The sequence below is a fragment of the Paenibacillus nanchangensis genome (assembly GCF_046543445.1).
GTDB lineage: Bacteria > Bacillota > Bacilli > Paenibacillales > Paenibacillaceae > Paenibacillus_AQ > Paenibacillus_AQ nanchangensis.
On sequence record NZ_JBHOFD010000020.1, the window covers coordinates 1 to 57,671 of the forward strand.

At 55.9% G+C, this 57,671-nt stretch carries 55 protein-coding genes (1 of these 55 running past the window's edge); 10 read left to right on the plus strand and 45 right to left on the minus strand.

What is annotated here, in order from left to right; genetic code table 11:
- The 15 genes from ACE6ED_RS16590 to ACE6ED_RS16660 form a co-directional block, all read right to left on the minus strand.
- Window positions 1-354 (minus strand): PfkB family carbohydrate kinase (locus ACE6ED_RS16590; protein WP_410828441.1); only part of this gene is annotated, 354 nt, incomplete at its 3' end.
- A 401-nt stretch (window positions 355-755) separates the two neighbouring features.
- Window positions 756-1,496: a UTRA domain-containing protein gene (locus tag ACE6ED_RS16595; protein ID WP_410828315.1), complete on the minus strand. Its 741-nt coding sequence runs from the start codon at window positions 1,494-1,496 to the stop codon at window positions 756-758.
- A gap of 258 nt (window positions 1,497-1,754) precedes the next feature.
- On the minus strand, window positions 1,755-3,071 hold the full coding sequence (locus tag ACE6ED_RS16600; protein ID WP_410828317.1) for an ABC transporter permease: 1,317 nt from the start codon (window positions 3,069-3,071) through the stop codon (window positions 1,755-1,757).
- Complete coding sequence (locus ACE6ED_RS16605; RefSeq protein WP_410828318.1) at window positions 3,064-3,966, minus strand: ABC transporter ATP-binding protein; 903 nt, start codon at window positions 3,964-3,966, stop codon at window positions 3,064-3,066. Before ACE6ED_RS16605 ends, ACE6ED_RS16600 begins: the two co-directional genes overlap by 8 nt.
- Before the next feature lie 2 nt (window positions 3,967-3,968).
- Complete coding sequence (locus ACE6ED_RS16610) at window positions 3,969-4,898, minus strand: ABC transporter ATP-binding protein (protein ID WP_410828319.1); 930 nt, start codon at window positions 4,896-4,898, stop codon at window positions 3,969-3,971.
- On the minus strand, window positions 4,895-5,308 hold the full coding sequence (locus tag ACE6ED_RS16615; protein ID WP_410828320.1) for a GntR family transcriptional regulator: 414 nt from the start codon (window positions 5,306-5,308) through the stop codon (window positions 4,895-4,897). The genes ACE6ED_RS16610 and ACE6ED_RS16615 overlap by 4 nt, the downstream gene beginning before the upstream one ends.
- Window positions 5,309-5,370: 62 nt before the next feature.
- Window positions 5,371-6,099, minus strand: a complete 729-nt coding sequence (locus ACE6ED_RS16620; RefSeq protein ID WP_410828321.1) for a hypothetical protein — start codon at window positions 6,097-6,099, stop codon at window positions 5,371-5,373.
- A gap of 541 nt (window positions 6,100-6,640) precedes the next feature.
- Complete coding sequence (locus ACE6ED_RS16625; protein ID WP_410828322.1) at window positions 6,641-7,213, minus strand: GNAT family N-acetyltransferase; 573 nt, start codon at window positions 7,211-7,213, stop codon at window positions 6,641-6,643.
- Between the two features lie 244 nt (window positions 7,214-7,457).
- On the minus strand, window positions 7,458-7,922 hold the full coding sequence (locus ACE6ED_RS16630) for a DUF420 domain-containing protein (RefSeq protein ID WP_410828323.1): 465 nt from the start codon (window positions 7,920-7,922) through the stop codon (window positions 7,458-7,460).
- Between the two features lie 48 nt (window positions 7,923-7,970).
- Window positions 7,971-8,867: a cytochrome c oxidase assembly factor CtaG gene (gene ctaG, locus ACE6ED_RS16635; protein WP_410828324.1), complete on the minus strand. Its 897-nt coding sequence runs from the start codon at window positions 8,865-8,867 to the stop codon at window positions 7,971-7,973.
- Window positions 8,868-9,018: 151 nt separating this feature from the next.
- On the minus strand, window positions 9,019-9,342 hold the full coding sequence (locus ACE6ED_RS16640; RefSeq protein ID WP_410828325.1) for a cytochrome C oxidase subunit IV family protein: 324 nt from the start codon (window positions 9,340-9,342) through the stop codon (window positions 9,019-9,021).
- Window positions 9,343-9,345: 3 nt separating this feature from the next.
- Entirely contained in the window at window positions 9,346-9,972 is a 627-nt protein-coding gene (locus tag ACE6ED_RS16645) for a cytochrome (ubi)quinol oxidase subunit III (protein WP_410828326.1), read from the minus strand.
- Complete coding sequence (ctaD, locus tag ACE6ED_RS16650) at window positions 9,969-11,816, minus strand: cytochrome c oxidase subunit I (protein ID WP_410828442.1); 1,848 nt, start codon at window positions 11,814-11,816, stop codon at window positions 9,969-9,971. Before ctaD ends, ACE6ED_RS16645 begins: the two co-directional genes overlap by 4 nt.
- A gap of 119 nt (window positions 11,817-11,935) precedes the next feature.
- Window positions 11,936-12,982 (minus strand): cytochrome c oxidase subunit II, encoded by a 1,047-nt coding sequence (gene coxB, locus ACE6ED_RS16655; RefSeq protein WP_410828327.1) that lies wholly within the window; start codon window positions 12,980-12,982, stop codon window positions 11,936-11,938.
- Between the two features lie 492 nt (window positions 12,983-13,474).
- A complete protein-coding gene (locus ACE6ED_RS16660; RefSeq protein ID WP_019913840.1) occupies window positions 13,475-13,663 on the minus strand; it encodes a hypothetical protein in 189 nt (62 codons plus the stop codon).
- 818 nt (window positions 13,664-14,481) lie between these two features.
- Between ACE6ED_RS16660 and ACE6ED_RS16665 the strand changes: the two genes are divergently transcribed.
- The 3 genes from ACE6ED_RS16665 to ACE6ED_RS16675 all read left to right on the plus strand — a co-directional run bounded on the left by ACE6ED_RS16665 (window position 14,482) and on the right by ACE6ED_RS16675 (window position 17,653).
- Window positions 14,482-15,510, plus strand: a complete 1,029-nt coding sequence (locus tag ACE6ED_RS16665; RefSeq protein ID WP_410828328.1) for a serine hydrolase domain-containing protein — start codon at window positions 14,482-14,484, stop codon at window positions 15,508-15,510.
- A gap of 247 nt (window positions 15,511-15,757) precedes the next feature.
- Window positions 15,758-16,096 carry a DUF4870 domain-containing protein gene (locus tag ACE6ED_RS16670; protein ID WP_410828329.1) on the plus strand — a complete coding sequence of 113 codons (339 nt, stop codon included), beginning with the start codon at window positions 15,758-15,760 and terminating at the stop codon, window positions 16,094-16,096.
- Window positions 16,097-16,663: 567 nt separating this feature from the next.
- Window positions 16,664-17,653 carry a diacylglycerol/lipid kinase family protein gene (locus ACE6ED_RS16675; protein ID WP_410828330.1) on the plus strand — a complete coding sequence of 330 codons (990 nt, stop codon included), beginning with the start codon at window positions 16,664-16,666 and terminating at the stop codon, window positions 17,651-17,653.
- 113 nt (window positions 17,654-17,766) lie between these two features.
- On the opposite strand, the gene ACE6ED_RS16680 is transcribed toward ACE6ED_RS16675, so the two are convergent.
- From ACE6ED_RS16680 to ACE6ED_RS16695, 4 genes are all read right to left on the minus strand, one after another.
- Complete coding sequence (locus tag ACE6ED_RS16680; RefSeq protein ID WP_410828331.1) at window positions 17,767-18,354, minus strand: xanthine phosphoribosyltransferase; 588 nt, start codon at window positions 18,352-18,354, stop codon at window positions 17,767-17,769.
- Between the two features lie 346 nt (window positions 18,355-18,700).
- Complete coding sequence (locus ACE6ED_RS16685) at window positions 18,701-19,006, minus strand: hypothetical protein (protein WP_410828332.1); 306 nt, start codon at window positions 19,004-19,006, stop codon at window positions 18,701-18,703.
- Between the two features lie 78 nt (window positions 19,007-19,084).
- Complete coding sequence (locus ACE6ED_RS16690; protein WP_410828333.1) at window positions 19,085-19,873, minus strand: TrmB family transcriptional regulator; 789 nt, start codon at window positions 19,871-19,873, stop codon at window positions 19,085-19,087.
- Window positions 19,874-19,903: 30 nt separating this feature from the next.
- Window positions 19,904-20,731 (minus strand): zinc ribbon domain-containing protein, encoded by an 828-nt coding sequence (locus ACE6ED_RS16695; protein ID WP_410828334.1) that lies wholly within the window; start codon window positions 20,729-20,731, stop codon window positions 19,904-19,906.
- Between the two features lie 234 nt (window positions 20,732-20,965).
- Here ACE6ED_RS16695 and ACE6ED_RS16700 point away from each other — a divergent pair, with 234 nt between their 5' ends.
- Both ACE6ED_RS16700 and ACE6ED_RS16705 read left to right on the plus strand, forming a co-directional pair.
- Window positions 20,966-21,343 (plus strand): hypothetical protein, encoded by a 378-nt coding sequence (locus tag ACE6ED_RS16700; protein WP_410828335.1) that lies wholly within the window; start codon window positions 20,966-20,968, stop codon window positions 21,341-21,343.
- 313 nt (window positions 21,344-21,656) lie between these two features.
- Window positions 21,657-22,343, plus strand: a complete 687-nt coding sequence (locus tag ACE6ED_RS16705) for a GTP pyrophosphokinase (RefSeq protein ID WP_410828443.1) — start codon at window positions 21,657-21,659, stop codon at window positions 22,341-22,343.
- 87 nt (window positions 22,344-22,430) lie between these two features.
- Here ACE6ED_RS16705 and ACE6ED_RS16710 read toward each other — a convergent pair whose 3' ends face one another.
- The 9 genes from ACE6ED_RS16710 to ACE6ED_RS16750 form a co-directional block, all read right to left on the minus strand.
- Complete coding sequence (locus ACE6ED_RS16710; protein ID WP_410828336.1) at window positions 22,431-23,780, minus strand: FAD-dependent oxidoreductase; 1,350 nt, start codon at window positions 23,778-23,780, stop codon at window positions 22,431-22,433.
- 120 nt (window positions 23,781-23,900) lie between these two features.
- Entirely contained in the window at window positions 23,901-24,758 is an 858-nt protein-coding gene (locus ACE6ED_RS16715; RefSeq protein ID WP_410828337.1) for a carbohydrate ABC transporter permease, read from the minus strand.
- The gene (locus tag ACE6ED_RS16720; protein ID WP_410828339.1) at window positions 24,748-25,686 is read right to left on the minus strand and encodes a carbohydrate ABC transporter permease; all 939 of its coding nucleotides are present in this window, start codon (window positions 25,684-25,686) and stop codon (window positions 24,748-24,750) included. The genes ACE6ED_RS16715 and ACE6ED_RS16720 overlap by 11 nt, the downstream gene beginning before the upstream one ends.
- Before the next feature lie 438 nt (window positions 25,687-26,124).
- Window positions 26,125-26,814 carry a hypothetical protein gene (locus ACE6ED_RS16725; protein ID WP_410828340.1) on the minus strand — a complete coding sequence of 230 codons (690 nt, stop codon included), beginning with the start codon at window positions 26,812-26,814 and terminating at the stop codon, window positions 26,125-26,127.
- 21 nt (window positions 26,815-26,835) lie between these two features.
- Entirely contained in the window at window positions 26,836-28,137 is a 1,302-nt protein-coding gene (locus ACE6ED_RS16730) for an ABC transporter substrate-binding protein (RefSeq protein ID WP_410828341.1), read from the minus strand.
- Window positions 28,138-28,303: 166 nt separating this feature from the next.
- Window positions 28,304-29,491 carry a response regulator transcription factor gene (locus ACE6ED_RS16735; protein WP_410828342.1) on the minus strand — a complete coding sequence of 396 codons (1,188 nt, stop codon included), beginning with the start codon at window positions 29,489-29,491 and terminating at the stop codon, window positions 28,304-28,306.
- Between the two features lie 141 nt (window positions 29,492-29,632).
- Window positions 29,633-31,606, minus strand: coding sequence for a cache domain-containing sensor histidine kinase (locus ACE6ED_RS16740; RefSeq protein ID WP_410828343.1), 1,974 nt, complete (start codon window positions 31,604-31,606; stop codon window positions 29,633-29,635).
- Window positions 31,607-32,105: 499 nt separating this feature from the next.
- Complete coding sequence (locus tag ACE6ED_RS16745; protein ID WP_410828344.1) at window positions 32,106-32,825, minus strand: hypothetical protein; 720 nt, start codon at window positions 32,823-32,825, stop codon at window positions 32,106-32,108.
- A gap of 61 nt (window positions 32,826-32,886) precedes the next feature.
- On the minus strand, window positions 32,887-36,015 hold the full coding sequence (locus tag ACE6ED_RS16750; RefSeq protein WP_410828345.1) for a DEAD/DEAH box helicase: 3,129 nt from the start codon (window positions 36,013-36,015) through the stop codon (window positions 32,887-32,889).
- A 325-nt stretch (window positions 36,016-36,340) separates the two neighbouring features.
- Here ACE6ED_RS16750 and ACE6ED_RS16755 point away from each other — a divergent pair, with 325 nt between their 5' ends.
- Window positions 36,341-37,126 carry a TspO/MBR family protein gene (locus tag ACE6ED_RS16755; protein WP_410828346.1) on the plus strand — a complete coding sequence of 262 codons (786 nt, stop codon included), beginning with the start codon at window positions 36,341-36,343 and terminating at the stop codon, window positions 37,124-37,126.
- Between the two features lie 128 nt (window positions 37,127-37,254).
- On the opposite strand, the gene ACE6ED_RS16760 is transcribed toward ACE6ED_RS16755, so the two are convergent.
- The 7 genes from ACE6ED_RS16760 to ACE6ED_RS16790 all read right to left on the minus strand — a co-directional run bounded on the left by ACE6ED_RS16760 (window position 37,255) and on the right by ACE6ED_RS16790 (window position 42,358).
- Complete coding sequence (locus ACE6ED_RS16760; protein WP_410828348.1) at window positions 37,255-37,635, minus strand: RidA family protein; 381 nt, start codon at window positions 37,633-37,635, stop codon at window positions 37,255-37,257.
- Window positions 37,636-37,720: 85 nt separating this feature from the next.
- Complete coding sequence (locus tag ACE6ED_RS16765) at window positions 37,721-38,392, minus strand: oxidoreductase (protein WP_410828350.1); 672 nt, start codon at window positions 38,390-38,392, stop codon at window positions 37,721-37,723.
- 66 nt (window positions 38,393-38,458) lie between these two features.
- Entirely contained in the window at window positions 38,459-39,733 is a 1,275-nt protein-coding gene (locus tag ACE6ED_RS16770) for an MFS transporter (protein ID WP_410828351.1), read from the minus strand.
- A gap of 223 nt (window positions 39,734-39,956) precedes the next feature.
- Window positions 39,957-41,381 carry an ATP-binding protein gene (locus ACE6ED_RS16775; RefSeq protein WP_410828353.1) on the minus strand — a complete coding sequence of 475 codons (1,425 nt, stop codon included), beginning with the start codon at window positions 41,379-41,381 and terminating at the stop codon, window positions 39,957-39,959.
- A 236-nt stretch (window positions 41,382-41,617) separates the two neighbouring features.
- On the minus strand, window positions 41,618-41,917 hold the full coding sequence (locus tag ACE6ED_RS16780; RefSeq protein ID WP_410828354.1) for a hypothetical protein: 300 nt from the start codon (window positions 41,915-41,917) through the stop codon (window positions 41,618-41,620).
- A 50-nt stretch (window positions 41,918-41,967) separates the two neighbouring features.
- Complete coding sequence (locus ACE6ED_RS16785) at window positions 41,968-42,171, minus strand: CsbD family protein (protein ID WP_410828356.1); 204 nt, start codon at window positions 42,169-42,171, stop codon at window positions 41,968-41,970.
- A gap of 22 nt (window positions 42,172-42,193) precedes the next feature.
- Complete coding sequence (locus ACE6ED_RS16790) at window positions 42,194-42,358, minus strand: hypothetical protein (RefSeq protein ID WP_410828358.1); 165 nt, start codon at window positions 42,356-42,358, stop codon at window positions 42,194-42,196.
- Window positions 42,359-42,633: 275 nt separating this feature from the next.
- On the opposite strand from ACE6ED_RS16790, the gene ACE6ED_RS16795 reads away from it, so the two are divergent.
- From ACE6ED_RS16795 to ACE6ED_RS16810, 4 genes are all read left to right on the plus strand, one after another.
- Complete coding sequence (locus ACE6ED_RS16795; RefSeq protein WP_410828359.1) at window positions 42,634-43,554, plus strand: FMN-binding protein; 921 nt, start codon at window positions 42,634-42,636, stop codon at window positions 43,552-43,554.
- A 49-nt stretch (window positions 43,555-43,603) separates the two neighbouring features.
- Entirely contained in the window at window positions 43,604-45,487 is a 1,884-nt protein-coding gene (locus ACE6ED_RS16800) for an FAD-dependent oxidoreductase (protein ID WP_410828360.1), read from the plus strand.
- A 263-nt stretch (window positions 45,488-45,750) separates the two neighbouring features.
- Entirely contained in the window at window positions 45,751-46,200 is a 450-nt protein-coding gene (locus ACE6ED_RS16805) for a hypothetical protein (RefSeq protein WP_410828362.1), read from the plus strand.
- A 13-nt stretch (window positions 46,201-46,213) separates the two neighbouring features.
- Entirely contained in the window at window positions 46,214-47,206 is a 993-nt protein-coding gene (locus ACE6ED_RS16810; protein WP_410828363.1) for a polyprenyl synthetase family protein, read from the plus strand.
- 86 nt (window positions 47,207-47,292) lie between these two features.
- Here ACE6ED_RS16810 and ACE6ED_RS16815 read toward each other — a convergent pair whose 3' ends face one another.
- The 10 genes from ACE6ED_RS16815 to ACE6ED_RS16860 form a co-directional block, all read right to left on the minus strand.
- Window positions 47,293-48,177: a UbiA-like polyprenyltransferase gene (locus ACE6ED_RS16815; RefSeq protein WP_410828364.1), complete on the minus strand. Its 885-nt coding sequence runs from the start codon at window positions 48,175-48,177 to the stop codon at window positions 47,293-47,295.
- Between the two features lie 254 nt (window positions 48,178-48,431).
- Entirely contained in the window at window positions 48,432-49,718 is a 1,287-nt protein-coding gene (locus ACE6ED_RS16820; protein ID WP_410828365.1) for an aspartate aminotransferase family protein, read from the minus strand.
- Window positions 49,719-49,803: 85 nt separating this feature from the next.
- The gene (locus ACE6ED_RS16825) at window positions 49,804-51,729 is read right to left on the minus strand and encodes a peptidase U32 family protein (protein ID WP_410828366.1); all 1,926 of its coding nucleotides are present in this window, start codon (window positions 51,727-51,729) and stop codon (window positions 49,804-49,806) included.
- A 32-nt stretch (window positions 51,730-51,761) separates the two neighbouring features.
- A complete protein-coding gene (locus tag ACE6ED_RS16830) occupies window positions 51,762-52,553 on the minus strand; it encodes an energy-coupling factor transporter transmembrane component T family protein (RefSeq protein WP_410828368.1) in 792 nt (263 codons plus the stop codon).
- Window positions 52,546-53,439 (minus strand): energy-coupling factor transporter ATPase, encoded by an 894-nt coding sequence (locus ACE6ED_RS16835; RefSeq protein ID WP_410828370.1) that lies wholly within the window; start codon window positions 53,437-53,439, stop codon window positions 52,546-52,548. Before ACE6ED_RS16835 ends, ACE6ED_RS16830 begins: the two co-directional genes overlap by 8 nt.
- Window positions 53,415-54,329 carry an ATP-binding cassette domain-containing protein gene (locus tag ACE6ED_RS16840; protein WP_410828371.1) on the minus strand — a complete coding sequence of 305 codons (915 nt, stop codon included), beginning with the start codon at window positions 54,327-54,329 and terminating at the stop codon, window positions 53,415-53,417. The genes ACE6ED_RS16835 and ACE6ED_RS16840 overlap by 25 nt, the downstream gene beginning before the upstream one ends.
- 1 nt (window position 54,330) lies before the next feature.
- Complete coding sequence (locus ACE6ED_RS16845) at window positions 54,331-54,906, minus strand: Gx transporter family protein (protein ID WP_410828373.1); 576 nt, start codon at window positions 54,904-54,906, stop codon at window positions 54,331-54,333.
- A complete protein-coding gene (locus ACE6ED_RS16850) occupies window positions 54,890-55,273 on the minus strand; it encodes a NusG domain II-containing protein (protein WP_410828375.1) in 384 nt (127 codons plus the stop codon). The genes ACE6ED_RS16845 and ACE6ED_RS16850 overlap by 17 nt, the downstream gene beginning before the upstream one ends.
- 219 nt (window positions 55,274-55,492) lie before the next feature.
- Entirely contained in the window at window positions 55,493-57,016 is a 1,524-nt protein-coding gene (locus tag ACE6ED_RS16855; RefSeq protein WP_410828376.1) for an HD domain-containing phosphohydrolase, read from the minus strand.
- Between the two features lie 446 nt (window positions 57,017-57,462).
- Window positions 57,463-57,671, minus strand: the final stretch of a protein-coding gene (locus tag ACE6ED_RS16860) for an alpha/beta hydrolase (RefSeq protein WP_410828377.1). Its footprint extends 730 nt past the window's final position; 209 of the gene's 939 nt are visible here — the last part of the coding sequence; the start codon falls outside the window, past its right edge — the gene reads right to left on this strand; its stop codon occupies window positions 57,463-57,465.

The following is a 57,671-nucleotide window of genomic DNA, read 5'->3' on the forward strand; positions in this document are numbered from 1 at the left end:
ACGTTTTTTGCGGGTGGAGAAGTCATAGATAATCTGGACGCCTTGGCTGCGGAGGTCCGCAAGATGGTGGTCAATCCGGCCTGACAAATTCGTGTGGATGGCCTGGTGTTGAAGAATGAACTGCAGATCCCCTTCGCTTAAGGCAAAATCGCCCATGACGCCTTCGACTTTTTCCTTGTGTACCCTGTCGTTATCGTTCAGATCCATGCGGAAGATGGCCGTTTGTCCTTCTTCCTGCGTATGCATGTGAGTCACATCAATGCGCTCCTCACGGAGCTTGTCTAGCATGAGCACTCCATAAGGGTCGCCGCCGACTACGCTGACCATCGACGCGTCTGCGCCAAGCCGGCTCATGTGAATCACGAAATCGACACTGTTTCCTGTGGGATACAACCGGTCTAAATTTTCGTATACGTCTATGCAACAAAACCCAACGCCTGCAACCCGCATATCGTCCCCCCAGTCCTTAAGATGACAACATAAGCTCAGGATTGTATATGTTGTTATAATATAATGTATACCATTGAGGGCAGAGCAAGTCAACATGTAAGCAAATGAAAATGCTTTCTGGATGTTATGTAAATGTTACATTTGGTGAAAACAGCGTCACGGATCTGAGAATTACACAAAAAAAGTGCGAAAATACCCCACAGTTCTGGCATAAACAACAAAAATCCCCGCCTGCTATCAGCTTGAAGAACTGGTGGCAGACTGGGAGCGTACGGTAAACGGAATGAATGGACGGGCAGCGGCCTCTAGCTCTGTCCGCGTTTTCCCGTGTTGATCGTAAAGATGACTTTGCTCGCCATATAGATGGACTGCGAGTAATGGAGCGGCCGGTCTTGGTTGTCATAGCTGACTTTGTCGAGCTGATAAAGCGGTGTACCCCGGTCGCAGTGGAACAGGCTGCATTCATATTCTCCCGCAAGAATCATTTCCAGCGTCTTCTCGGAATACGCAGGCTCGATATCATAACGGTTTTTCATGATTTGATAAGTCGAAAGCGACTCGCCGATAAACTTTTCGATCTCCGGCATCAGACCGAGGTGAAAATACGAGACCTCAATAATAAAAGGCTGATTATCGATGAATAACAGCCGCTGCAGCTTCAGCACCGGGTCACCGGGCTTAATATGGAACGTCTCTGCAAGTTTTTCATCAGCTGAAATAATCCGGTTCGATAAAATCTGCACGCTCGGCGTTTTCCCTGAAGCCGTCGTCAGGTCCGAGAAGCTGCCGACATAAATCAGCTCCCGCTTCTCCTTCGACTCGCGGACATAGCTGCCTTTTCCCTGCTGGCTGTGCAGTACGCCCTCCTCAACCAGATCGCTGATCGCCCTCCGCACCGTAATCCGGCTTACGCCGTATGTACTGCCGATTTCCGCTTCGGGCGGCAGCTTCTGTCCCGGTTGATAGACGCCTTTCTGAATGTCCTCTTTAATGATCTGCTTCAGCTGCATGTAAAGCGGACTTTGGCTGGATACATTTAATTTCATGCCATAACTCCTTTAGTCTCTAATCTCTTCACATTTATCATGTCATATGTTGTCATATGAATTGTTTGCCATTTGTTATCATAATATCATACCGTGTTAGAATAAGAAAATATAAATGCGAGAATGGTTTGTTTGCTTAGATTAGGTACATGATTATTAGATTTAAAAAGCCAGCCGGATCAAGAAAATCGATCCAGCTGGCTTTTATGGGTCTTATTTGCAGATGTTCCTCACAGAGTCTTTCAAAAATCAAATCCCTTAAAACTTATAAGCCTTCATCGCTTTTCTCAGCTCTTTGATCGACGGGCGTTTGCCGTACATCAGCACGCCGGTGCGGTAGATCTTAGCAGAGAGCCAGCCGGCCAGCAGGCAGGTCAGGATCAGGATGACCAGCGAGACGGCGATCTCCCAGAAGGCGACTTCGCCGAGGCCGATCCGCAGCACCATGGACAGCGGCGAGGTGAAAGGTACGAAGCTGGCGATTTTCACCAAAAGCGTATCTGCTGCGGAAATGCTGAACAGCGGAATGTAGAAGGCGGCAAAGCCGAGGAACATGATCGGCATCGTCGCCTGACCGAGCTCTTCCGTTCTGCTGACGATAGAGCCTACCGCGGCATACAGCAGCGCGTACAGGAAGTAACCGAGAATGTAGAGCACAATGCTGTAAGCCAGCAGTCCGATACTAGCTTGATCCAGATGCAGGTCGAACTCTTCCAGAATTCCGCCGTTATGCGGCAGCATCAGGTTAACGGCCACGGTTGCAAAAATCGCAGCGATCTGCAGAATGCCCACCAGGAACACTCCGATGACTTTACCGAACATCTGAGCCAGCGGCGAAGCGCTGGTAATCAGAATCTCCATAATCCGCGAGCTTTTCTCCGACGTGATTTCAGCGGCAATCATATTACCCGTCATCATAATCGACATAAAGAACAGGATCAGCATCACGTACACAATTACAAAATTAATTGGCGAATCAGCTGATTTAGGTTCCCCAGCCGCGCCGCCTTCGGCGTTCAGCTCCTGCTGGTTGATCTGAACCGGCGCATTCATGGCCGCGATCTGATCCGGGGAAAGCGACTCTCCCGCCACAAGCTGTGCATTAACCTGCTGCAGCGCCGGCTGCAGGAAGGCCTGCACCTCCGGGCTCATTTTTCCATCCTTGCTCGTGAAGGTTACGGTTGGCAGAGAGGCAGCCCCCGCGCTTCCTTCCGTTGCGGCCGCAAACTGGAGATAGCCGTCAAGATCGCCTTTATCCAGCGCCTGCTTCAGCTCGGCATTTTCCGCCGAATCGTAGCGGGTAACCTGAATGCCGGTCATCCCTTCCTGGGTTGCATACTGCTCCAGCAAATCGGCCGGACGGCTGTCCGCACCAGCGATTACACCGATTTGAACCTGCGGCGCGCTTCCGCCAGCGGCACCTCCAGTCTCCTCACCTTGGAACACTTTAATCAGGTAAGGAATATTCATTCCGACCGACATCAGCAGCAGAATAATAAGTGTAGTAATCAGGAAAGATCTCGATTTCACCTTGTTTTTAAACGTAAATCCGATAATTGTTCCCATTTTATTCATTGGATTCACCCACCGCTCTGATAAAGATTTGGTTTAACGTAGGCTCTTTCACTTCAAAATGCTCCACTTCACCCTGGTCCATCGCCGTACGGAGAATTTGCTGGGCGGCGGAGACGTCGCTGATGCGGATTAAATACCCGCGCTCCTGACGGTCTACCCCGATGACTCCCGGTATAGCTTCCAGACCGTTTACTTCGCCAGCCGTCCGCAGCAGCACCTCTTCTCTGGGGTACGAATTTTTGATCCCCCGCAGATCGCCCTGCACCACCGTGTTAGAGCGGTGAAGGATGGTGATATTACGGCACAGCTCCTCGACATGTTCCATCCGGTGGGTCGAAAACAAAATGCTGGTACCCGAGTCGCGCAGTTCTTTGACCGTGTCTTTCAGCAGCTCCACATTAACTGGATCAAGTCCGCTGAACGCTTCGTCCAGCACGAGAATTTGCGGCTTATGAATAACGGCGGCGACAAAACCCATTTTTTGCTGATTGCCTTTGGAAAGTTCTTCAATCTTCTTGTTATAATACTCCGGCACATCAAACCGTTCGAGCCAATACTTCAGGTTTTTGTCTGCGTCAGCAGCGGACATGCCGCGGAGCCTGGCCAGATAAATAATTTGGTCGCTGACCTTCAGCTTGGGGTACAAGCCCCGCTCCTCCGGCAGGTAACCCATCATATGCTGCAGTTCGGGGCCAAACGGCTTTCCATTATACAAAATCCGTCCCTCATCCGGGTAAATCAGTCCCAGCACCATCCGCATCGTTGTTGTTTTGCCGGCGCCGTTTGCCCCCAGCAGACCGTAAATTTCCCCCGGGTTTACGCTCAGCGCGATCCGGTTAACCGCGGTTTTGTCTCCGTACTGCTTCACCACATTCTCCAGTTTCAATGCTTCCATCTTTATTTCTCTCCTCTCCTGGGATCAATCAGCGCCGGGCTTTGGCCCTGCGTCCATAACATCAGCACTTCATCCAGCTCCAGACTGCGGTTCTTAATCAACTGTACGCCCAGATCAGCCAGCCGTTTCTCATCGGCCGCAAAACTCCGGGTCGTATAGACCCCGACACCCGGCGTCTCCAGTCTCCAGTCCATGCCATCAGGCAGCTCCGCCTGCAGCTCGCGCAGCTCCTCCTCATCGGCGGCACCTATCCATACCTCATGCCACAGGCCGTACAACGCGTCTTTTTCCGCCATGCCGAGCAGCTTGCCCTGGTGCATCAGCACAATGTAATCCGCAAGACGTCTGATCTCCTCGACAATATGGGTCGAAATGAGCACGGTAGCCTCAGCTTCTTCTATGTATCGCTGCAGCACCTCGATCATGGCTTTCCAGGCAAACGGATCGAGTCCGGAGGAAGGCTCGTCGAGCAGCAGAAGCTTCGGCCGGGCCGCGAGCGCGGCGGCTATCTCGAATTTCCGCCGTTCTCCCTTGGACATCTTGTTCATGCGGACGGTCACCGGCACTTCAAACCTGTCCAGCAGTTCCCTGAAATAACCTTCATCCCATGACGGGTACCAGCGGCTCCGAAAAGCGCCCGCGTGGTTTACGGTCAAGTGATTTTCTTCGGAGGCGGGATGCTCGGGAACATAAGCCAGGGTTTGCCGGATCGAAAGGGGCAGCCCTTCCGGATAAGCGCCGTTCATCCAGCGGATTTCCCCCGAATCGGGGTGAATCAGCTGCATCAGCATACGCATCAAGGTACTTTTGCCCGATCCGTTGCGTCCGACCAAGGCGGTAATGTATCCTTCCGGCAGGCCCATATTCAGCGGCCCGATCGTTTTGTTGCGCCGTTTCTTGCAGACATCCGCCAGTTCAATCGCAAGCTTCATTTCCGTTCCTCCTTCCCTCCGGCTTCTTTATATTTCCGTTCCACAATCTCCAAAAAAATCCGTTTGATCTCTTCCTCTTCGCACCGGACCGACAACCCGACATCAACCGCCGCCTCCAGCGCTTCCGTTACCGCGCTCCGTTTATAATCGTCCCGCGCCCCTTCTCCGACGTGAGCCACGAAGGTGCCGGTTCCCTGCTTGGTCCGCAGCAGTCCTTCACTTTCAAGATCCTGATAAACCCGTCTGACCGTGATAACGCTGCAGTTCAGTCCGCCCGCAAACTCGCGGATCGAGGGGAGCAGCGTGCCTTCCGGAATCGAACCCGTTATAATAAGCGACCGCAGCTGCGTCTCAATTTGATGATAAAGCGGCTCCGCGCTGTTTTCATTGATTTGAATCGGTACCCACACCTTTCACTCCCCACCTTTCCTTTCGCCTGCGCATTATTTGCCTCCAAGTCAGCAGCGGTCAGCTATTCCAGATCCCGGAATCTGACCTTGCGTTCCGTCAGGAGCGCAAACAGCTGCAGCGAGACGATCCCCGTGGCCAGCATTCCCCACATCAGCGGGGAGAGCAAACTCCATTCCAGCGAACATTCCGCACTAAAAATCAGCAGATTGCCGCCGCACACATACACCAGAAAGGAGACACCGAAGGTAAGAACAACAATCCCCATGGTGAGCCAGAAGTACGCTTTGCCGCTTACCATGAACTCGAGGAAAATAAACAAACCTGTCATCGCCAGACCGTAACCGATCCAAGTCAGTGAAAATGCCATATACGAGGATACTGGCAGCTGTTCCCTGACAGGTTTCGCTACGGCATACATCCCTCCGAAATACAGCGAGCCATGAAAGAGAAAAGTCAGCAGCGCCTGAAGCTTGCGCTTCAGCATGACGGTCCGGAAAGGCACCGGCAGACTGCGGAGATAAGCCACCATTCTGGTGTAAGAATTATCGCTGAGGTACTTGAATGCATGGCGCGAGAACGTAAAGCCCATTACAGGGGTCATTGTCAGCAGCAGGTAATCCCCGAACAGCATAGGTTTCCACTCCCCGACGATCTCGCCGATAATCGCACTGGTCATCAGGGAGAGGTAGCCTACAAACAGCAGGCCGTACAGAAACATATATAAAAGTCTCCATTTGTCCGCCCGGACATCGGCGGTGAGGATAAACCATGCATCCTTAAATGTTCTCATAACTGAAATCCCACCTCGCTCGACAAAAACTGATCTGTTCTGTGTGTCCATCTGCATCAGTGTGCTTCGCGTGCCCGTTGGTGTGTTTACTGCAGGGCCGCTATGCTTACCGCATCATCAGTGTGCTTAGGGTATATCACTGTGCTTATTGCATTATCACTGTGCTTATTGCATTATCACTGTGCTTATCGCCATTTTTACTGCACTTATTGCGTTATCACTGTGCTTATCGCATCTTCACTGTGCTCATCGCATCACCGCTGTGCTTAGTGTGCTCTTAGGTGTGCTTACTGTGCATATCTATATACACAGTATATGTCCTGGATTTTCCACTGTCAATCACTTTGGAAAAATAAACCGCAAAAAGGCCATCTCCTCCAATCAGGAAAGATGGCCTTACAGCTTCCTCACTTGCTGTTGAGCGCCGCAACAACGGCTGCAGCGTACACCCGCTTCTTAACTCGTACGGGTGCTGCTGCAGTCTGGCTCTTCAAAAGCTCACATTTTATGGTTGTAATCTATACCCTGTAGCCCGCTTGTGTCAGGCTTTACGCCAGACATCCTGGAACTCCTCCGGATTTTGCTTGAACTGGTCCAGCGCATAGGAACAAGCGGGCAGGATGCGTTTCCCCTGCTTCCGCGCTTCTTCCACGACACTGTCGAGCAGCGTCCGCGCGAGATTTCGCCCGCGGTAAGGCGGGGCAACATACGTATGATTGAGCACCCAAGTGTCGGTCCCCGTCAGCGACAGGTAGGTAATTTCACCGATTAGACCGGCATCTCCGCGCAAGTAGAATCCATCCCCTTCTTTAACCGGTACGGGATTCGCCGGAGCTGACGCAGATGCAGCGCTGTTTTCGGTATCGCGTGTGCCCTTGACTGCATCCTTTGCCTCCATCACGACGGTTTTTGTCTCCTGCACCGACGACTTGATCTGGCCCATAGACTGCCTGAATTCAGCCGATGTATCCTTGGCCTGCTCCACCGTTTCTTGGGCATTTTGTTTCGCTCCGTCGACCGACTGTTTCATCTCATCCACCGAATGCTTAATTCCGTCGATGGACTGCTTGATCTCCTCTACACTCGACTTGATGCCTTTTATCGGATTCTCCATCGGATCGTCCTCCTCTTTCCGGATGCGTGTTGTGCATGGTATACCCTTCATTACCCAGAAAAGAGGCGTTTCTCGCTCGCCGGGAATAGATGTCCGTTTCGGACGAGGCAGCTGACACAATCATTAACCAATTAAAAAGCGGGTTCTGGCAGATAACTGCCGAACCCGCTTTTTAAGCGCATAAACACAAACTAAAAGAAATCATACCTGCGCCATCACACTGTGCCGCCAACAATGGAAACGGCTATGCGCCCAAAATAACCTCCCAGACCGGCTTGGTGTGCCCGCCCGGGTAAAAAACATACAGCAATACATACACCACTACGCCCGTTACAGCCGTTACAAACCACATGACAGCCGTGATCCGGCCCCATTTCCGGTGTTTGGCGTATTTAGCCTGGAAGCCGAGCGTAAGCGTAGTCAGCCCGAACACCGCCGCGACGGTCGCAAGCACAATATGAAAGATCAGGAACACCTGATACAGCGGCTGAAGACTCTCCGGCCCGCCCCAGGAGGTATTCCCCACAAACAGCGTTCGGGATACATACACGATAAAAAACAGCAGCGCGGCGACGGCGGCGTAAATCATCGTTTTCTTGTGCGCGTCGCGTTTGCCCTTGATAATTTGTCTCCAGCCGACCGCCACCAGCACGGCGCTGATCACGATAAACGATGTGCTGATCGTTGGAAACAATGTGAAAATATCCATGACCTTCCTCCTCGGCACCATCTGCCGGGCGTGTATTCGGGATACGCCTTACGCTTCCGCAACCGCGGCGCGCTCGTCCGTCTCCTCCTGCCCGTTCTCTTTTTTATACCAATGATAGAACACATAAGCAAGCATGGACGCGAAAATAAATTCCTGAATGAACTTCATCGCAATCCCGCCGACCTGCTGATCCACCTTGGGGGAGAGGAAAGCAAAAAACGAAGGTCCGCCAAACTGCGCCAGCAGCGCGCCGGTATCCCCGGAGACGCAGTAACCCATCGCCCGGGCCCAGGTTCCCGGGTCGCTGTATGTCGCATATAGCGGTTCAGCGGCAAAAATAATCAGTCCGCAGGCCGGCGTCAGCAGCACCATGTTCAGGAAAATAAAGCCGATTTTTTTCAGGCCGCCTGCCGCCGCCCTGCCATTTGCCGGCTGGATCAGCGTCCACCACATCAGCGCCGAAGCCGCAAACAGGGCGGCGTAATAAAGACGGTGCACCGTGAAATGCAGCATCACATAGTCGTGAACGACCGGCAGGTGATACAGCGAAAACAAACCGTTAAACAGCACAGCCGCCACAATCGGATGTGTCAAAAACCCGGCCCGCCGCAGCAGTCCCCTCCGCTCCATCGCCCGCCACGCATACACGGGAATTCCCAGCATGATCAGCGGCACCGCGATCAAATAAGACAGCGCCATACTGACCATATGAAAAGAGAACATGATATGGCCCAGCAGACTGATCGGCCCTCCCTGGGCCAGGTACAGACAGGCCATGCCCGCTACAAACGACACCCTGCGCCACACGGGTACCGGGTCCGCCTCCTTGATCCGTTCGGACAAGGGACCGATTGCCACAAAATATCCCGCGGTCAGCAGCAGGATCACCGCCAGAAACAGCGGGCTCCACAGATCGGCGAAGCTGAAAAACCCCAGTCCCGGCATGGCGTTTCCTCCTTTTTTTCACATGTGATCCATTCGTATTGACCCCTGCATGGCGCTCCGCGCCTGCCGCAACACTAGAAAATGGAAAAAGGCGGCCTATCGCAGCCGCCTCTTTGCGTATGCCGCCGGATGACTCCGCAGCTAGTTGCGCTTATTCCCACCATACCCAAGCCAGCGCCATGACAATACAGGTGCCGGCTACAAAAAATCCGCCGAGCATAAAGATGATCGGCATCAGATGCCCCTTATCCTTCAGGTGCATCCAAAATCCCATCTGCACAATGACCTGAAGCACGGCCATCGCCAGCAGCAGGATTACCGTAAACGCGGCGTTAACGCCTCCTGCCGCCACAGCGGCAAATGCGATCAGCGTCAGAACGACGGAGAAGGCGAATGCGGCGATATGCTTCTGCGGACCTTCCGGCCGATGCCGGTGTCTGACTGCGCCGTCCCTCGGCGTGTGCTGTTCAGCCATCTTTTACCCCACCTTTCCGAGCAGGTAAACCACGGTAAATATAAATACCCACACGACGTCGATAAAATGCCAATACATGGCCGACACATAAATTTTGGGGGCGGTGACGACTGTCAGCCCTTTCCGGGCCAGCTGGCCGATCAGCACGGAGATCCACAGGATGCCAAACGCAACGTGCGCGCCGTGGAAACCGACCAGAGTATAAAAAGCGGAGCTGAAGGCACTTGTCGTCATACCGAACTCTTTGTGCTTCACATACTCGGTGAACTCGTAAATCTCAAGGGCGAGGAACGCCGCGCCCAGCACTACCGTAATGATCAGCCAGTTTCGCAGCACGGCCGGCCGGTTTTTGTGCATCGCCTGAATCGCAAATACGCTGGTCAAACTGCTGACGAGCAGCAGAAAGGTCGCGGCCGCCACAAGCGGCAGGTGAAACAGCTCGTTTGCGGTTGGACCTTCGTTCGTCTGATTGCGCAGCGCCAGGAACGTGGCAAACAGCGTGCCGAACAACACGGCTTCGCCGCCGAGGAACAGCCAAAACGCCAGTACCTTGTTGCGGCCTTCAAGGGTTGCTTTTTCCGGTTCGTGCGGCAGCCCGCCGTCCGCCGTCTCCGCATGTGCGGTAGTCATCGCTTGTTCCTCCCTTCCAGCTCTTCCGGCTCGATATGCCAGCCGTGATCGTCATACAGGGAACGCGCCAGCATTGCGCCAAACGTAATCAGCAGTCCAACGCCGGTCACAATGTAGTTATTGAACAGGAAGCCTAAAAACGCGCTATTGAACTCGTCGCGGCTGAACATGAAGCCAAGCCCCGCGATGAAGATGCCGACCGACATAATAAACGGCAGCGCCGTCGGGGACGGCATATGGATCGAACCCACCGGCTCCGCAGGCGTCATGCCGGCATGGCCGGCTGTTTTTTCTTTCCAGAGCGCATCGATACCCCGGACAAGCGGCGTCTGCTTGAAGTTGTATTCCGGAGGCGGAGAAGGAATGCTCCACTCCAATGTCCGTCCGTCTTCCCACGGATCGTCGGCGACCCCCTTCGGCTGCCGGAACGACTGGGCAACGTTAGTCAGGAACAAAATCGTTCCGACGCCCATCAGTCCCGCGCCAATTGTGCTGACGAGGTTAAGCAGGTCAAAGTCCTGATTCGGCAAATAAGTGAATACGCGGCGCTGCATCCCCATCAAGCCCAGGAAATGCTGGACAAAAAACGTCATATGGAAGCCGATAATGAACGTCCAGAACGTCCACTTGGCCAGGCCTTCGTGCAGCATGCGCCCGAACATTTTGGGCCACCAGTAATGCAGGCCCGCAAACAGGCCGAGCACCAGGCCGCCTACGATAACATAATGGAAATGCGCGACAACAAAATACGTATCGTGGAACTGGAAGTCCGCCGGAGCGGAGGCCAGCATAACCCCGGTCACCCCGCCCATCGTAAAGGTCGGAATGAAGCCGACCGCAAACAGGTTGGGACTCGTGAACCGGACCTGGCCGCCCCACATCGTAAACAGCCAGTTAAAGATCTTGATACCCGTCGGCACGGCAATCAGCATGGTGGAGACGGAGAACAAAGCGTTGGCGACAGGACCCAGTCCCGTGGTGAACATGTGGTGCGCCCACACCATGAAGCCGAGGAACGCGATCAGAATCGTCGCGAACACCATCGAGCTGTAGCCGAACAGCCGCTTGCGCGAGAAGGTCGGGATCACTTCGGAAATGATGCCGAATGCCGGCAGAATCAGAATGTACACTTCGGGATGGCCGAAGATCCAGAAGATATGCTGCCACAGAACCGAGTTCCCGCCCGCGGACGTATCAAAGAAATTGGCGCCGAGAATCCGGTCAAACGTCAGCAGCACCAGACCCACTGTAATTGCAGGAAAAGCGAACAAAATAATGGCGGATGTGATAAATGTTGTCCAGGCGAACATCGGCATCCGCATAAAGGACATCCCCGGCGCCCGCATCGTAATGATGGTGGCCAGGAAGTTGATGCCGCCGATGAGCGTGCCTAGACCCGCTATCTGCAGGCCGATCGTATAAAAGTCCACCCCGTGCGATTCGCTATACTGCGTGGTCGACAGCGGCGTATACGCGGTCCAGCCCGCGTCCGGCGCGCCGCCCATGACCCAGCTCAGGTTCAGCAGCAGGCCGCCGAACAGAAACGTCCAGAAGCCAAGCGAGTTCAAAAACGGGAACGCTACGTCCCGCGCGCCAATCTGCAGCGGAATGACCGCATTCATCAGCGCAAAGATCACCGGCATGACACCCAGGAAAATCATGGTGGTTCCGTGCATCGTAATCAATTCGTTAAACGTCTGCGCGTCCAGAAAATCATTCATTGGCTTGATCAGCTGAATCCGGATCAAGATCGCCTCGATGCCGCCGATGCCGAAAAACAGGCCGCCCGCGAGCAAGTACAAGATGGCTATTTTTTTATGGTCGACGGTCGTGATCCAATCCATCAGCCCCGTATGCCGCTTGACGCCATGCGCCCGGCCCAGCTGCTGCGAAGGATGTATGGTATGCGCGTTAGCCAAGGGTCCCAACCTCCTATTCAAATATGCGTCCGATCAGGGGTGAATCAGTAGTCCAGTTTGTAGTTGGCCAAATATTCCGCAATACCGTCGATTTCCTCGTCGCTCAGGCCCAGGTCTTTCTTCGGATCCGGCATTTTGTTGCCCGGCTTGGTACCCTGCGTGTCGTGCAGCCAGGTCTTCAGGTTCTCTTCAATCGGGGCACCGTCTTCGCCTGTATCGTCATTCAGCAAAATACCGGCCACCGATTCACGTGAACCAATTCCCGTCAGATTCGGCCCCGCAATTCCGCCCTGGTCGCCCACCGCATGGCAGCTCAGGCATTGCGTCTTAAACTTCTCGGCTAGAGCGGGATCCTCGATCAGCACCGCAGGCGCTTTCATTGCTTCCACCCAGCCGTTAAAATCCGCTTCATTGACGGCCTTGACCTTAAATTCCATAAATCCGTGCGACGGACCGCACAGCTCCGCGCATTTCCCCCGGTATACGCCTTCATTTGGCGCACTGAAGCTGAACCGGTTAATGGTTCCGTCGGGGTTCGTGTCGATTTTGCCTGCCAGGGAAGGCACCCAAAACGAGTGGAGCACATCCGCGGTCTTCAGTTCAAAAGCGATGTCTTTGTCCGTAGGGATCACAAGCTCCTGTCCCGTTACGATTCCGTAATCCGGGTACTCGAATTCCCACCAGTATTGATGGCCCGTGACTTTTACTTTTACGGCATTTTTGTCGTTCCAGTGATCGTTGGATGCGGCGAACACTTCCTTCACCGTGGGAACCGCCAGTACAACAATTAAAATGAGCGGAATCGCCGTCCAGATTACTTCAAGCTTGAAGTTTCCTTCCACCTGTTCCGGAATCTCATTTTGCCCCGGTCTCCTCCGGTACCGGACCATAACAAAGGCCGCGATCGAAAAGACAATGAGCAGCACGACGATCATGATGGTGATCGACAGCTTCATCAGTCCGAACGAGCTCTCCGCCGCGGGTCCCTGCGGCCGGAGTGCAGACAAATCCTCGCGGCCGCAGCCCGCAAGGAACAGAAATACCGCCGCCATGGGAAGGAGTCGCTTCACAGCTTGCCACGTTTTCATCATCGTTTCTACCCCGCTTCTCCCGTTTTCGTAGAACGTGTAGCACTTTGCATCTTCCGATTCAACTCGCTCCCGGGCACAACCTATGTACAGCTTAACCTCTTGGCTCCGCCGTATTAGCGAAGCCCTCCCAGGGGTTGACGCAAAACGCCGAGCATAATTCTGTCAATTAAAACAATCACTATAAATATAAGTTTCAAGGGGGTGTTTGTCAATCGTTCACAAGTAATTCACAATATATTCGAAATTTGTACAAAGTCCTGAAATCACTGGAATTGCAATCGGTTTCAGAAAACGCATGCAGGGTTTTGCAGGAAATAAAGCGTCTTCAACCAGGGAATCGAACTGTTCAAGATTTGACTTTAATTAGGCTTTTCTGTCTCGGCCCTTCAAGGCGGCCTGTCCAACAAAAAAACCGTTCCCCGGCAGCCGGTCGGCGCAGGGTCACGGTTTATCTCCACTTTAATGTATGTCTAATTATATAGGGTGCGTCGCTTAAGAGACCGAAGAATTCATTCGGACCAGCTCATGCTCCACAACCATCGTTAACTCCTCTTCATAGCCTCCCGTGATCCGGTATTTCCGGACATACTCCTTCACGAATTTTTTGGGATCCTTGGGCCGGAAAATACGCGTCATTTCCCGTAGACTTTCCTTGACTTCGTTGTGACCTTTGCTTGCCATGATCAGTTCCCTCCCAAAACATTGAAAAATGAATGCTCCGTTGTAGAGAATGCATGATGAAAAGTCTGCCGTAACTTCGAAATGCAAGCCTGGTATAAGCCGCTTGCATTTACCGCTGTGAATCGGCGGGTGAAGCAGGTTCGTCGTGGTTTGGGCTGAGAGCTAGGCCAGTTCCTTCCGGAGGCGGAGGCTCTAACTTTGAAGTTACCCGATTCGGCAAATCGTGAATCAAGCCGCCGGCCGGGGGCCTTGTCGCTTTATTGTATCATATTCCGCCCCAAGTTCCACATTTCCTGAAAATTACGGGCGGCCCTTTTTATTTTTTTTCAAGGACGTTTGCTCCTTGCGGAGCGTTTTTGCGGAGCACTGTCGGTGTTAAGACCCGCTTCGGGGGTACGCCGGGACTTTGATGGCGGTGCGGCCAGTCTGCGCTGGCGATCGATCACCCTGTGCCCGCAGTGCGTCAGTCAGCGTTGACAGTGCATCAGCCAACGGTGACAGTGCATTAGTTAAGGTCGGTATTGCATCATTCAGCGTTGACAGTGCGTCCAGCCAACGATGACAGTGCATTAATCAACGTCGGCATTGCATCAATCAGCGTTGACAGTGCGTCCAGCCTGCGCCGGCTGCGTTCCGTGATATCATCTAACTGACGGCACTGCTTGTCTCCGCCGTCAACTCATCCTTTCAAACTTGGCCGGGGAACAAGCCGCTGATTTTGGGTAATCATAATTCACAAAGCCGTACGTTCCGCTTAACAGCATTTTCCGGTTTGGTAAATTGGCGCCGTAAGGGCGTCTCATCCCAAAGGAGGACCTATGACGTTCACCAGACCTTTGCTGCAATACCCGCATAGCGCGGTTCCCCAGATGGAGACCGGCCGGCCGGAAGACGCGGATACCCACCCGGCTGCGCTGGAACAGGCCGACCGGATGATCCGGGAAGATTACCCGCTCATGCGCAGCCTGCTTGTTGCCAGGCGCGGGAAGCTGATTTTTGAGCAATATTACGGGGAGGGCGGCCCAGCGGTTCTGAACGATCTGCGCTCAGCCACCAAAGGCTATACCTCTGTGCTTGCCGGCATCGCGATTGACCGAGGGGATATGCCCGGCATTGATACACCGGTTGCCGAAGCGCTGAAACGCCATGTTCCTTTTCTTCATTCGGAGCATCTGCCGCAGGTGACCTTGAAGCATCTTTTGACCATGACGTCCGGGTTCCGCTGGGCAACCGGCAAAAAGCTGGGCGAACCGATGATCCGGCAGTTTCACCGGAGCAGGCGGTGGGGCTCGTATGCGCTTAGTCTCCCGATCGATCCCGACCGGATTGGCTCGTTTCAATACCGCAGTCCGGACTCGCACCTCATCTCCATGATCCTGTCCGAATCGGCGGGGACGGATGCGTTCAGTTATGCGCTTACGCATCTTTTCCCGGCGCTTGGCATCCGGCATGCCGCATGGACCGCAAGCCCAGAAGGGCACAGCATGGGCCATGTGGGGCTGTATCTAACCTCGCGGGATATGGTGAAGTTCGGACTTTGCCTTCTGAATGGAGGCCGGTATGGGGAAACCCAGGTTATTCCATCTGGCTGGCTTGATGAAGCGCTCTCCATTCAGGTTGAGGGCTACCCCGCTTACGGCGATTATGGCTACCAGTTCTGGATCGGCACAATGAACGGCCAGACGTACCGTCTTGCCCACGGACACGGCGGTCAGCAGATCCTGCTTCTGCCCGATCTGGAAGCGGTCATCGTGTACACCGCCGACAGCAAAGTGGCAAGGTGGAAGCATCCCCGCCGGATTACGGCGACCTGCCTGATTCCCGCCATGACCGGTAAAACGGAATGAGCTGACCCTTTGCCGGGCGGCGTCCAGAGGTACGCAGCAGGACCCCAATATCGTGCATTTCCTTTTCGAATTTAATTGGCCCGTAAAGCGGGCATTTGCCGGAGAATCGCTGAATTACGCTTTGTTTAGACAACGCTGTGTTTTTAACACATAAAAAAAGGCAGTCTCACGCGCTATCCGAAACTTGTGCATACCCGTCCCGCCCGGGGCATAGCCTGGTAGTACAAGATAAGGAGCGTGAACGGTAATGCGGGCATTTAAATCCTCCACCGGCCTTCCCGAGCATTTGGCGGGGGCGCTGTGTTATCTCGTGCCGTTTGTCGGCGGAATCGTGTTTCTCGGATTGGAGCAGCGCAGCCGGTTTGTTCTGTTCCATGCGCTGCAGTCGCTGATTGCTTTCGGCCTGCTGATGGTGCTGCACGTGCTGGCGGGCCTGGTTCCCCTGCTTGGCCCGCTGCTTGCCGCCCTCTGTTTTTTGACCGGGTTGGCCTTATGGCTGCTGATGATCTTCCAGGCGCTGCGGGGGAACTGGTACCGTCTGCCCTGGGCCGGCGCCTTGGCCGAACGGCAGCTGCGGCATCTTTAACGGCAGTTGCGGCTGCCCTGGGCCCGGGCCTTGGCCGAACGGCAGCTGCGGCATCTTTAAGGGAGGGTTCCCTTTTTCTGTTCCTGCTAGAGTCTGTACGTTTACGGACACAGAGGACTTTATTTGCTAATTATTCCGTGTTTTGGCAGAGTTTCGGACTCAGATGCACCTATTTACGCGGAGAAGCCATAGTTTATATGTTTTCGGTACGAATAACGGATTTGGAGTCCGCCAGGCCTACAAAAGCCCAAGAATTTCAGAAATAACGTCCTCTGGGTCCGCCAAGACCTCCGTATCGCGTTCTGTGATAGTCCGATGCGGGTTGTCACAGGAGAGGATTCGGTTCCAAAGTGTTATGTATAATGGGGATCGATCTGCCAATAAACAGGTGTAGGTCCAGGGTTGATAGCATTTCGTAACCCATCACGGAATCGTTTGACTAATCCTTGTTTCCTTAATTTACAGTTTGCATACACACCCTAGCATCCGCGGTTCCTTTTTGCCTGCCCGGCCCTTACAATAAAGCAGACACGGGATGATCTACGATTTTCATTTGGGGGAAACGAAGTGTATCTGTTCATCATTAATCCGCGGGCGGGAGGCGGAGCAGGGAGCAAAATGTGGCAGCGGGCCGAGCGGCTGCTGAAGTCCCGGGGAACCCCGTACCGCTCGTTGTTCACAGCAAGCGCTGAAGAAGCCGGCGGTCAGATTATGGAGGCGCTGGCGGAGAGGACGGACTGGGCGGCTGCGGTAGTCGTCGGCGGCGACGGCACCGTGCACAGCGCGCTGCCCGCGCTGCGGGCGTCCGGCGTGCCGCTGGGCGTCATCCCCGCGGGCTCGGGCAACGACACCGCCCGCGGCTTCCGGATTCCGCGGGAGCCGGAGGCCGCTCTGGAGCTGGCGCTAGCGGCCACGCCGGTGCCGGCTGATCTGCTTGCCGGAGGCGGCGGCTGCTCGCTGACGGCCATCGCCTCCGGCTTTGACGCGGCGGTGGCCGAGAACGTCAATGCCAGCCTGTACAAGCGGCTCTGCAACGCCGTCAAAGCAGGCCGGCTGGCGTATCTCATCGGCGTGATCCACACGCTGATGACCTACCGGACAAGCCGCGTTACCGTAACATGCGACGGCCAGGAGCATACATACGACAACACATGGCTTGTCGCGGTATGCGGCCTGCCGAGCTACGGCGGCGGGCTGCCGATCTGCCCGCAGGCGTCGGCGGACGACGGGCTGCTCGACGTCTGCGTCGTGCACGGCTGCGGGCGGCTGCGGCTGCTGCGCCTGCTGCCCCGGCTGCTGCGGGGCAGCCACGTGACGCTGCCGTACGTCGCCATGCTGCGCGGACGCAGCGTCACGGCCGCCTTCGCCGAGCCGCGGCCCGTCATCGGCGACGGCGAGCGCCTCGGGGCGCAGCCGCTGGCCGTCCGCTGCGAGCCTGCGGCGCTGCGGGTGCTCGCCGGGCCCGCCGCGCCGCAGGCGCCGGAGGCCGCTGCAGGGCTGCACGGCGGCGCAGCGGGGCCGCACGCCGCCAAACCAGACGGCCGGCGCATACGCTAAGCCCCGGCCCCCGCAAACCAAACAAGCCGGAAGAACCTCTGCAGCAGCAGAGCGTCCTTCCGGCTTGTTTTTTGTCAGCGGGAACCCTACTTCCCGCCTTCCTGTTATGCGGTTCACACCGGGCCCGGCTCCTCCGCAAACGCAACGATGCCCCGTTCCAGCGATGCAATCCGCACCAGCGACTCCACGCGGTACCCGGACTGCTGCAGCAGCCGGGCTCCAGGCTGGAACGACTTCTCGATCGCAATGCCGATTCCGGCAACGCGGGCTCCCGCCTGCTCCACAATATGTACGAGCCCAAATGCCGCTTCCCCGTTGGCCAAAAAATCGTCAATGATCAGCACCCGGTCCTCCGGCGAGAGGTATTGCTTGGCGACGGTAATTTCGCTGCTTTCTTTTTTGGTGAAGGAGTATACCTTCTCGACGTAGATGTCTTCGGTCAGCGTCAGCGACTTTTGCTTGCGCGCATAAATCAGCGGCACATCCAGTTCAAGCGCCGTCATAATGCCGGGCGCAATTCCCGAAGATTCGATGGTCAGCACCTTGGTCACGCCTTCCCCGGCAAAACGCCGGGCAAATTCGCCGCCAACCTCCCGCATCAAGGCAGGGTCCATCTGATGATTGAGAAAAGAGTCCACCTTCAGCACACCCGGACTAAGTACCGTACCTTCGCTGATAACCTTTTGCTTCAACTGCCACATGATCCCTTCCCCCTTCTTCCGGTTGTCCTCTTCCCTTGTGGAATGGCCGCCTTATCCGGGCGTTCCCCTCACACCATTACCGCGTCAGCTCCTCCGGCATATTCCCGGTCTGCTGCGGCAGTCTTACGACACCAACGCGCCTAAACAGCTCATCTTACCTGCAATTCCAAAAGTTTGCGGAGCAAACAGCTCACCTTACTTGCGATTCCAAAAGTTTGCGAAGCAAACAGCTTACCTCACCTGCAGATCCAAAAGTCTGCGGAGCAAAATAGCAGCTCTTCCGCCACATTCCCGTTCGATTGCAACAGCCTTTCGACTTGGCCGCGCCCCTCATAGCTCACTTCACCTACAGTCCCGAAGGTCTGCGGGGCAGCAAATTGCCTACGATCGACTTCAGGATCTGATCCTCCGAAACTTGTTCTCCGCCAGTATCCAGGCTGGTAATCCGGATTTCCGAGAAGTTGTCCCCCGGATTCACCGGTTTGAAGATCAGCTTGTCGCGGTCGGCCAGGGTTACGTCAAAATCCATATCCCGGAACATGGAAATCAGCTCGTTTTCATCCGGCAGTCTGCCCGGCTCCAAAATAATCAATCCGCGAAGCCGTTTCGGCCCCTCCGGATGCTCCACCTCAAAATGTACGATACACTCCATCTCTTTTACACCTCCCTGGCTCCGCCGGATTCCAACCCGGCTAAAATATCGACTGAACCGGAAAAAAAGTCAGGTTCGTCATTCCTCATTATCCTGCATAATATACTTGCGGAATATCCGTTCATACCGTTTGCCGTACCGGCTGTCCAGCTCGGCGCCCATATCCTGCTCCAGCTCGAACAGCACCATCTCTTGGGCAAAATGCTGCAGCAGCAGCTCGACAAGCGCCGGATGCTCCGTCACGACCGCCTGGGTCGCACCGCCTTCCCCGCGCATCCCCAGCATCGCCCAGCGCCGGTCGACCACAAAAGAAAACTTGCGGCCGTATGCGCTCCGGTCCTGCGTGGTCCAGGCCGGGAATCCGGCTGGTCCCGCGCTGCCGCCGTCAAACGCCCACAGCAGCTTTACGCCCCGCTCCTCCGCCCCGGCCAGGTTCTCCCGCAGCAGCGAAGCCTCTTCCCGCCAGACGTCGACCACGATTTCGCGCTCCGCTCCTTCCAGCTGGCGGATGAGCGCATCCAGCACATTCCGTTCGCCGTCCAGATTGTAAAAGGAAGCGCTGACCGCGCCTCCCCGGGGCATCTCGCTCTCCACGTAGGCAAGCGAAGCCGCGATGCGTCCGGAGATCATCGTGGCCAGCTCGTCGGGCGTCAGCGCGCTGTAACGCGCCGGCTCGCCTTCGCTGCAGCGGAGATACCCCTGCTGCGTAAGTCGCTGCAATGCCGCATATACGTTGGATCTGGATACCCCGAGCTGCTTGGCTACTTCATAGCCCGAAGCCTGGCCTTTGGCGGCCAGCTCCACCATAATCTTGGATTCCATCTCCGTGAATCCCAAATTGCGCAAATGCAGCAGCAGTTGTTCCATTTATTCTGTCCTCCCAGGCTGACTGACTTCTTATATCTGCTCCGAACCGCAGCGCGGACACCACATGGAGCCTTTGGGCAAATCGGCGCGGCAGATCTGGCATTTCACCATATCCCGCATGCCCGTCTCGTTCTCCGTTTCCTGCAGCTGATAACCGCCGCTCTCTTTCCAGTCGCGGATCCGCCGGTCCAGTTCAAGCTGCCGCTCCCGTTCGCGTTCAAGCTCATCCGCAAGCCGCCGGTCGCGCTCAGCTGCCGCCGCTTCATCCTCATACAGCTCGTAGCCGTGCAGCCCGGCTTCTTCTTCAGAAAGAGCAGGGTCATGTTCGTCCGGGCCATAAAATGTCCCCTGGACCCGCTTCGGCTCGGCGGCCTCCGGCTGCTCTCCGTCTCCGCGGGCTTCATCCGCACGGAACTCCTCCTCGTCAAAAAACGGATGCCGCCCGTCCTGCTGAAGATCAAAGGCAGGAGAAACAGGAGGATGCGCAGGTTCGGCTGCCGGACTCCGCTTCTCCAGCTTGCGGCCGCAGCTCGGGCAGAAATTGGCGTCAAGTCCCACCACATGTCCGCATTTGCAGAGCCGTTCGTTCTTAAGCTCGGCGATGCGCTGGCGGAGCAGCTCGATTTTCTCCTCCAGCTTGACGCACGCGCGGGACAGCTCGGTCATTCTCCCTTCGGCCACGGATAGATCGCGGGAACGGTATCCTTCGTAGAACAGTTTCCCCATCTGCATAAAATGCGTTCCCATTTCACGTTCTATGTCGGAAATTTGGCTGTTGATCTTGCCGATTTCGACAGAGCTCTGCGCTTTCTCCGAAACACGGCTTGCGCTGTCTTTAATGCGCTGCAAAAAATTCATGACAGGCTCCTCCTTCTCCAATGAGCACAAGCTGACTTCTATCGCCCGCGGCGTAAAACCCGCATCACTGTGGCGTCCTTTGCCGCCGCCGGAACTGTGACTCTATCATACCAAATGTAGGGCTGATTTGGAAAAGGGGCGGTAGACATAGACAGGATTCAAATTTTTCCATCCGGTGTATAATAGTAAAAATAGGCTTTGAGAGCGCTTATTCTACCTTGGAGGGGATGTCATTTGCCGGCGAACGCTGACAAAAAAACGTATTATGTATCTGTCGCCCACCGCTTGATCCAAGACGTACGCAACGACTCCAACGAATTCGAGGTCTATCTGAACGACGCCGAGCTGACGGAGCTGCAGGACCGGATGACTGCGCTGGAACAGGACGATAAATACGCCTTCAAACGCGCAGCGGTACCTTACAAATCAGCCGACCGTGACGACGGCATCCGCCAGTACGACGACGCAACGATCGCTCTGTACCAGTATCTGCGGGACCACGGAAGCGAGGAGAGCATCCGGCTGATCGACGGCATGGGCGTGCTGCCCAAGCTGGAGCATACCGGCTACGAAGACAAAGGGTACGGAGACGGGTCGCCTACGAACAAATAGTTGCAACAGTCAGACGCCCATAAGCGGATAGAGCAGACTGGACGGATTCCGAAGCAATGCGCCCCGGAACAGCGCATGCGCTCCGGGCCGTTTTTTTCTGCGCCGGTCAGATTACGGCAGGCCGGAGGAGCAGTGCGCTCCCAGCTTGAAATTCCGTTCCGCCGCTCCGCCCCCGCTTATTCTCCCGATCCCCGTTTATGCGTTTCCTTCCGGAGAAAATTCGGTTAAAATAGGATCAGGCACAAATTTGTAAATCGGGAGAGAATTCGTGGAAGAACAAGAAAGCAGACAGCTTGCGTTACACGGGCTGCACCTGCAAGCAGAGGGCACGCGCGGAAGCCGGGAGGAGTTCATCCGGCAGCTGGATGAGTTCAAGACACTCCCGTCGCTGTACCGCCTGGCGCTGAACGAGCTTCAGAACAAAGTCGAGGTCATCAAGACCGAATGGGAAATCAGGGACGGGTTTTGCCCGATCGAGCATATCAAGTCACGGATCAAGGAGCCCAGAAGCATTTTGCATAAGCTTGAACGCAAGGGCTACGAATGTACCTTTGATAATATGGAGAAATATATTCACGACATTGCCGGGATGCGGATTGTATGTGCCTTCGTAAAAGACATTTACCGGCTGGTCGACCACCTGAGCGTCCGCGAGGACATCCGGGTGCTGGAGATCAAAGATTACATCGCAAATCCGAAGCCGAACGGGTATCAAAGCCTGCATGTCATCGTCGCCGTGCCTCTGGTGCTGCTCGACGGAACGAGATGGGTCAAGGCGGAGATTCAACTGCGGACGCTGGCCATGGATTTCTGGGCCAGCATGGAACATATTTTATACTACAAATTCGATAAGCAGCTGCCGGCGCACGTCGCGGAAGAATTGAAGGAAGCCGCCCGGGCCGCCGACGAGCTGGATCAGAAGATGCTCCGGCTCCGCCGGGAGATTCTGGAGCTGTCCCAGCAGAGCGAAACCGCCGCTGGAGAACTGAAAAGCGAATAAGCGGGAGACCGCCAGATTCGCCGGGCACTGCGCACAATAAAGAGGGCCGTACCTGCATCCTGTAACGATGCGGTACGGCCCTTCTTTTTAGAGGATCGCCCCCGCGCTGCGGAGCGTCTCCCTCAGCAGCCCGGCGTCCAGGTCAGCGGTCCGTACGCCCATGCGGCAGGACAGCGCCGCAGCTGTTCCGGCCGCTTCTCCGGTCGCCATACAGCTCGGCGTGAGCCGTGTGGTCGCCAGCGCTTCATGCGTGGTCGAAATACAGCGTCCCGCGGCCAGAAGGTTATCCGCTTCCCGTGCGACCAGACTGCGGTAAGGGATATCATAGGCGCCGTCGTTCGCAATAAACGCCGACATGACGCCTTTTCCCGAAGGATCATGCAGGTCCACAGGGTAACCGCTGCGGGCGATGCCGTCTTCAAACCGCCTGCCGGAGACAACGTCTTCAATCGTCAGACGGTACAAGCCGTCGATCCGCCGGGATTCCCGGATTCCGATTTGGGCGGCAACCGACGAAATCGATGCCTTTCCGAAACCCGGGACCCGGCTGCGCAGAAAATCGGCCATCAACAGCACCTGCTTCCGGCCTTCTTCTTCCGCCTGCGTCAGGTCCTCCACATCCGTTGCATCCAGCCCCTGCACCCGGGTGCAGTTGACCAACACTTCATCCGGCTCGGGACCGATAAAAAACAGCACCTGATCCCGGTTAATCGGCACATCCGCCTGCGCCCATTCCTCGTAAAATCCCGACACGCCGGTAAGCGGAATCCGGTCAAGCTCGTCAAACGGGGTTTTGGCGTAAAAATTGCCCGGATTGTCCAGCATGGCCCGCCGGATCGCTTCTACATCGACACCCCGCATACGGAACTTCATCGTCATCGGCTGGGACCGGCCGTCCTCTTCCCTTCCCTTCAAGGTCGGCGTTCCCGCCAGGTACGCCACGTCGGCATCGCCCGAAGCGTCGACGAACATCCGTCCTTTCAGCGCAATCCGTCCCGATTTGCCGGTAAGCGTAACGGAGGTAATCCGCTCCCCGCTCCGCTCGACCTGATCCACGAAGCTGTGCGCCAGCAGCCGGACACCGGCTTCCCGCAGCATATCGACAGCCAGTACCTTATAAATTTCCGGATGATATGGCGTAAGGGTCCGGACAAAACCTACCGTATCCCGCAGATGGCCCGGGGATCCCCCGCGTTCCATCAGCTTTTCCACAATTTCCTGGGCGATCCCGCCGATTACCCTTTCCCCGCTCTCCGTATGGAACGTCATCCATGGATAGACGGAAGCTGCGGTAGACATCCCTCCTACGAATCCGTAGCGTTCGATCAGCACGACGTTCGCTCCCAGCCTCCCCGCGGCAATCGCCGCCGCAATCCCGGCAGGCCCGGCTCCGACCACAACTACATCGGCTTCTATTTCTTTGCTGTTGTTCTTCATACGTGACTCCTTCCGCGAGGCAAGTTAACGCTGCATTCCGGCCTTAGACTGCTCTGTTCTAGAGCGTGACTCCTTCAATCCGATCTTAGAATGTGGCTCCTTCAATCCGGTCTTAGACTGCTACTCCTTCAATCCGGTCATGGATACCCCTTCAATAAACTGCTTTTGGGCGAAGAAAAAAACGATCAACAGCGGCAGCGTCGCCATCACCGAAGCGCTCATCAGCAGATGCCAGGAGGTGCCCGACTCGTCGGTGAAGAGCGACAGCGCCAGCGGCAGCGTCATCAGCTCCCTGTCGTTGATAAAAATCAGCGGATCAAAGAAATCGTTCCAGCTGGTCAAAAACGTAAAGATAATCAGCGTGGCAATCGCCGGTCTCGCAAGCGGAAGCATGATCATCGCGTAAATCCGCAGCCGCGAGCAGCCGTCGATCATCGCCGCTTCCTCCAGCTCCTTCGGAATGCTCATAAAAAACTGCCGCATGACAAACACTCCGAACACCCCGCCCGCTCCGAAGATCGGCAGGACGATCAGCGGCAGATGGGTATTAATCCAGCCCAGCTCCCGCATGAACAGGAACATCGGGATCGCGATGACTTCATTCGGGATCATCATTGTGCTGAGCAGCAGCAGGAACACGAAGCTCCGCCCCCAAAACGGAATTCTGGCAAAAGAGTACCCGGCCATAGAGGCGAAAAACACCGTTCCCGCCGTGACCAGCAGCGCAATGTAAACGCTGTTGCCAAAAAACAAATGAAACGGAATCGACTCCAGCACATCAGCATAATTTGCCCAGCGGACCGGCGACGGAATCAGCTGCGGCGGGAATACAAACACATCGGCCGGCTGCTTCAGCGAAGTCGAAACCATCCAGATGAACGGAGTCATCATAATGGCCGACACGATCGTCAGAACTACATAATGCGGCCAGTTAGCGGCCAGACTTCCTCCGGATTTTGCGGGTTGATCAGCTCTCATTCAGAACCCACCTTTTTCTCATCTGCCATTGGACCAGGGTCAGCAGCAGGATAATGATGAACAGCACGTAAGCCAGCGCTGATGCATAACCAAACTCGAACAGCTTAAACGCCCGCTCCCAGATCGTGTAGACAAGCACTTCCGTGCTGCCGGACGGGCCGCCTTGGGTCATCACGTAAATCTGCCCGAACACCTTCAGCGAACCGATAATCGTCATAATCACCGTAAGAAAAATGGTCGGCGTGATCATCGGCACCGTGATCCGGAAAAAGGTCCGCGCCCTTCCGGCCCCGTCGATGCGGGCCGCTTCGTACAGCTGCACCGGCACCTGCTGCAGCGCCGCGATAAAGAGCACCATGTTGAGGCCTACGTTTTTGAGCAGGCTTGTTACAATGACGACCGGCATCGCAAGACTGGTATCGTACAGCCAGGCCGGTCCGGTGATCCCGAGCAGACGCAGCAGCTGATTGATAAAGCCGGAATCAGTAGCGAACATATACTTCCAGACGATGGACCACACAACCAGCGAGGTCATCACCGGGATAAAAATAACGGTGCGGAACGTCCCCGCGCCGCGGATATTTTTGGACAGCGGCAGTGCCAGCAGCAGGGCCAGCACAATGTTCGCCGGAACCAGCCCCGCGGCAAAATACAGCGTATTCCCAAGCACCCGCCAAAATTCGGCATCCCCCGTGATGGCCCGGTAATTGTCCAGCCCTACAAAATTCGCTTCTCCAAGAAGCGGCCAATCGGTCAGACTCATATACAGCGCCATGCCAAGCGGGATCAGCAGCAGCAGGACAAAACCCAGCACCATCGGCGCCACAAACAGCCAGCCCGCCGCGTGGTCTCCTTTGTTTAAAGCCCCGGTTTTCCGCTTTGTCTTCCGCCCGGCGTTTTTTACGTTGATCTGCTCAACCGTTGCCATAACTATCATCCTTCCGGTATAGCTTTATGCGTTCTCCCCAGTCCTTCCCGGCAGCCTGCGGAGGTCTTTTCAGCAAAATGACCCGGCCTGCAATTGGCCGATGTGTTTCGCAGCTCTGCCGCCCGCAGCCTTACAACCGGCCGATTGCGTTTCGCAGCTCTGCCGTCCGCAGCCTTACAACCGGCCGATTGCGTTTCGCAGCTCTGCCGTCCGCAGCCTTACAACCGGTCGATTGCGTTTCGCAGCTCTGCCGCTCGCAGCCTTACAACCGGCCGATTGCGTTTCGCAGCTCTGCCGCTCGCAGCCTCACAACCGGCCGATTGCGTTTCGCAGCTCTGCCGTCCGCAGCCTTACAACCGGTCGATTGCGTTTCGCAGCTCTGCCGTCCGCAGCCTCACAACCGGCCGATTGCGTTTCGCAGCTCTGCCGTCTGCAGCCTTACAACCGGTCGATTGCGTTTCGCAGCTCCGCCACTCCGCGGCGGATGCCTTCCGCCGTATTGCCGGTCACAACGGCGCCTGCCAGCAGCGCCTGGATGCCGCTGTCCGCCAGCGCGGGGACATCCTCCGGCACAATTCGCCGCTGTGTCGGCACAATGACCGGGACCCCCGCATGCGAGGCCAGCCAGCGGTAAGTCAGCAGATCGGCGAAGTTCAGCGGTGTTCCGTATTCCTCGCCGGGCACCACCGAAGCCTCAAGCGCCGTAATTCCAAAGGCGTCCGCGCCTTCAACAAGCGAACGGTCGCTTTTCGCATCGATAGCGAAGGTCCGCTCCAGTCCCGGCGCATGCAGCAGAAAGGAGGGCATATGAAAGGCATAGATGGAAAAAAAGTCGATTCCCAGCTGCGGCAGCCGCTGAATTTCCTCTCGTGAAATCCGCTCCGGCGCTCCTCCCGGCACAATGCCGAGAGGACCGTCAAACCGGGAACGGATCATGCCGATGGTCTCTTCGTAGACTTCAAGCGGGCCGAATTCATTGCCGCTGGCGCGGTGGCCGACGTTGATATGAACCTTCAGCCCGTCGGCTCCTTCCGCAAGCGCGGCTTCCGCCAGTTCAAGCTCGTTGGCCGGAAGGCTGACGAACAGCTGCATCCGCCCCCGCTGCAAAGCTTCACTCAGACGTTTCAATGACCGTTCACCCTTTCTTCGTTATTTCGACAGCAGCGGATCAACTTTGGCTTTGACCGCATCCTGAATTTGCTGCGGCGTGCCGCGCTGGGCGAACAATTCATCAAATCCGGACAAAATCTCCGTGTCGATGTTCTGCCACTTGATATGGCCCGGCTGCACAACCGCCTTCGGCATTTCTTCGATCACGGCCTGTTTGATATGCTCAGGGTCCGGATTGCCTTCCACGTTAAGGAATTCATCAGAGTTCAGTACGGATTCCCGGGGCGGCACAAAAAACGCCGATGTCTTCTGTACGCCTTCCTTGCCTGCCAGGAACTTCAGCAGCTCTTTCGCTTCCTCGGGGTGATCGCCGTCCTTAAAGAGCACGTAGCCGGCCTGCCCCATCATCGGCACACTGCCCTGCGAACCCGAAGGCATAGGGGCGATGCTCCACTCGAAGTTCTTGATCTCCCGCGCTTTGGAGACGAAGCTGTAATTATCAAAAATCATGCCGATCTGACCGGACTCGAAATTCACCTGCTCACCGGCTTTCGGATGCGAGGCGTCCGTAAACATCATCCGGCTGAGCATGTCCAGTGTCTCTACACCGTACTGATCGTTCCACGTATACTGGGTCATGTCTTTGTTGAACGGGCCGCTTCCGTTCGACCAGGAGTAGGAGGCGAGGATGATCCAGGTTTTCCAGTCTCTGAAGAAGTTGGCACCGTATACATTCTGCGATCCGGCGCTGGTCTTGATCGCTTTTGCAGCCTGCTCAAATTCCGCCCAGGTCCATTTGCCCTGCTTCGCCAGCTCGTTTGGCGTGCTTAGACCCGCTTTTTTGAACAGGTCGGCATTGTAAAAGACCACGCTTGGCGGAGTCGAGAACGGAAGCCCGTACAGCTTGCCGTCACTGCGGAACAGCTCCAGCGTCGAGGGGATAATGTCTGCGCTGTCAAAAGCTCCATCGTCAACGATGCTGGATACATCCTCCAGGATGCCGTTAGCCATGAACTGGGGCACCATACGTTCCGACACCCAGGCAATATCGGGCAGCTCCCGGCCGGCGGCCAATACGGACATCTTTTGCTGGTAATCCGCAAACGGAATCGTGTCGATCTGCACCTCGATGTTCGGGTGCTGTGCCGTAAAGTCGGCGGTGAGACCTTCATACAGCTCGAGCTGCGCGGGATTACCCCAAGTCGCGAATTTCAGCAGAACTTTCCCGTCTTTGGAAGTTTCGCCTTCCGCAGCGGACGTATCCGCCTTGTTTCCGCCGCCGCATGCCGCAAGCCCCATCGTCAGTGTTAACGCCAGTAACCCGGTGAGCCATCTTTTCATAACCTCTTCCCCCTAGCCCTACGTTATAATGATTGCTTGGGTTAATTATAGTGACATTATTTTCTGATAAAAACCACTTAATCTTCGGATATGGTACGATTTTTTTAGATTTTTCGGTTTTTTTCGCAAAAAAAAGAGACAACCGCAAACTATAAGTCAGGTTATCTCACATTCCATTTTGTTCTCTATAGGCACCTGGCGTCAGCCCGGTGTATTGTTTGAAGACCAGCATAAAATGTTTGGGACTCTGGTAGCCGGACAACCGGGCGATATCGTACACCTTCAGCTCCGTCGTCTCCAGCAGCCGGCAGGCCCGGCGAATCCGCATTTCCGCGATATAATCTGACAGATTTTCACCCTCCAGCCGTTTGTACAGCTGACTGAGGTAAGACGGATTCAGCCGCGCCCGTTCAGCTAGCGTCTGGAGCCGAAGATCTTCGTCCGGATGGTCCGCGATGTACGCCTTCAGCTTGCGGATCAAGCGCCGCCCTTCGCGGCCGGTGGGCGCTGAATCGCCCTCCGCCTCAACCGCAGCGCCGAGGCTGCCATCTCCGGGTGCTCCTGGCGTTCCGGGTGTTCCCGAGGTTCCCGGTGTTCCTGGTGTTCCCGGTGTTCCCGGTGTTCCGGGCGTTCTCGGTGTTCTGGGTGTTCCTGGTGTTCCTGGTGTTCCTGGTGTTCCTGGTGTCCCGAGCGTTCCCGGTGTTTCGGGCGTTCCCGGTGTTCCCAGTGTTTCGGGCGTTCCGGAGGTTCCGGCTGCCCCCGCTTCTCCATTTTTTCCAGCTGCCTCGATTACTCCAAACCTCCCGGACCCTCCTGATGTTGCTGGTGTTGCTGATCTTCCCGATGTTCCGGATCGTTCGGCTTTTCCTGCATCCCCAGCTTCACTATATTCTCCGGTTCTTCTGGATTCTCCGGTTCTTCCGGCCCGCCCAATTCTTCCTGCCCCAAATCCGGCAGTTGAACCAGCTCCCCCGGCCGCTTCCCCCAGCGCTTGGCGGATTTTGTCCAGCGAGGTGACGAATGCTCTCCGGTCCACAGGCTTCAGCAGGTAGTCGGTCACCCCGTACTGCAGCGCTTTTTGCGCATAAGCAAAATCTCCATACCCGCTGATCACAACAACAGGCATCCGGCCATAGACCGAGCGAAGTTTCTCGATCATGCGCAGACCGTCCATTTCTCTCATCCGGATATCTGTAATCACAGCGTCGACCACGTTCCTGTCCAAAAACTCCAGCGCTTCTTTTCCGTGCGCAGCCTCTTTGACCACCGCAAAATCTGGTGCGGCCCGCCCGATCAAGTCGCGCAGCCCCTGTCTGATAATCTCCTCATCCTCAACGAGCATCACTCGGATCATGACTGTTCCTCCCTGTCCTTAACGAGCTTCTCCCTGTTTCGCTGTTATCCTTGTTCTGCATAAGCATCAATCCTGCCGCTTCTCCTTGTTCTGTCTGCATAAGCATCAATCCTGCCACTTCTGCTCGCTCTCCATAAAACGTCACTCTAACCTTGGCTGCTCCGCCGCCTTGTACCCAATCGGAATCATCAACGTGAATGCCGCCCCCTGGCCGGGACTTCCGTCCACTTCCAGACCGTACTCTTCCCCAAACATGAGCACGAGGCGCTGCTGAATATTTTTAAGGGCAACGCCGCTGCCGTTTTCCCGGAGTACTTCACTTTCCCACAGCGGACCGCCGTCACGCAGTATTTCACTTTCCCGCAGCGTCCCGCCATCCAGCCGCACTTCACTTTCCCGCTGCATCCAGCCGCCTCGCAGTATTTCGCTTTCCCGCAGCGTCCCGCTATCCCGGACCGTCCCGGGACTTCGCACCGCCGCCGGCTCCAGCAGCCTGGCCCTAAGAGCAGCCAGTTCCCGCTCATCGAGTCCCCGCCCGTCATCGCGCACCGTCAGCAGCAGATCTTGTTCGAACCGGACCGCGGAAATCCAGATTGTACCGCCATTTTCCCGGTCGCCAATCCCGTGTACGATCGCATTTTCAATCAAGGGCTGAAGCATCAGCTTGGGAACCAGGCACGAATCAATGCCCTCCTCAACATCAAACACCGTCCGCAGCCGGGGGCCCAGCCGCATGGATTGGATGCGGATATAGGAGCGGGCATCCTCCAGTTCTTCCTCCAGCGGAATAAAGCGGCGGTCCTGATCGACCGCTCCGCGGATCAACCGCCCGAGCGAGGTGGCCATTTCCGAAATATCCTCGCTTTGTTTGCTGCGGGCGAGCATGCTGATCGACTCCAGCGTATTGTAAATAAAATGCGGGTTAATCTGGGACTGCAGCGCAGCCAGCTCAGCTTCCTTTTCCCTTATACCCAGCACGTAAACTTCGTGTACTAGCCGGTCGATCTCCTCCACCATCCGATTGAAGCCGGCGCTCAGCCGGCCGATCTCGTCGCCCGAAACGACGGGAACACTCTGCTTGAAATCACCGCGTTCCACCAGCCGCATTTTTTTCATCAGCGTCCCGAGCGGCCGGGTGAGCCGGTAAGAAAAAAACGTCGCCAGCCCCCCGGCAGACAGCAGGCATACCGCCCCCACCAGCAGGGTGAAATCGCGCAGCTCCTCAGTTTCCGCCAGCAGCGACCGAAGCGGAATATAGCTGGTGAAGCTCAGATCAGAATAGGAGGAATAGTCCGAAATAACCAGATATTCACCCCCGTTCAGTTCGAGGCGGCGCACCGAGGTTTCGCCTGAGGTTGCGGGACGGACTTTTTCAAGCGGTGCCCCATGGGCCGTTTCTCCGTAAAACAGCTCGCCGCGGCTGTTCTGCACCACCAGTCCTCCGCTCTCCTCGAACTTGATATTTTCCACAACCGTCCGGAACAAATCCAGCTTCAGATCGATTTTGACCACGCCGAGCATCAGATTGGTATTGGGCTCCCGGATCAGGCGCGCCACGGAAAAAAAGCTGCGGTTATCGTCCAAATAATAAGACGGATGATGGGGCGGCAGCAGCACCCAAGCACCGTCCGCCTCTGCTACCCGGGCGTACCAGGATTGGCTTTTCACGTCCGTGAATGCCGCTATCGCGCTCGGAGCCTGGCTCGAGAACACATATCCGTTCTGCGCAAACAGCTGGATGCTGTCAATCTCCGGACGGTCAAACGTCATACTTGCAATATAGAGCTGCATTTTGGACCGTTCATCCACCGTCGGCTGTCCGGCTGCGGCCATGCTTGCATCACTGTACTTCCGCAGAATCGCCAGCACGCCGGAATCGTAAAGCGGCATGAGCGACAGCCGCTGCGTCTCCATGAGCGTCCGGTCAAGATTGCGGTTCATTTGTCCAACCAGTTGAACGGTATAATCGGCGGCTCTTCGTTCAGTGGAATCGGAAAAATCGACATAGGTCGCCACGCCCTGAAGACTAAGCGGGATCAGGGTCAACGCAAGTACAATCAGCAGAATTTTGGAGCGGAGGCTCCAGGTTTTGCGGGGAACTCGTCGTCTAAGCACTTTCAGCGCCTCCTTGGCGGGAACCTGTCGTTTGTACACTTCTTGCACCGCTCTTGCGGAAACTGTTGCCTAAGCACTTCCCGCACCCTCCTCTGGCGGTTCTGTCCGGCCCTTTTGTACCGTTTATCGGACACTGCTCTGAAGAAATGTACCGCAGCCTATCCCAGAGGGAAGGGGCAGGGTGGCAACCGGCCGATCGGTCCTCCTCCAATTTAAACGCTATTATACCATCGCTTTTTGAGCCGTAAAGAGGCTTTCTCCCCGCGGCAGCAACTCGTCAAGACTCAGGCGATACTCTAGAGGATTAGAGCCCTCTTAAAGCCGCAGGCGAAGCTGCTCCCCTACTCAGGACAAAAAACGCAAAAAAAAGCGGCAGCCCTAGAATATGCTTCTAAGGCTGCCGCTTTGATCGGCATTTTGAATATTGACCGTCATTTAAACGTTCTGAGCACGTATTCTTGCGGCGGCTTTTATGGCCGGGACCGCAAGCAAGCCGCATTTATTCCTTTTTCTCCGGCGGAGCGAAGAGCCGGGACGAACCGGCGCGCCGAACCGCTCCTTCCGCCGCTCGGGCGACCAGGCGCTCCAGCCCTTCGGAGGCCCGGGGCACCCGGCCCGTCAGGCCGCCCGGCAGAGCAGTCGGCGCTGCATCCGGCGCGGGGCGGGGCGGCAGCGGCCGCGGGCCGAGCCCGGCGAAGCCCGGGCCCGGCCGGTGCAGCTCCGCCTCGTCTTCCGCATCGGCGAGCCACCCGGCGCCCGCCGCATGCGGGCGCCGGCGGTCCAGCCGCTGCAGCTCAGCCGCTAGCGCGCCGCGGGCCGGTGCGCCGGACGCCTCCCGCCAGGCGGCAAACGCCGCCTCGGACAAGGCGGGCCGCGGCAGGCCGAACAGCGCCAGCACGAGCGCGCGGGCCGCAGCCAGACGCCGCAGCGCTTCCTCCAGAAGCGCCGCGCCCTCCGGACATCCGCCATCTCCGCACGAGCACTCCGGCGTGCCCAGGCTCGCCTTCAGCTCCGCCAGCTCGGCAGGCGGCGCCGGCGTCCGGCCCGACAGCAGGTCCGCCAGGCCGGATGCCGAAGCCCCAAGCTCATGGGCTGCTTCCGCCCGGCGGGCGGACGGCCACAGCTTCGTCTGCACCGTGATCCGGTGCCGCCTCCCGTCCTTGACAGGCGCGGCCTCGGCGGTAAGACGCCCCGGCACGGCTTCTATTGAAATCGGCAAGGCCGCCCCTCCCTTCAATAAGTTTCTAAAATAACAGGCCATCGGGCCGCAGGGCTGATCCCTACATCCAGTCCTGCTCCTGCAGTTCAATCAGCGCCTTCAGCTGCTGGTTCGACATTTCCGTCAGCCAGGTTTCGCCTGAACCAACCACCTGGTCGGACAGGCTTTTTTTGCGTTCGATCAATTCGTCGATCCGTTCCTCCAGCGTTCCCTGGCAGATCAGCTTATGCACCTGCACATTCCGGTTCTGGCCAATCCGGAAAACCCGGTCGGTGGCCTGATTCTCCACCGCCGGATTCCACCAGCGGTCATAGTGCACGACATGGTTGGCGCGCGTGAGGTTCAATCCGACCCCGCCTGCTTTGAGCGACAGCACAAACAGCTCGGAGCCTTCGCCCTCCTGGAACGAACGGACCATGCTGTCCCGCTCCTTTTTGGGCACACCGCCGTGCAGGAATCTGGGTACAGTGCCGTAGCGCCGGGCCAGTCTGGAAACCAGCAGTTCACCCATTGCCACATACTGCGTAAAAATCAGCGCCGATTCCCCGTTCTCCACGATGCTGTCCAGCAGTTCAAACATCGTCTCCAGCTTGCCCGACGGTTCGCTCCGTCCCGCCCGCGCCCCTTCCCCGCGCAGGAGCTGCGGGTGATCGCAGATCTGCTTCAGCTTCGTGAGCGAAGCAAGCACCAGACCGCGGCGGGCCATGCCTTCGGCGCCCCCGATCTGTCCGAGCATCTCGTTCACCACGCCCTGATACAGCGCGGCCTGCGTCTCGGTAAGCGGGCAGTACGTTTTAAGCTCCAGCTTCTCCGGCAGATCCTTGGAAATATCGGGATCGCTTTTCAGCCGCCGCAGCAGGAATGGCGCCACCAGGCGGTGCAGCTCGCGCAGCCTGCCCTCATTGTCGCCCGAACCGTAACGCTGGCGGAAGGAGTGGTATGTGCCGAGATACCCGGGATTAAGGAATTGAAAAATCGACCACAACTCGCCCAGCCGGTTCTCCACTGGTGTTCCGGTCATGGCGATCCGGTAATCGGCCGACAGCCGCATGACGCTCTGGGACTGCTTGGTCCGGTGATTTTTGATGTACTGCGCTTCGTCCAGCACCACCGTCGACCAGCGTACCTGCTCCAGCAGCTCGCTGTCACGTCCGGACAAATGGTAGGTGGTCAGCACCACGTCCTTACCCGCCGCAGCACTTTGGAACGCTTGGCCCCGGCTGCGCTGCGCGCCGTGATGAATATGCACCTTCAGCATCGGCGCGAACCGCTGCAGCTCCCGCTGCCAGTTGCCGAGCAGTGACGTGGGGCATACGATCAGCGACGGCGCACGTGCCGCGCCGCCAAGACGGCCGGCCGCCCCGTTGCCGGATGCAGCTTCCTCCTGAGCCGACGCAATCCGGTCCAGAAGGCAGGTGATGACCTGCACCGTTTTGCCAAGCCCCATATCGTCCGCCAGGCAGACGCCAAAACCAAGTTCAGTCAGCGCGGAAAGCCATTGGTAGCCGCGCTCCTGATACGGCCGGAGCGTGCCGTGGAGCGTATCCGGAATGGGACGCGGCGGCATACTGCGCAGCACGTCTCCCCGGAGCAATTGAGTAAGCAGTCCGGCTGTTTCCATACCGGTAACGGACAGCCCTTTCCACATCCGGTCTTCGGACTCCTCCGCCTGCAGCCGGATCCAGTCGGCCGCCTGCATTTCCCCTTGTTCCTGCTTTTTCATTTGGCGCAGCACCTGCCGCAGCTCCTTCGGGTCCACCTCAATCCATTCGCCCCGGAACTGGACAAAAGGCAAACCCGCTTCAACCAGCGCGGACAGCTCTTCGGCGCTTACGCTCTGTTCCCCGATTGACGCCTCCATCCGGAAGGAGACAAGCGCGTCCATTCCGACGCCCGCCTTCACCGCTTCGCCGCCCTCGGCAGGCAGCTCCATCTTCAGCCGCAGGCCCGCTTTGCGTCTGCCCTCCCGGCTCCAGCGGGAAGGCATCTGTACGGTAATGCCGCTGGCAATGAGCGCCGGTGCCGTATCTTTTAGAAACCGGTACAGCCGGTCCGGTTCCAGCTCAGCTTCGGCCGGTGCCGGCAGGCTTAGCGCCGCGCGGATATCCTCCGAACGTTCACCAGCTTCCCTCAGCGCCAGCAGCAGCTGCTCCTGGACCGCGGCATACCTCGTTCCCCATAAGGTGAACTCGCTTTCGTCCGCATCCCAGATCGCCTGGGCGGGCAGCCAGGAACCTCCCCCCTCGCGGATCTCCGCCCAGAAGGTCAGCTTCCAGCGGCCTTCCTCTTCCTCCGGCGGCGCAAGCCGCAGGCCGAGTCCTAACCGGCCTTCCTGCGGGGCTGTACCCGGCGGACGGGGGGCCTCCGCTCCGGCGGCAGCCGCCGCTTCGCCCACCTGCTCCGTCAGTTCGTTTACCTCGGCCTGGCTTCCCTGCACGGGCAACTCCCGCGAGCCGGTCAGCAGGCTGTTCCACCACAGCTCCACAAGCGGCGACGAACCGCGGCGGTAGTCCGCTTTATACGCCGAGAGCTCCGATTCCGCTCCGGCAGTGAGCGAACGGACCTCGGCATGAATCATATTCTGTAAAAAAGAGTGCAGCACCGCGCAGGCCGCTTCCAGCCGGGATCCGTGTTCGCCTTTCCCCGCCCATTCTGCTCCAGCCGCAAGCGGCGGCATATTTTCCGCCAAACGCAGGAAGGTCTCTTTCGCCTCGCTGCGGCGGAAAGCGGGAACCCAGACGCTTGCAGCCGCCTGTTCGCCGCCCCGGCGGCGCGTACCCGGCGCCTTCGGCTGATGGATGGACGGCACGATGTCGCCCCAGGCGATCAGCTCCAGCGCAAAACCCGCCGCGGCCGCCCAATACTCCAGCTCTCCCCCGGGTTCGATCCCTTGGGCGCGGCAGGCGGCTCCATCCCAGCCCAGCAGCAGCTCAAAGGCATCTTTCGGACCCAGCGACAGCCCTTCCAGCATTCGGCTGGGCAGCTGGCGGCGCGCCGCCTTTGCTTCCGGGGCGGATACGGGAAGACGGATTTCGGCCAGTCTCAAGCCCGCGCCTGCGAATCGGCGGACGCCTCCCAGCGTAAGCTGTCTGACGGCGCGGGTCCAGGCATCGACCCTGGGCTCCGACGTCTCGCCGGAAAAGCAAAACAATACATCCCCCAACCAAATCGCATACAGATGCTTAGTCATGACGTTCTCCTGTCTTGTAGGCCGATAAAGACGGCTTTTGTAGGCTTGCCGCGTAAAAAGCCGCAAAAAAGGTTTTATCTCCATCTTATACGAAAAACCCGGCTTTTAAAAACTTTTCCCGCTACTTTTATTGAAATACAGAAGAAGGGTCAGCTGTATAGGAAGGATCGGCTATTTTTGTGACCCGCTAGTCATTATTTTGCTGTTTGGCGTCTGAACGGGAAGCAAAGCGGGTATATTCTAGGTGAACCACGAATAACCCGCCGGTTTTCTTAACCTTTGTCTTCCGGGAAAACCGGACTAACTTTCATCCGGAGGTAATGGCATGGCGCACAGCAATCGTTACAGATGGTTAAATACACTGTTTTATATCGGCGTGCTGGCCGTCAACACGCTGGCTTCGACGCTTCCGCTGGGCGGCAACAGCACCGGCGAGATTTCCGACCGCTACAAAACCTTTTTGACGCCGGCGGGTTATGCCTTCAGCATTTGGCTGCTCATCTACTTGCTGCTTGGCGGCTTTATCGTGTACCAGCTCCGCAGGGCTGGCGCTGAGCGGGAATCCGTGCGCTCCATCAGCCCCTGGTTCATTGCAAGCTGTGTGTTTAACATGGCCTGGCTGTTTTTATGGCATTATCTTCAAATTGAACTGTCAGTAGCCGCCATGGCGCTGCTGTTAATCACTCTGATTGTCATTTACCGGCTCACACGGCGCATCGACCGTCCTACCGCTGGCGAAAAAATTCTGGTCCGGCTTCCGTTCAGCATCTATTTGGGCTGGATTTCCGTAGCAGCGATCGTCAACGTCGGCACGCTCCTCGTCAAGCACGACTGGAACGGCTTTGGACTCAGCGGTGAATACTGGGCAGCGATCATGCTCGGCATCGCGGCACTGCTGGCTATACTGGTCAGCTACCCTTACCGCGACAGCCTGTATCCGCTTATATTTGTCTGGGCATTTATCGCGATTTCGGTCGAGCAGCGGGAATCGCAGATTGTGAGGGTCACGGCCCTCGCGGGAGCTGCACTGCTGCTTTTATACAGCGTCTGGCTGCTGTTCTTCCGGGGCCGGACAAGCAGTGCCGGCACCTTATCCGCCAGATGGAACTGAACCGTAGAATTGGACGCCAAACAGCCGTCCAGCTTCACATCCCGTGCAGGATGCAAAGCGGACGGCTGCCAGGCCCTCAGCACTTTACCTCTTTTAGCCTAAGCCGCTTGTGGAGAGATGTGCGAGTGTTACTTTTTGCGGGCCACCGCTTCAATTTCGACGAGGCCGTCTTTGGGCAGCCGGGCGACTTCCACCGCGCTGCGCGCCGGATAAGGCTCAGTAAAGAAGCTGCTGTACACCTCGTTAACGGCTGCAAAATCGTTCATATCCTTGAGAAAAACGGTGGTTTTCACCACTTGGTCCATTCCGGCTCCAGCCGCTTCCAGGATCGCTTTAACATTGTTCAGCGACTGGCGGGCCTGTTCCTGAACCCCTTCCGCCAATTCGCCGGTTTCCGGGTTCAACCCGAGCTGCCCTGAGGTGTAAACCCAATTTCCCGCGTGAATTGCCTGGCTGTAAGGGCCGATCGCTCCCGGAGCCTGCTCTGTGGATATCTGTTTTTTACTCATCCGTATTTCCTCCCCGTAACTCGTAGTTTTTAACATTGTACGGCCTAATTTGCTCTAATGGCAAATCCGCCGCCCATTAAGCGGCTTAAGATCCGTCTCTGCCAATGACCCGGATGACTCCGTTTGGATACACATGCACGCCGCAGGTACCCGTGTTGGCGATCGCTACCATCGCCCGGGCCACGGCCGAACCGTGAACCGCCTTGTACTCCGCCGCCCTGCCTGCCAGGAGGAAGCCAAACGTCTTCATCAGCACGGCCCCCAAGCGTTCGCCGAGACGAAATTCGCGGCGCGGCCCAAGCAGCAGCGACGGGCGAAACAAATGCACGCCGGGCAGTCCCGAAGCGGCCATCGCCTCTTCCATCCGGCCCTTTGTCCGGCTGTAAAAATTACGCGACTGGGGATTGGCGCCCATTGATGAAACCGCCAGCATCTGCCGGACGCCGGCCTCGCCCGCCACCCGGGCCGCCTGCAGCGGATACTCCAGATCGACCCGCTCAAAGGCAGGTTGGGAGCCGGCTTTTTTGATGGTGGTGCCCAGGCAGCAGAAAACCGCTTCCACATTCTCAAAACACGCGGCATAACTGTCAAGCTGTTCCCAGTCAAGCGTATACTGCTTCAATTTCGGATGGCCGGAATCCAGAGGACGGCGTACGAGCACTCTGACTTCGTCCCAGGTGTCGTCATTCAGCAGCTGCTCGGTCACATAACTGCCGACAAGCCCCGTGGCTCCGAGCACCATAGCGATTTTTGCCAATACAAGGCCTCCTCTTCATCAGGCACATAGTCCTGAAAATTCTTTGGCAGCTCATCGTAAAGGGACTTAGGCATCTCTCAGTATCTTGCGCCCCAGGAGTACGATCAGCGCCAGCATCAGCACGCCGACCACTAGCTGCATGCCATAAATTTGCATCCAGCTTGGCCAATCTTTGATCCGTTCATAAATCCGTCCGCCGATGACCGGCCCGAAAAAAGCGCAAACGCCCGTCAACGCGGCATAAACCGCCATATACATCGGACGTTCCTTCTTGGGCGTGTCGCCGATGATGAAGTTGAACGCCAGCTGGTTAAAACCGCCGATCCCTACCCCATATACAAAGTGGGCCGCAAATAATACAACAAGCATCGGCAGCACCGATAGCAGGCCCCACATCAGGGAGGAAAGCGCGATAATCGGCAGCGTCCAGAACAGCAGTTTTTTATTGCTGTACTTTGCGTTCAGGTTGCCCCACAGGTAGAAGCTCGCCATCATAAAGACCGTCTGCGACACATTCAGCAGCGAAAGCGTTTCATATTTAATATGAAGAAGCTCGAGCATGACATAAGAATACAGCGGAACCACCAGGTTCTGCAGGAGCAGCCATGCGGACAGAAACAACGTTGATTTCATAAAAAGCGAGTCCCGCAGCGGTTTGCGGAGCATCGGCAAAAACTTGCTCTCCTCCGATTTCTCAAACGGCAAATCGGGATAAAAGAAAAACACCACGATATTCGCCAGCGCACATATCCAGATTACGATATACAGCAGCAGGAACCCCTGCCCGCCGGGATAGCGGTCAAGCACAATGCCTCCGCCGTACACGAACAGGCTGCCCAGCGCGTTAAGCAGTGTGTTGCGGATGCCGAAGTATCTGCCCCGCACCCGTGCCGGAACAATGTCACTGATGACGGAGTTCCATAACACGGAACCTACGGTATTCAGCGCAAAGGCGATCGTATACAGCGTGATAAAAGCGGGCACCCATAGACGTTCAGGGAAAATAAACGGAATCAGTCCGGTGGAGGTCCACATCACGCGGTGCAGCGCGATAAACGTAACGAGCGCCCACTTCCGGCTCGGCAGCCGTTGAATGAGAAAAGCTACGCCGATCTGCGCGACATTGACCAGTGTGGTAACCGCCAAAACAAATCCGATCTGGCTGGAGGTTGCTCCCAGGTACAGCAAAAACCCGGTTAGAAATTGCCCCTGAAGAAGCACCTGAAAAATCGTTGAAGGTACTCCCTCCCAGGTTGCGATGTGCAGATTCCTGCGCTGGACCGAGCGCTTGCGGCTTGCGAGCAGGCGCTTGTCGGCCGGTTTGGTTCTCATGAGGTTCATTAAGGGAAGTACACTCCTTCAAAGGCGGCTTTGGCTTCATTCTACTCAGGGTTAAGCCGCTGTCAATACATGTTTGATGTTTGTGTTTGTGCAGCCTCGATGGCGCCAGGGAAGGCTTGGCAGCACTGCTTTGAACGCGCGTTCAAAAAGAGCAGTCAAACACCCAAAAACGCTCACCTCACTAGGGCACAAAAATACCGCGCGGCTGCCGCCGCGCGGTACTTCAGTTGCTTTCGGTCTGCCCCTTTTCAGCCAGCGGCAAATACAGCGAAAACCGGCTTCCTTTTCCCTCCGTGCTCTGCAGGGTAATAAAACCGCCAAGCAGCCGGGCCAAATCCCGGCTGATGGAAAGGCCGAGTCCCGTTCCGCCATATTTGCGGCTGATTGTCCCGTCCGCCTGCTGGAAGGCCTCAAAAATCGCCATATGCTTGTCCTGGGGAATGCCGATTCCCGTATCATCCACTTCAAATACGATATAGTGCAGCGTCTGCGCCCCTTCCTTCCGCGCTTCTCTGCGGATCGTAAGGAGAACGCGTCCCTCATGAGTAAATTTAAAGGCATTGGCGAGCAGGTTCCTGAGGATCTGCTGTACCCGCTGCGGATCGGTAACCAGCGTCTGAGGAAGGTTGTCCTCCTGCTGAACCTGAAATTCAATTCCCTTTTGACGGGCGATGACGTCGAACTGCAGCACAAGCAGCTCCGGTACCTCGCTGATACTCATTTCCTCCTGGACGATTTCCAGCTTGCCCGCTTCCACTTTGGACAAATCCAGAATATCGTTGATGAGAATGAGCAAGTCTTCTCCCGAGCGGTGAATAATTTTGCCGTAAGAGATCAATTCCTCTTTGGAGGCGCTGTCGTCGCTCTCCGCAATAAGCTGGGATAAGTTGATAATGCTGTTCAGCGGCGTCCGCAGCTCATGAGACATATTCGCCACAAATTCCGATTTGTACTGGGAAGCAAGCATCAGCTGCTTTGCCCTTTCCTCCAGCACGATCTTGTTTTTGTGAAGCTCCTGGGTTTGAGCGGAGAGCAGCGTATTGGCCCGCTGGATCTGTTCGTGGCGCTGGTGCTCCGCCTGAAAATCACGCATGATCATAGCAAACAGGATCGTAAGGATAAGGCCCGCCGGCAGCGTGACCGGCATGATTTGCGTCATATATTCATAAAAAGGAATAACGCCAAATATGCTGATATTGATGGCATTCGCTATATTTACTACAAGAATAACGACAAGTCCCTTGGTGACTGTAGCAGCAGATGACCGCCGGACCCATACGCTCAAAGCCGCGCACAAAAAACCGAGCAGCGACAAATTCAGCACTCCCGCAGCGGCCGCCATATTGACTCCGAGCGTCAAACGCATGAGTCCGGTAGCCACACCAATGATGATTAAAGTAAACGGATGGGGATAAGCCATTGTGGAGATAACCAGGGGAACGAACCGGAGATCGAAGATGACGTCTTCGCCGATTCTGTATCCGAACAGGGAACTGATCCAGCCCGCGAATATGGCAAGCAGCACCCAGCATACCTTTTTAACCCGCTCCGGAGCATACTCCACCGTGTGCTTAAACAGCAGATTGGACAGGTAAGCCAATGTGATAAGCAGGGAAGTATTGACCAGAAATATTTTAAGAAATCCCATAATTTCACTCCTGCGGCGAAAGGCAGTAATATAGTTACATTTTTTTAACCCTTTAATCCATACTATCATAATTGTCATGGAATTTCATGTATTTCAAGCCGCATTTTCAGGCGGCTGGCCGGGATATTTTTTATCAGGCAAAGCAAAAAACCTTTCCTGAATAGGAAAGGCTTCAGTACAGAATTAAACGGTTATAAGGCCCTGCCGACGCAGGCACCTATCCGCAAACCAACGTCTCACGCACGGTTCGCACTTTTTCTGTACAGCCCGAAGCGCGGCATCGCCCAAGGCTTCGGCCGTTTCCGGGGAGCAAAGCTGTATGCGCCTTTGAAATCAGCAACAGCGTCCTGCCTGGCTTCAGCAGCCTCCTGCTGCATTTCTGCACTTGTAGCGGGCGCTTCTTCAAACCACGCTTCCTCCTCGGGAAGCATATAATAACGGGGATGATAACTGCTGATCACATCACCCTGCTGAGTAAGCACTCTATCATCATGTATTTCCAGAATTCTGCCGGACATCACATACGATTTATACATTATCCCCGCCTCGCTTGCCTAAGGGTTATCGGAAGCGCCCGCCGGCTGAATCAGTCCCGGAAAGAACGTCCCCAAGTTTCGTATTCCTTTTCCGCCGCGTCTTTGCTGTGTCCGTAACGTTCTTGGAGTTTGCCTACCAGCTTGTCTTTTTCGCCGTCGATCACATCCAGATCGTCGTCCGTCAGCTCGCCCCACTGCTTTTTGGCTTCGCCTTTAAGCTGTTTCCATTTTCCTTTAAACACGTTGCTGTCCATTGCGGATCATCTCCTTATATAATTATAAGTAGTGACTGAAAGCAGGTGTTGTATGATCAATAATTACCCGGCTGTGTAAGGAGTGAATCCCCGCATCCCCAGGCTGCAGTCTGATTTCGTCGGATTTTGTCACATAATTCACTTGAAATAACCGTATCGCTTCCTCTTCAAATTTGATATAATCCATGTAGAAGGTCCTTCTCGAATCAATAAGTGATTATTTTCACATTACCCCGCTCTTCACTTATGCTAGAATACCGTCGATACTAAAAGGGGATGTCTTAATTTTTATTTATCATCCCCCGAAAATTGTTATAACTAGGCCAAAAGTCGGGTCAAGCCGGGTAGTGATTTGTGAGAAATGTCATTTAGAAAGTGATTTTTCTCACTTCAAAGTACTATTAAAATGTTTTACATTTTAATATATATATTTTAAAATATTTTCTTGGAGGTCATTTTGAAATGAAAAAAACAACGGTTATTTTGTCGAGCGCCCTGATGCTCGGCCTGCTTGCAGGCTGCGGATCGAACGATGGCGGCAACAACGCTCCAGCTGGATCGGCCGCTCCGGCTGCATCTAGCGCTCCTGCAGCTTCCGCTGCTCCTGCCGCATCCGCCGCTCCGGCTGCCGAAGCCGGCGCTTACCAAGACGGAACGTACTATGGCACGGCGGCTGTGGATCCCGAAACCGGCTGGCAGACTTATGTTCTGCTGACTGTTGAAGGCGGCAAAATCACCAAAGCGGACTGGAATGCTTTTAACGTAAACAATGCCGGAGACCTCAAGAAAAAAGTATCCGAAGACGGCAAATACGGCATGAAGGAAAAAGGCGGCGCACAAGCCGAATGGCACGAGCAAGCGGCTAACGCCGAGAAATTCCTCGTTGAGAAGCAGGACCCGGCTGCAATTACAGTTAACAGCGAAGGCAAAACCGATGCAATCTCCGGCGTATCCGTTCACGTCGGTGAATTTGTGGAAGCTGCCAAAGCAGCTCTGGCTGCAGGCCCGACCGAAGCTGGCCCTTACAAAGACGGCGGATACCATGCTGAAGGCGAAATGGACGCGGAAAGCGGCTGGGCTTCCACAGTGGACCTGTCCGTGGTTAACGGCAATGTCGTAGCCGCGAAATTCAGCGGCAAAAATGCAAACGGCGAAGACAAGCAAGCCTTCTCCGCTGACGGCAAATACGGCATGAAAGAAAAAGGCGGCGCACAGGCCGAATGGCACGAGCAAGCGATCGCAGCTCAAAAGTACTACGTAGAAAACAAAGGTGCGGCCCCTACATTTGATGCGGAAGGTCATACGGACGCTATTTCCGGCGTATCCATCCATGTTGGGGAGTACTGGACACTGGCAGAAAAAGCACTCGAAGGAGCGAAGTAATTTCCCGCGACCCTCGGCAGCTAATCAGACAAATTGAGGTGAGTTTCTCTTGAAGAAAATAGTCATTTTGGGCGGCGGCTACGGCGGCGTACTGACGGCCAAAAAACTAGCGAAGAAGTTAAAGAAGAACAAAGATGTTGAAATCACGCTGATTGACCGGAACCCTTATCACACCCTCTTGACTGAGCTGCATGAGGTTGCCGCGAACCGCGCTCCGGAAGATTCCATCAAGATCGACCTGAAGAAAATCTTCGCGGGTCTTAAAGTAAATGTAGTGCTTGATGAAATCGACAGCATCGATTTCAAAGGCAAAAAACTCAAATCCGAAAAAACCACGTATGCCTATGATTACCTGGTTATCGGAACAGGCAGCAAACCTACGTTCTTCGGCATCCCGGGAGCGGAGGAAAACACCTTCTCGTTCTGGTCTTACGACGACGCTGTAGCGTTGAAACGCCAGATTCGCGACATGTTCACGCAGGCTGCGAAGGAGAAGAATCCGAAGGTCCGCCGCGCGTTGCTGACATTTGTTGTTGTCGGTGCCGGATTTACCGGAGTCGAGCTGATCGGCGAAATGGCGGAATACCGTGCGGAGCTGTGCCGCGAGTTCTATATCGATCCGTCTGAAGTGCGGCTGATCGTTGCGGACATGGCCCCTAAGATTTTGCCGATTCTGCCTGACAAGCTGATCCAAAAAGCCGAAAGACATCTGCGCAAGCTTAATGTAGAGATCGTTACCGGCGCTAAGATTACCGAAGTCGGCAAAGGCAGCGTGGCGCTTGGCGAGAAAAACACCGTTGAAGCGAACACGATCGTCTGGACGGCCGGCGTTGAAGGCTCCGAGCTGGTGGGCACGCTGGACGAGGTTCAGCAGCAGGGCCGCAAACGGATCGTTACAAATGAGAATCTGGAGAGCGTCGATCACAAGAACGTTTATGTTGTGGGCGACAACATCTTCTTTATTCCTGAAGGAGAAACCCGCCCTGTGCCGCAAATGGTTGAGAATGCCGAGCATGCCGCTCCGCTGATCGCCCATAACATCGTTGCGGATATTACAGGCGGATCCAAAAAAGCCTACAAACCGGCTTTCCACGGCACAATGGTCTCCATTGGCAGCCGCTACGGCGTAGCGAATGTCGGCCTTCCCGGCAAGATGTTTATGCTTACCGGATTCATGGCGATGCTGTCGAAGCATGCAATCAACATGTTTTATCTCTTTACGGTAGCCGGCTTCAACAAAATGTGGACGTACATGATGCACGAGTTCTTCCATGTTGAGAACCGCAAGAGCTTCTTGGGCGGACACTTCTCCAAGCGTTCCCCGAACTTCTGGCTTGTGCCGCTGCGGGTACTGCTCGGAGGCATGTGGCTGTATGAGGGCATCGATAAGATCAAGAAGATATGGAAAGATCCGGATAAGATCTTCCTGATTCCGCCGGCTCCGTATATCAAGGACGCTACTTCCGCAGCGAGTGAAGCGGTTGGTGCTGTTAAGGATACGGTAGACGCCCAATCCGCAGCTTCCGCGGTTCAATCGGCTTCCGAAGCCGTATCGGCTCTTCCGGTCCCAGGCTTCATCTATAACATTACCAGCTGGTTTATGGACCTGCTGTTCTACAATCCGGACGGCAGCTACACGTTCCTCGCGAAATGGTTCCAAATCGGCATGGTCTGCGCCGAGATGGTCTTCGGCATTCTGCTGATCGTTGGTCTGTTCACAGCAATTTCCTCCATAGCGACCATAGCGATGGCCGTTATGATCTGGTCGACGAAGATGGCCTCGACGGAAATGCTGTGGTATGTGGCTGCAGCGATTGCCTGCATCGGCGGTTCCGGCAGCACGCTGGGTCTGGACTACTATGTATTGCCTTGGCTCAAGAAGCAGTGGAAGAGAATTCCGCTCGTAAGGCGCTGGTATTTGTTTACCGACTGACCTTTGAACGAATGATTGACATCAGGTACCGAAAGAACAGGATATTGTTTCATTAATAATCATCGGTGTACTAATGTTATAAGGAAATCATCTGAATTCTATGTACTTTGACACCGGTACTGTTAATGCCCAATTTAACGCGCCAACACACGGAGTAATGTGTCCGAAGGACACATTACTCTCCTTATTTCTGATGCTATTCCAGAGAGGATGATGGCGCTCGGTTTCTTCCGGCCCCTACCGATTAGGAAGGAGAGAGTGTTATGAACAGCCAACTCACCTGGGACACCCTCACAATTTTGCAGGCCGAGCTGTCACCTATAGCCGGAATCCGGCTTCAGCTCTCCCCGGCGGAAGAAAACAACATTTTTTCCGTCTTGGAGCGCCATCCTCTGGATTATCGCCGAAAGCTTCATATCTTGGGGCTTTTTATTATCGTTACCCGCGCCATGCAGCGGCACCTTGAATCGCCCGCAAACCACCAAGAACTGATCCGCAGTATTTTGGACGGCGATTATTTACACAGCTTCTATCTTCAATTTGCGATGAAGACCGGAGAACTGGACCTGGTTGCCCACCTGGCTCCCGCCATCAAACGGATCCAAATCCGCCGGGCTGCGGGAGATTATACGAAAGAGGATTTTGCGGCGCACATCGATCAATATTTGACGCGGGAAGCACGCCAGGACAGCCGCACCAGCAAAGCCATTTGACAGGTGGGATAGCATGAACAAGAAGCTGCACGAAGCTCTAAACATCAATCTGAACGAAGTCAACCGGGAGATTGAGCATCTTGTGCTGCGGGATAAAGATGTGCCACGGCAATCCCAGCTTGCGCAAAGCCTGCTCAGTCTGGTCCGGTCAGGCGGCAAACGGCTGCGTCCCATTATGGTGATTGTAGGCAGCCGGTTTGGCTCGAAGCCCCAGGCCCGGCGTACCTTGCAGCTGGCGGCTGCGGCTGAATTTATTCATGCCGCTTCGCTCATTCATGACGATATCATCGACAACTCGGAGCTGCGGCGCGGCGAACCCGCGCTTCATCTAAAGACGGGAATTCCTCAGGCTGTCCATATCGGCAACTATATGTCGGCCAGAGTGATCGAACTGTTGAGCAAACATATCCACGACCGCAACAGAGACCGGTATGTTCACGATTTATCCGCCATCGCTACAGCGCAGCTCTGCCTTGGGGAATATCAACAGCTTGAGCATGCCTTCGACTATGATGTAACGCTGGAAACCTATCTGGACAAATCGCGCAACAAAACCGCCCTGCTGATGGCGACCTGCCTTAAGGCTGGAGCGCTTGCCTCCGAGTGCAAGGAGGATGTGGCCAACCGGCTGTATGCCTTCGGGGAAGCGCTTGGAATGTCGTTTCAGATTCAGGATGATCTGCTGGACTTTACACAAAACGAGCAGGAGCTGGGCAAACCTGCGGGCAGCGACCTCCGCCACGGCCAAGTTACGCTGCCCATCCTGTTTGCTCTGCGTGATCCGGAGCTGTCGCCGCTCATCCGTGCAATCGGCCCGGCATCCGGGGAAGCGCAGATAGCACAGGCGCTGGAGGCTATTACCGCAAGCGGCGCTCTGGAGCAAGCGGAGGAGGTCAGCCGGGGCTATCTGGAACAGGCAGCGCAGATTGCGCAGGAACTCGCGGCTTACCCGGCCGCCGCCGATTTGCAGACGTTGATCCGTTATTTTTCAGTACGGGACCGTTGATCGGCCTGCTATCTGCTTTACCATACAAATAAGCCAGTGCATTCAAGTGAGCTTGAACGAACTGGCTTATTTTTTTGTGCTTCCGTTTATTTTATCAGGAAAAAGTCCATCAGCGTAAACGCCAATATTACCATGCTGATCACTTGATTCAAATTGTACGAAGCCAGTTTCATCATCCGGCGGTTTGAAGGCGTAATGATCTTATGCTCTGTCATCAGCAGCAAGGTAGCAATCCCGATGCCGGCAAGATAAATCCAGCCCAGTCCCCGGAACACATACAGCGACAGCAGAAGCAGCACCATAATAAAGTGCAGTCCCTTAGCGATTTTCAGCGCATTCTCCAGCCCGAAATAGCTGGGGATCGACCACAGGCCGTGGCGCCGGTCGAATTCTATATCCTGCGTACCGTAAATGATATCAAAACCGGCAATCCAGAGCATCACGATTGTGCCGATCACAAACGGCGTAAACGCAAATTGTCCCGTGACGGCAAACCACGCGCCAATCGGAGCCGAAGCGATCACAAACCCCAAATAGAGATGGCTTAAATAAGTAAACCGTTTGGTATAAGAATAACTGGAGATCAGTACGATGGCCACCGGCGACAGGACCAGACACAGCACATTCAGCATGCCCGATGCAAAAATAAACACGGCGTAATTAAAGATAATAAACAGCGATACTTCTTTTGCATCCAGCAGCTGCCGCGGGAGATGCCGGTGGGCGGTCCGGGGATTTTGTCCGTCAAAGCCGCGGTCGACCAGCCGGTTAAAGGCGTTGGCCCCATTCCGCGCGCCGATCAGCGCGATTAATCCCCACAGCATGACATGCCCGGAAGGCCAGCCCCCTGCCGCCCACACCATCGAGATGACCGCAAAAGGCAGCGAAAACAGTGTATGCGAAAACATGACCAGCTCGCCGAACATTTTGATTTTGACTGCCGCATTTTTACAGGCGTTAATAAATACCATATGCACTCATCCTTTTCTGCCCGGCTCCTTGGTGAGCCGTCCTTGCCTATTGATCGTTATATACGCTGAACTGAAGAAGTACAGGCGAGGCGGCGTTGGCACTGCGGCGGATTTAGACTTCCGGTCGCTGTTATTTTCGGAGTTCATGAATGACATTCCCTGATAAAGGGTAGAACTCCGAAAATAAAGGCGAGCGCTGTCGCTCCTACAGTTCCAAATCGCCTCCGCGCCATCTCCGCATTCCTGTATTTCGCCTATCCGTTCAACCCGGCTAACACTTCATCCAGCGCCCGGATCATCCCGCCGATATCCGCTTCGGTTATAATCAGCGGAGGCTGGAAGGCCAGCACGTTCCGGTTGACGCCGTTTTTGCCGATCAGATACCCCCGGTCCTTCATCTGTTCCAGCACCTCGTCAGTCACAGCCGCCGCAGCGGCCGGGTTTTCGCCCGCCAGCTCGGCACCCAGCATCAGTCCCGCGCCGCGCACATCGGCGATCAGCCCGGGATAACGGCGCCGCAGCCCTTCAAGCTCTTCCCGCAGATGCTGCCCAAGCCGGGCGGCGCGCTCCGTCAGCCGTTCTTCCCGGATATAATCCAGCACCGCCAGCGCGGTCACAGCGGACACGGGATTACCGCCAAACGTGGACGCTGAAGGCCGGTTCAGCGACGCCGCAATTTCGTCCCGTGTCGCAAAAGCCGCAACAGGCACTCCGTTGCCCAGCGCTTTGGCCATCGAAAGGATATCCGGCACCACGCCGAACTGTTCCATCGCAAACATCGTCCCGGTCCGGCCAAAGCCGGTCTGTATCTCATCCGCAATCAGGAGGACGCCATGCGCTTTCAGCAGCCGGTGCACCCTCTCAAAATAATCCGGATGCGGCATAATCATGCCTCCGTTACCCTGGATCGGCTCCGCGATTAATGCCGCGTACCGCTCCCCGCCGCGCTTCAGCTCCGCCTCCAGCGCCTCCAGCGACCGTTCGGCCGCCTGCTCCGGCGTCAGCTCCGGATGATACGGCCGCGGGATAAAGGTCACGTCCGGATCGAGATACGGATCGGTGCGCCACATCGGCAGCCCCGTTACGCTCATCGTCAGATTCGTCCGGCCGTGCAGTCCGCTTTCCAACGCCAGAAACGCTTTGCGGCCGGTGTGCATACGCGCCAGGAGCAGCGCGCCTTCATTGGCTTCCGAGCCGCTGTTTACGAAGAAGGTCCGCCGCAGGCCGCCGGGCAGCACTTCCTCCAGCCGCTCGGCCAAATCAACAGCCGGCTGGGTCAGATAAACCGTCGTCGTATGCTGCAGTTTGCCCAGCTGCTCCATTGTCCGCTCCGTAATCGCCGGATTGCAGTGGCCGCAGGCCACCACGGATACCCCGGCGAAGAAGTCGGTGTATTTTTGCCCGCGTTCATCATATAAAAACTGCATGGAGCCCCGCACCAGCTGCGGCGCATCCCGGTAAAAGTGTTGGGTACAGGGGTAAAAATACTGTCTTCGCCCATCGGCAACCCCTTGTCTTCCCCGATACAGCTCTTCCATCATACCACCCCTCTCTTTTCCACTGTAGTAGATATTTAAAATTTTAAATGTGAATAATATCACATAACTCCGCAAAAAAAGAGACGTATCAATTAAACTGCAGCGAACCCAGCGTATAGCCGGCAAAAACAGGCTTCAGCCCCTCCAGCCATCCTGTTTCCGCGCCCCCGTTCAGCCGCTTCCGGTAAACCCGGATAATGTCCCGCAGCGCTTCCGCAGGGTAAGTTGCACCTTCAATGCGCAGACAGGCGATCCCTGTTTCCGCTAATTGCCCGATAAACGGCAGGCAGCACAGTTCTTTGGCGAACACCAGATGGCAGCGGCCATGCTGATCCCGGTAGACCGGGTTTTCGCCTTTGTCCGTTTTTAGAACCAGAACCTCATTGCCTACATAATAGTTGTCTTCTTCGCCGATCGGCTCCATGACTTCCGTGTTCTCATACAAATCATGCTCCATATACATCAGCGGAGGCGTTCCGTGTACTACAGCTTCAAGCGGCTGGTCACAGCCTGCGGTAAATTCGGCAAAATGCTCCAGCGTCATCTCCGGTGACATCGAAATTCGTGCCAGTCCCATCCCGGCATACGTGTCCGCTGCCAAATGGTTGTATACGTTCAGATTGGCGTCGCCTACCAGCGGATACCCTGCCGGCGCATATCGGCGGATGGCTCCCAGGTTCGTTACCAGCAGCCCGTCGATCGGCAACCGTTCTCCCCGCAGCAGCAGCTGGTCGTATTGGTCAAAATGCAGCTCCGTCATCATCCGCGGAAGTCCAAGATACACCTTGGTTGAGCCCTTTACCTCAGCCAGCGCAAACAAATCGCTTTTGCTGAACGGCTTATCCGGCTCGTACACATCGCCCGACAAATACACATGTTCGGCGCCTTCCTCAATCGCCACCCGCGCCTGCGCCATATTGTTCACTCTGACGGACAGCTCCGGACGGCCCGCTCCCGGACGTTTCAGTTCAGCCAGACGGCGTTTCAGCTGATCGACACGCTCCTCCGACAGCTCCCGTTCGGGCGTTGGCGTGCTGAACACTTTGCCGGTGCTGTAAAATTTCCCGGTTCCTTCATACCGCCGGTTGATATTTGATAATCCCGGGCGGCCAAAAGCATAGGCGGTGGAAAAATCGCGTTTGCGGTTGGTGTAGAGCAGTTTGGCGTCCCGCGTGCGGTCAAAGCCGATTGGATCGTCAATATAACGGTCTAACGCATCCCCATAGCTGTTCACCAGCATGGTCATAAACTCCTTGTCCCGCATGCGGCCTTCAATTTTGAACGAACAAATGCCCGATTCAATCAGTTCCGGAAGGTGTTCGTACATATACATATCCTTGACCGCCAGCGGGTATTCGGCAGGATAAATATGCCCGTCCCGTTTGATCCGGTAATCCCAGCGGCAGGGCTTCATGCAGCGCCCCCGGTTGCTGCTCTGCCCGAACACATGGGAGCTGAAATAGCAGTTCGCCCCGTGAACGGAGCACATATCCCCATGGACAAAATACTCCAGCTCCATGCCGCTCTGGCGCTGCAGCAGCGCCGCCGTCTGCAGGTCCATTTCCCGCGAGGTCACCACCCGGGTAACCCCCAGCTCGCCCAGCGCGCGAATCATCTCCAGATTGTGGACATTCATCATCACCGAGGCGTGAACCGGCAGCTGCAGCCCCATTTCCCGGATCAGCGACAGCACAGCCAAGTCCTGCACAATCAGCGCATCCGGCTGAACTTCATCCAGGAAGCCAAGGTAGTCCCGCGCTTCTCCAATGTCCTCTTCGCTGAACAGATTGTTGACAGTGACATACATTTTTTTGCCCAGCTCATGCGCCTTATTCAGCGCTTCGACAAGCTCTTCGCGCGACAGGTTGTAGCCCTTGCGCATCATTCTCATGTTAAGCACCGGTCCGCCCAGGTAAACGGCGTCGCAGCCGGCAGCAACAACCTCCTGAAATATATCGAACGTTCCCGCCGGCGCAAGCAGCTCGATTTCTTTCCCATTAAAAAAACGTGCCATGTCTTTTCCTCCAAACTTGGTGCGCTTACGAATTACAGCAGGGCGACGGCAACCCCGGCCGCCGCGATCATGCTTACAAACAAGGTATCGGCCAGCCCCCACCTGAGCCGGTGATACCGGGTGCGGGGCGCATCCATAATGAATCCCCGCGATTCCATCGAATAAACCAAATCCTGTGCGCGCCGGAACGCTCCGGAAATCACCGGCACCAGCAGGGAGACGAGCATCCGGGCCTTTTCCTTAAGCGGCAGCTCTTTGATGTCCGCGCCTCTGGAGGCCTGGGCTTTCATAATAATCTGGGCTTCTTCCAGTATCGTAGGAATAAACCGGAGCGCAATCCCGATCATCATTGTCATCCGGTCGGGCGACAAGCCGATTTTTTTCAGCGGGGACAGCACGCCCTCCAGCCCTTGATTCAGCCTGGCCGGGGTGGTCGTAAACGTCAGCAGCGCGGTAAACGAAATCAGGAAAGCCATCCGGATCACTGCAAATGCCCCCAGCCGAAGACCGCCTTCATGCAGATCAAACGAGCCGGCCGTCAGCCAGACGCCGCCTTCTTTTACCGTCAGCACCTGAAGAATAAAAATAAAAAGCATCAGATAACGCAGCGGTTTGGCCGCCTTGATAAAATATTTAAGGGGGATGCGGGTCGACAGCATCACCCCGATGGAGAATAAGGCCAGGACCAGCATCGCGGTCCAGGACCTGGAGAGGAGAATGACGGCGACGTAGACCAGCATTCCGGTGATTTTAGCCCTCGGGTCCAGGCGGTGGATCCATGAGCCGGTCTCGATACTGCGGCCCAGCAGCAGATTGTCACGCATGCGGCCCCTCCGTTCCGCCGTCCGGCCGTTCATGCCGGCGCAGCTCCGCAATCCGCCCGGCAAGCCCTTCGGCCGTCAGCTGCGGGACCTCGCCGTCCAATCCGAAGCGGTCCGCTACCGCCCGCCAGTACAGCAGCGACTGCGGCACCGCCAGCCCGCACCGGGCGAGGATGCCCGGGTCCTTGGCCAGCTCCGCCGGCGTCCCTTCAAACGCGGCGCGGCCCTCCTGCATGACGACCCACCGGTCGGCATAAGGCAGCAGCTCGTCCATCCGGTGCGTCACCACGATGACGGTACGCCCCCGTTCCCGGCACAGGCGGCCCAGCAGCGCGATCAGCTCGGCCCGGCTGACCGGATCAAGCGTCGCTGTAGGCTCGTCCAGCACAAGAATATCCGGGTCCATTGCCAGCACCGAAGCGATGGCCGCTTTGCGCATTTGTCCGCCGCTGAGCTGGAACGGATTCCGCTGGAGCAGTCCAAGATCCAGCCCCATCTCCTCCATCGCCCGTCTGGCTTTCGCCGAAGCTTCCTCCGGGGTGCAGCCAAAGTTCAGCGGCCCGAAGCAGAGGTCTTTTTCCACCGTATCCTCAAACATCTGCTGCTCGGGAAACTGAAAGACCAGCCCGACTCTCCGCCGCAGCGGAAGCAGCTTAGGCGCCTTCTCGCCCGCTGCCAGCGTCACATCCAGCACCGTAACCCGGCCTTCCGTCGGCTTTAGAATACCGTTAAACAGCTGCAGCAGCGTCGATTTCCCTGACCCCGTGGCGCCTGCAATCCCAACAAGGCTGCCGGAGGGAATGTCGAGGTCAATGCCGCTTAAGGCGGTTTGCCGCCATAAACTGCGCTCGTCATAGGTGTAGCTTACTTGCCGGAGTTGTATGACCATAATGTCTCGATTAGCTCCTTTTCACTTGCGGGAACCTCCGCGGGGATGCCCAGCCGGCGCAGTTCACCTGCCAGCCGCCACGAGAAGGGAGGCAGCAGGCTGCAGCGCTCCAGCAGCTCCGTGTCGGCAAACAGTTCCCTTGGCGTGACATCCGCAGCCAGCCGGCCATCGTGCAGCGCAAGCACCCGGTCCGCCGCCAAAATCTCGTCGGCGTCGTGCGTGATGGATATCAGCGTATACTTGCCTTCCTTGCGCATGCCCTGCAGAATCTCCAGCAGCCCGGTCCGGCTTGCTTCGTCCAACATGGAAGAGGCCTCGTCAAAAATGACGACAGCCGGTTCCATAGCTAGGATGGAGGCGATGGCCACCCGCTGCTTTTGTCCGCCAGACAGCTCGCCGGGATGCTTGGCAAGCAGAGCGGCAACGCCCAGCTTGTCCGCATATTCCCGCAGCCGCCGTTCCATTTCCGCCGGCGGCAGGCACAGCCCCTCCAGGCCAAATAAAATATCTTCTTCGACGGTAGCCCCGACAAACTGGTTGTCGGGGTTCTGAAACACCATGCCGATCCGCCGCCGGATTGATCCAACCGTCTTTTTCGTCAGCTTTTCGCCGAACACGGTAATGCTCCCGCCGCTTTTGGGCAGCAGCGCATTCAGCAGCTTAACCAGCGTCGATTTGCCCGACCCGTTTGCTCCCACCAGGCACACCCACTGCCCTTGGGGAATGGAAAAGGTCAGATCCTGTAAAAGAGGCGCATCCTTCTTATAGCCGAACATCACTCCCTGAAGCTCAACCGCCGAGGCATTTTCCGGCCCGCTCTGTCCGCTCGGCCTGCCCTGCCCGTCCGGCCAGCCCGCTTCGCGCCCGCGGCGCTCATCCTGGGCGTTCATCCTACTCTTCCTCCTGCTGAAGAATGGAGCTGTCGCTTTTTAATTCCTCAAACAGCGAAATACGCGACAGCGACGCAACAAGATAACGTACGGCGAACCCTACGGCAATCCCCGTTACTACACCCGCGATCAGCAGCATCGGCAGGTAATAAAAAATCCGGAAGGTGGCGAACACCATCGCGGCTGCAAACAGCTGCCCGATATTGTGCGCGATTCCTCCAGCAATACTGATCCCGATCAAACTCAGCCGCTTGCTGCCCAGCAGCATCAGCACGTACATCACCACAAAGCTGAACAGCGAACCAAACAAACTGAACAGTAAGCTGGAGAACGTACCGAAAATAAAGGCCGTCAGAATTGTCTTTAGGACGACAAGCATCAGCGCATCCCGGCCCCGCAAAAAGTAAATGCAGGTCAAGATCATAATATTAGCAAGCCCCAGCTTGGCGCCGGGGATGGTGAAAGGAATTTGAATCGCCGATTCCACAATGCTGAGGACAACGGCAACAGCGGCAAAAATAGCAATCACAACCGTGCGCTTTAAGGCGCGGGACGACTCGCTAGTTGACATAGACATCGACTTCATCCTCTCCCGTCTGTCCCTCAATTTCTACCAGCACGCGGTGCGGCAAGCAGACAATGGTCTGTTTGGGGTTCGTAATAAAACCGAAACCAAGGCACACCTGGTCCGGGCAGTCCGCCTCATACATCTCTACACCGTAATCGTGAATTTTCAGGATATTGTAGCCCAGATCCGTCCGGATCTCGACAGTTTTTTCTTCTTTGGTCAAGGGGATGGTTTGATAATGCTTGCCGTCCACTGTAACATTTGCAACCAGATTTTGGCCGGGTTCCTTGTCGTTGCTGCCGAGCCACCGGGGCACCAGGAAAATTAATGCGGCTGCAAGAACGATCGCGATCAGCAGCAAGTCGGCGCGTTTCATAGATAAGCTCCCTTTATTTTATTTTTTAAATATCTAAAAACCAGACTTAATAATTATAACGGTCCGCTTACAATCCATCAATGAAAGCACGACTGAATCGGCGGGTTTCGGGCTAATTTCACAAAATCAACACGCAAACGTCCACCCTTCGACACGGCTTTTCCACCCGCTTTACAAGGCTACTAAATTCCCCCATCCGTTCTTCGTGCAAAAAAAAGACTACCCGGTTCTGACGGGGTAGTCTTTCAGATATTCCGCCGTTTTTTGCTCAAAATAACTTAGAAGCAGGGCAGCAAATTCCGGGTCCCATTGCGTCCCCCGGCCTTCCCTGATGATGTTCAGCGCACGTTCATGCTCCATGCCTTTGCGGTACGGCCTGTCTGATGTCATGGCATCGTAAGCATCGGCTACCGCGATGACCCGCCCGAACAGCGGGATGTCCTCTCCCGCCAGCCCGTCCGGGTATCCCCTGCCGTCATACCGCTCATGATGGGAACGGACGCCGCCGAGATAAGGAGCCATCGCTTCAGGAGGCTCGATCTGCAGCAAAATGCTTTCGCCGAGCACCGGATGGCTTTTGATTTGATCGAACTCCTCATCTGTCAGTTGCCCTTCTTTGAAGAGAACGTGGTCGCTTACTCCGATTTTGCCGATGTCATGCAGCAGCGCCGATTTGCGCAAATTGTCCAGCTGCTCTCTCGTCAGTCCGGCCATACGTCCGATAATAACCGAATATTCCGCGACACGGAGCGAATGGCCTGCCGTATAAGAGTCTCTTGCATCAAGAGCCAGTGCCAGCGTCGTAAAATAACTGTCCAGCAGCTGCCGGTTCTGCCGTTCCCGCACCTGAAGCCCCCGCACCATCATGTTGAACCCTGCGACCAGCCGGGAAAATTCGTCCGAGTACAAATCCTGTGCCTGCACCAGCCGGCCCTCTTTGACCCTGTTGATCGCCTCATGCAGCTGGTCAATCGGCCGCTGGACGCTGCGGGTCAGCAGCCAGGCGGCCAGCGTGGAGAACCCGATGCCGATAAAGAGTACCAATCCGGCCCAAATCCAGTAGTCTTTTATCGCCTCCGTACTCAAGGCTTCCATTCGGACCTGGGTCATCATACTGAACAGAAACAAGGGGAATGTGCCGATCAGCATACAGCTGACTAGAAACTTCGGCCTGATGGACAAAAACACATGCTCCTCCACAGAAAAATCTGCCTTAAACCGGGCAATAGCCAGCTTCTGAAACTCCTGCACCAGCGGCGAAATCGCCGTCCCCGTCAAAAAGAATTCAATTAGCGCATGCATGCTGGCAATCAGGACCGACCCCGCAACAGCGATGCCGACATAATACAATGGAAGATGGACAATCCCCAAGGAGATGAACAAAACTGCCAGCGTGACGCCGGGAATCATGAGCCCCAGCAGATGCGGGACAAGAATCCGCCTGACGGCTAAGAGCGGCAGCTGGTGGGTACGCTTATAGGCTTGTCTCAATTGAGGCAATTCCGGATTCCGTGACCTCAGCGTTTCCTTGATCGGACGAATATCGGACCGGAACACGATCATCTCCGCAATAATCATAACCAGGAACGACACCGCAAGGATCAGCAGAAGCCAGCCGTATTCCTTTCCGGACACATCCAGCGTCGAGAACATGAGCAGACTCCCGGCCGCCATGACGGCGACCGAGGAACCGAACAAATAGTTTCGGACCTGCTTTTTTATAAATGCGGCATATAAGTCCATTGCTTCTCCCGTCCCCAGCTGCGCCGGCGCCTGACATGTTTGCTTTTATCGTTAAATTGTGGTATACTATGTAAGTATTTGATTTCCATTAATGTTTCTATCAAGAAAATGAAGACGTCCATTAATGATTTACCGTTGCTATATGGATATTTATCGGCAGTTTTAACCCAAATGCTTATGTTTTCTTGAGGACCGTTCCTTTATCGATAAGATGAATAATCAGACATTGAAATTCCGACTCACACTGGCGCGGTCATTGGAGCCGCAAGGACAAAAGAGAGGTAGGGCTTTTGTCGTTTTGGAAAGTTGAGATAAGCCACAACGGCTGCTGGCCGCAACTGGGAACGCACGACCCGTCAGCTCACGGACGGCGGGAAATTGAATATATAAACTATTGGCGCCCGTACCGCATTAGCGGTTACGGGCGCTGTCCATTTTAGGCGCGTCTATACATACGTCCGTACAAACCGGCTGACCGTACCGACATACCTGTCATGATCCGTGTCGTAAGCCGTACCGTGCCCCGCCCCGGGAATGGTGAGCCGTGTCTTCGGCCCTCCGCAAGCTTCGTACAGTTCATCCATCATGAAAAAGGGAACAAAGGTGTCGGCCTCTCCATGGATAAACAGGGTGGGCACTTTCGCCTTGCGCACCT

Excerpts from the sequence above, each read along its gene's own strand:
- ACE6ED_RS16595 (WP_410828315.1), bottom strand. The coding sequence starts at position 1,496 with ATGAAATTAAATGTATCCAGCCAAAGTCCGCTTTACATGCAGCTGAAG.
- ACE6ED_RS16600 (WP_410828317.1), bottom strand. The coding sequence starts at position 3,071 with ATGAATAAAATGGGAACAATTATCGGATTTACGTTTAAAAACAAGGTG.
- ACE6ED_RS16605 (WP_410828318.1), bottom strand. The coding sequence starts at position 3,966 with ATGGAAGCATTGAAACTGGAGAATGTGGTGAAGCAGTACGGAGACAAA.
- ACE6ED_RS16610 (WP_410828319.1), bottom strand. The coding sequence starts at position 4,898 with ATGAAGCTTGCGATTGAACTGGCGGATGTCTGCAAGAAACGGCGCAAC.
- ACE6ED_RS16620 (WP_410828321.1), bottom strand. The coding sequence starts at position 6,099 with ATGAGAACATTTAAGGATGCATGGTTTATCCTCACCGCCGATGTCCGG.
- ACE6ED_RS16625 (WP_410828322.1), bottom strand. The coding sequence starts at position 7,213 with ATGGAGAATCCGATAAAAGGCATCAAGTCGAGTGTAGAGGAGATCAAG.
- ACE6ED_RS16630 (WP_410828323.1), bottom strand. The coding sequence starts at position 7,922 with ATGGATATTTTCACATTGTTTCCAACGATCAGCACATCGTTTATCGTG.
- ctaG (WP_410828324.1), bottom strand. The coding sequence starts at position 8,867 with ATGCCGGGACTGGGGTTTTTCAGCTTCGCCGATCTGTGGAGCCCGCTG.
- ACE6ED_RS16640 (WP_410828325.1), bottom strand. The coding sequence starts at position 9,342 with ATGGCTGAACAGCACACGCCGAGGGACGGCGCAGTCAGACACCGGCAT.
- ACE6ED_RS16645 (WP_410828326.1), bottom strand. The coding sequence starts at position 9,972 with ATGACTACCGCACATGCGGAGACGGCGGACGGCGGGCTGCCGCACGAA.
- ctaD (WP_410828442.1), bottom strand. The coding sequence starts at position 11,816 with ATGGATTGGATCACGACCGTCGACCATAAAAAAATAGCCATCTTGTAC.
- coxB (WP_410828327.1), bottom strand. The coding sequence starts at position 12,982 with ATGATGAAAACGTGGCAAGCTGTGAAGCGACTCCTTCCCATGGCGGCG.
- ACE6ED_RS16660 (WP_019913840.1), bottom strand. The coding sequence starts at position 13,663 with ATGGCAAGCAAAGGTCACAACGAAGTCAAGGAAAGTCTACGGGAAATG.
- ACE6ED_RS16665 (WP_410828328.1), top strand. The coding sequence starts at position 14,482 with ATGACGTTCACCAGACCTTTGCTGCAATACCCGCATAGCGCGGTTCCC.
- ACE6ED_RS16670 (WP_410828329.1), top strand. The coding sequence starts at position 15,758 with ATGCGGGCATTTAAATCCTCCACCGGCCTTCCCGAGCATTTGGCGGGG.
- ACE6ED_RS16680 (WP_410828331.1), bottom strand. The coding sequence starts at position 18,354 with ATGTGGCAGTTGAAGCAAAAGGTTATCAGCGAAGGTACGGTACTTAGT.
- ACE6ED_RS16685 (WP_410828332.1), bottom strand. The coding sequence starts at position 19,006 with ATGGAGTGTATCGTACATTTTGAGGTGGAGCATCCGGAGGGGCCGAAA.
- ACE6ED_RS16690 (WP_410828333.1), bottom strand. The coding sequence starts at position 19,873 with ATGGAACAACTGCTGCTGCATTTGCGCAATTTGGGATTCACGGAGATG.
- ACE6ED_RS16695 (WP_410828334.1), bottom strand. The coding sequence starts at position 20,731 with ATGAATTTTTTGCAGCGCATTAAAGACAGCGCAAGCCGTGTTTCGGAG.
- ACE6ED_RS16710 (WP_410828336.1), bottom strand. The coding sequence starts at position 23,780 with ATGAAGAACAACAGCAAAGAAATAGAAGCCGATGTAGTTGTGGTCGGA.
- ACE6ED_RS16715 (WP_410828337.1), bottom strand. The coding sequence starts at position 24,758 with ATGAGAGCTGATCAACCCGCAAAATCCGGAGGAAGTCTGGCCGCTAAC.
- ACE6ED_RS16720 (WP_410828339.1), bottom strand. The coding sequence starts at position 25,686 with ATGGCAACGGTTGAGCAGATCAACGTAAAAAACGCCGGGCGGAAGACA.
- ACE6ED_RS16730 (WP_410828341.1), bottom strand. The coding sequence starts at position 28,137 with ATGAAAAGATGGCTCACCGGGTTACTGGCGTTAACACTGACGATGGGG.
- ACE6ED_RS16735 (WP_410828342.1), bottom strand. The coding sequence starts at position 29,491 with ATGATCCGAGTGATGCTCGTTGAGGATGAGGAGATTATCAGACAGGGG.
- ACE6ED_RS16750 (WP_410828345.1), bottom strand. The coding sequence starts at position 36,015 with ATGACTAAGCATCTGTATGCGATTTGGTTGGGGGATGTATTGTTTTGC.
- ACE6ED_RS16755 (WP_410828346.1), top strand. The coding sequence starts at position 36,341 with ATGGCGCACAGCAATCGTTACAGATGGTTAAATACACTGTTTTATATC.
- ACE6ED_RS16760 (WP_410828348.1), bottom strand. The coding sequence starts at position 37,635 with ATGAGTAAAAAACAGATATCCACAGAGCAGGCTCCGGGAGCGATCGGC.
- ACE6ED_RS16770 (WP_410828351.1), bottom strand. The coding sequence starts at position 39,733 with ATGAACCTCATGAGAACCAAACCGGCCGACAAGCGCCTGCTCGCAAGC.
- ACE6ED_RS16775 (WP_410828353.1), bottom strand. The coding sequence starts at position 41,381 with ATGGGATTTCTTAAAATATTTCTGGTCAATACTTCCCTGCTTATCACA.
- ACE6ED_RS16780 (WP_410828354.1), bottom strand. The coding sequence starts at position 41,917 with ATGTATAAATCGTATGTGATGTCCGGCAGAATTCTGGAAATACATGAT.
- ACE6ED_RS16785 (WP_410828356.1), bottom strand. The coding sequence starts at position 42,171 with ATGGACAGCAACGTGTTTAAAGGAAAATGGAAACAGCTTAAAGGCGAA.
- ACE6ED_RS16790 (WP_410828358.1), bottom strand. The coding sequence starts at position 42,358 with ATGGATTATATCAAATTTGAAGAGGAAGCGATACGGTTATTTCAAGTG.
- ACE6ED_RS16795 (WP_410828359.1), top strand. The coding sequence starts at position 42,634 with ATGAAAAAAACAACGGTTATTTTGTCGAGCGCCCTGATGCTCGGCCTG.
- ACE6ED_RS16805 (WP_410828362.1), top strand. The coding sequence starts at position 45,751 with ATGAACAGCCAACTCACCTGGGACACCCTCACAATTTTGCAGGCCGAG.
- ACE6ED_RS16810 (WP_410828363.1), top strand. The coding sequence starts at position 46,214 with ATGAACAAGAAGCTGCACGAAGCTCTAAACATCAATCTGAACGAAGTC.
- ACE6ED_RS16815 (WP_410828364.1), bottom strand. The coding sequence starts at position 48,177 with ATGGTATTTATTAACGCCTGTAAAAATGCGGCAGTCAAAATCAAAATG.
- ACE6ED_RS16820 (WP_410828365.1), bottom strand. The coding sequence starts at position 49,718 with ATGATGGAAGAGCTGTATCGGGGAAGACAAGGGGTTGCCGATGGGCGA.
- ACE6ED_RS16825 (WP_410828366.1), bottom strand. The coding sequence starts at position 51,729 with ATGGCACGTTTTTTTAATGGGAAAGAAATCGAGCTGCTTGCGCCGGCG.
- ACE6ED_RS16830 (WP_410828368.1), bottom strand. The coding sequence starts at position 52,553 with ATGCGTGACAATCTGCTGCTGGGCCGCAGTATCGAGACCGGCTCATGG.
- ACE6ED_RS16835 (WP_410828370.1), bottom strand. The coding sequence starts at position 53,439 with ATGGTCATACAACTCCGGCAAGTAAGCTACACCTATGACGAGCGCAGT.
- ACE6ED_RS16840 (WP_410828371.1), bottom strand. The coding sequence starts at position 54,329 with ATGAACGCCCAGGATGAGCGCCGCGGGCGCGAAGCGGGCTGGCCGGAC.
- ACE6ED_RS16845 (WP_410828373.1), bottom strand. The coding sequence starts at position 54,906 with ATGTCTATGTCAACTAGCGAGTCGTCCCGCGCCTTAAAGCGCACGGTT.
- ACE6ED_RS16850 (WP_410828375.1), bottom strand. The coding sequence starts at position 55,273 with ATGAAACGCGCCGACTTGCTGCTGATCGCGATCGTTCTTGCAGCCGCA.
- ACE6ED_RS16855 (WP_410828376.1), bottom strand. The coding sequence starts at position 57,016 with ATGGACTTATATGCCGCATTTATAAAAAAGCAGGTCCGAAACTATTTG.